A 52,068-nucleotide genomic window follows, 5' to 3' on the forward strand; every position below is an offset into this window, starting at 1 on the left:
TTTTTTATGCTCTCTATATTCTCATATTTTCAATCAAATGTGGTATAGTCCGGTACAATTTGACGCATTTAAAATTTATCACAAAAAAAGACCATCAATTAGATGGCCATTCATTTTTTTATTCAATTTATTTATGCACACAGTTCATTATCCGGTATACATACATAAGGTTTTCCTTTGATACAGCATTTTCTATATCCTTGAAAACAATCTTGAACACATCTTTCAATTCCTCCCTGAATTCCTTTTAACCCAGATCTTGTAATTTTCCTTAAGTTTTCCATAATATTGGTTATTAGTATTTTATGTAATTGTGAATTTAAACAAATATTTTGAATAAAACAAGGATCAAAAATATTTAAATTGTTGTTATTAATACTATTTCGAAAAAAAAATTCGCTTTGGTTTTCTCCTGTAAATTAAGTTGTTTAAAAACTTTTTTGATTAATTTCAATTATTTAATCTTTATTTTGTATAAACATGTATTTAGTTTACCTGAAAAAATTATTTAAACCTGTAAGAATTACCGTCCCAAACATACGTTTTCGAAGATCTTTTCTTTTTTTCACGATCGTTATCATCTTTTTCCATTTCTTCCATCTTAAAAATAAAAGCATCTGGAATTCCGCCTTTATCGTTTGGGAAAACAAATTTTTCGGAATGATAATAAACACCGGCATCACTCACATTTATTAACTGCGGCAGGGAAATCAACTTTTTGCTTTTCAATAGAATATACTGGTCATAAGTCGGAACACCGCAGGCACCACCGGAAGTGGTTGCTTTTAGCGTAAGCTCAGCATCTTTCAGCTCATGGCCGCTTTCAATGCTAAAGCCTGCAAAATTTAAGTTTTCACCGGAGCCTGTTTCAAAAGAAACTTCATCTAAAAGAACATTTCCTTTCAACATCTTTACAGAAGCATAATTCTGTGGGACCGAGCCATCAAAATCAGGACTTTTCTTATTTAATGTTTTTGTTAAGCCAAAAAGAAAATCGTAGCCGTTTTTATTTCGATATCCTACTGCTAAATTTCCGCCCCAAACGTAACCTTCAGAAGTCTTATCACCTTTCTGATATGATATTTTGTACCAATTGGCTCTTCTTTCGCCGAGTTTCAGGATCGTTTCATCTTTTTTAAGAATCAAAACTTGCCAGTTCGTCTGTAAAGAATCTAAAATCTGAGCATTGACGTTGGGAGATTGCCGGATTCTCGTCCAATCGGTAAATATTTTCTGTGTTTTGTTTTCTTCAAATTGAAAAACTCCGTTTGCATAATCATAATTATCTTCCTGCGCAGAAAAAATCTGAACAGTGAATAGAAATAAAATTGGGAGTAAGGTTTTCATATTAATATTTTGCAGTGTTTATTTTTCAAGCAATAAACTTACCCATTCTTCGCGCTGAAGCTGTTTTTTAAGCTCTAAACCGTTTTCTCTGCAAACCTCCAGAATGTCATCCACATCAAAGAAACACAATCCGGAAAGCAGCAGTTTTCCGCCTTTATTCAATACCGAAACATACGTCGGGATATCTGAAATTAGGATATTCCTGTTGATATTCGCCAAAATAATATCGTAATGTTCTTTACCTAAATTTTCAGCCGTTCCCAGTTCTATATCCAGTTCCACATTATTTCTTACTGCATTTTCTTTGGAGTTTTCAACGGACCATTCGTCGATATCAATAGCTTTTGTATCTCCTGCTCCGATCTGTTTTGCATAAATAGCCAGAACCGAAGTTCCGCATCCCATATCCAGAACTTTCTTATCCTTGAAATCCATATCCATCATCTGCTGAATCATGAGATGTGTTGTTGGATGATGCCCTGTTCCGAAAGACATTTTCGGCTGGATTACAATTTCATGCATTCCCGGGACTGATTCGTGAAATTCTGCACGGATCAGCACTTTATCATCAATATTGATAGGCTCAAAGTTTTTCTCCCATTCTTCATTCCAGTTGATATTCGGCATTTCTTTGAAGGTATACTCGATTTTCACCTCCTCATTCTGAAAAAGCGGAAGCGTTTTTAAATCTTCTTCTTTAAATAAATCTTTTTGAATATATCCCAAAATACCGTCTATTTCTTCTGTGAAGCTGTCGAAACCGATTTCAATAAGCTCTGCCATTAATATTTCGTTCCAAGGCTGAAGCGGAGAAATTTTGAAATTAAATTCTAAATAATTTTGCATGTGAATAATTTGTTGCAAAAATAAAGAATTAACAGTAAAATCTTCGCTGTTAGTATTAGCAATGTCACACTGAGCCTTTCGAAGTGTTTTTAACGCAAAGAGCACAAAGTTTTCTTTAAAATTATTGAACATATTTTTCGTTCGCAAAGACGTTTCACTCAGCAAAGATTGATCATTTGTCATTGCGAGGAGAAGCCATTTTTTTGAGATTGCTTCGTTGTTTCTCTCCTTACAATGACAATTATGCATAAAAAAAGCGAACAAAGTCCGCTCTTGTTGATTATGTTTCATGTCTAAAAACATTAGACTCTGAACATTAAACTTAAACCGTTTAAGGATTTGTAGAGAAAATTGAGGCATTTGCAATCAATGCTCTTCTGTTCATTTTTAAAATATCCCTTACCCATTCTGCAAAATCTTCCGGCTGAAGCACTTTTTCAGGGTTTCCGTCTGTAAGGCCTCCCTGAATCGACATATCCGAAGCAATCGTACTTGGCGTAAGGGTGATTACTCTGATATTCTGTTTTCTCCATTCTGCCATCATGGACTGTGAAAGGGAAACAACCGCTGCTTTTGAAGCTGCATAAGCTGACATATTCGGTCCGCCTTTTAAACCCGCAGTTGATGCGACGTTAATAATATCGCCCTCTCCTTTCAATTTCATAAAAGGATGTACTGCTTTTGCTGCATAATACACTCCGAAAAGATTGGTTATAATAACCTGTTCCCAGGTTTCGGAAGGCATATCTTCAATGGAACCGAAGTCACCGATTCCTGCATTGTTGATCAGGATATCGATTCCTCCCAACTGTTCTGCCAATGATTCGATACCTGCTTTTACATGAATTTCGTTGTCGATGCTGAATACAGCATATCCCGCGTTTACTCCAAATTTACGGATTTCATCGACCGTCATTTTCAGGTTTTCTTCGTTTCTTCCTGTAATTCCGATATGTACTCCTTCTGCGGCCAAAGCAAGTGCAACTGCTTTACCCAGACCTCTTCCTCCACCGGTAATGATGGCATTTTTTCCGTTGATATTCATTTTTTTTAGAATTTATTTTATTCGCTGATGCAAATTTACGAAAGATGATTTGGAAAGAGAACTATAAAGTCTTATTGTGATCATTGATATAATGAATGTTCATATTAAATTTTATAAGATATAAACTTTGAAGATTAGATTAAGGTTAAGATTATTTAAAAAAATAAAACCGACCCAAAGCGGGCCGGTTTCTTTGAAAGTATAGTAATAAATGAAAATTAAGGTATAAGAATCTGATTTTGAACTTCAAATTCTTCTGAAGCTGAGAACTGATTTCCATACATATCCGTAGCTCTTACCTCAACTTTATGTTTTCCCAGCGAGAGTTTTTTAGAAAAATCTCCCGTCCAGATATGTTTTGATATTTCAGGGTTTGAAGGCCTTCTTCCCGGGAAAAGATTCTTCGTAGTATCCCATTTGAAAACCGACATCGCAAAACTTGGATCCACCGTTTCGTCGTACTGCATTTCTTCCCACCTTTCTCCGTCTATTCTGTATTCCACTTTATCTTTTTTGCTTCCCATAAAGAAATTGGCCAATACTTTTGCGGATGTTTTTGAAGGAAAAGGAATGACTTTAGGAACATATAAATTGATCTGATAATCTTCCGGCTTACCTGCAGTTTTATATTTAACCTTGTATTCATTATCGTTAAAGCTGATGAAAGAATAGCCTTTCGCCGTTCCGTCTCTCATGGTAGAAGTCGGCAGTCCGAGATCGTCTGATGTACCGGACCACCAGTCGCCGCAGGTAGTTCCTACATTATATTCGTGGAGGTCTTTAGAACCATTCCATCCTGCTTCCTTTCCATAGAAAAGCTGCTGCTGAATATGAGTATGAGCCGATAAAATCAACGCATTTTTAAATGGTGCTAAAAAGTCAAACAATTTCTGACGATCAGAATTCCTGAAGTTATCTTCATTTTTGTGTTCTAACGGAATATGGAAAGAAACAACGATAAGTTTGTTTTTATCCACAAGTTTAAGATCATTTTCGATGAATTTCATCTGATCTTCACGGAAGCCACCCCAGTATCCTTTTCCATCTCTCGGATCCGGATACAGGATATCATCCAAGATAATGAAGTGAACATTTCCGTAGTTAAATGAGTAATTCGCCGGTCCGAAATTAGATTCGAAAGTTTCATCAGAAAGCAAATCTTCTTTGGCTTCATAATTCATATCATGGTTCCCCATCACATTATACCAAGGTAATCCTACCTCCTTCATTACATCGGCATAAGGTTTCTGCAGACTGAGGTTATCTCCTACCAAATCTCCGAGACTGATTCCCAGAACCGCATTCTTCTTGGTATTTTTCACTTCGTTTACAATGGCTCTTTTAAAATAATCCAATTGCTTTTCAGTATAAGGCTGCGGATCTCCGAAAACCAGGATATCAAAATTTTTGCTTTCGTATTGTTTGTTCAGTGCAAAATTGATCTCTTTCGGAAGTTCTCCTGTTGGCGCAGATCCTTTGTATTTAAAATCTGCAGGTGAACCTTTCGGTTTGTACTGATAATAATATTGGGGTAAGTTATTCCCGTTTACCGGCGTCATATATCCTGAAGGCTTGATTACAAAAACCGACTGCCCTTCCTGGATGGGAAGACTGTATTTTCCGTTTTTATCTGTAAGAATTACCTGGATTCCGTTTGAAACAGCTACTCCTTCAATCCCTTTTTCTCTGTTTTCTTTTTTCTGATTTCTGTTGCTGTCTTCATATACATATCCAGAAACAGAAGCCTGTGAAAAAGCCATTGCTGAAATAAGCAGACACGGCATTAAAAATTTTATATTCATTGTATTGATATTTAATTAAGTTTTGGCTTAAGCCAATTTGACTATTTTTCTAGTAAGTAAGCTAAATCCCGATCTTTATTGATGAGTGTTAAGGTTTATTCCACCATACTTTTACATTGATATTATCACCGCCCATCTGCTGAACTGCCGACTGGTAATTTGTAGTATTTAATATTCTCGGATTTGGCGGGTACATCAACCTTGAAGGCATAACGCCGTTATTAAGCAACCCTCCGTTGTTCGGAAGTACAGGGAAGCCTGTTCTTCTTTTTTCAAACCACTGTTGCTGATCTACAAAGAACAGGGCAACATATTTCTGTAGCATGATTCTTTCTAAAGTCCCATTGTAAGCTACATTTGTATTAGCAAAATAATTGGCAGGCACAGTTGCTCCCCACTGTTCAATCGCTGCTTTTACTCCATTCTCGTAATAGGTTTGTGCATTTCCGGGAATAATTCCTTTAAAAGCCAGTTCGGCAAGAGTAAACTGCAACTCGGCATACGGATATATCAAAATATTCAGCGGTGCTTTCGCAAGGTTCTGGTTCATATTGGAAGGCTGATAATCGAAAGCTGTCCCGTAAGCATATCCTGACGGCGCACCTTTATACCCGATGTTTGCATTTCCGGGAATACTTTTAGCCTGTCCGAAAAACATGGCCATTCTCGGGTCATTGTTTGCTTTCAGGGTTTCAACAAAAAATGCTGAAGCTGCTCTACCGGTGGTAAAATCCTGCGGTCTGGTAATCGGAGGAAGAACCGGCGCAACACCTGTCACATTTATTTTTGCCGTTTCATTATTATTTTGAAAAACGGGATATTTAACAGGATCACTGATAATTTCCTGAATCCTCTCATTGACATTTACCTCACCATTTTTACTTAAAATCCTTGTTAACAGACGCAATGAAAGAGAATTACAGAATTTCTTCCAGTTTACAATTCCGTTGGCATCGCTTTCCGCCTTGTAGAAAATATCAGGACCGGTAAGCGGTTTTGTGGTAACGAAAAGTGAATTTGCCGTTTTTAGCTCGTCCAGCAGTTTTACATAAATATCTTTCTGCTTATCAAACTTTGGCTGTGAATTGCCTTCATCCTGGTTGGAAGCTTCGGAAAACGGAACATCACCATACGTATCCGTAAGATTAGAATAGATCCAGGCATTAAGAACCATTGCAATGGCAACGTAATTCGGATCATTATCTTTTTCAGCAGCCATTCTCATGTCTTTTACCTGTTTAAGCCATTTATAGCTATTGTTCCAGAAGCCTGCTCCCGTATTTTCGGTAATATTATATCTGCTGAGCGTATTTCCTTCATTCGGAAAGTCCAGGGAGACCTGCATCAGATCGAATGTAAAATCATTAGCTCTCATATAATTAACAGCTGCCATATTATATTCAACAGGAACGAGTAATTTTGAGGCTGCAGGTTCGCTGATCCTGCTGTTGTCTGTGTTTACTTCATCAAGGCTTCTGCTGCACGCTACCGGAACAGAACCGATGGCTGCAATTAATAATGTATTTACAAATAATTTTTTCATGTTTTCAGATTTTAAAATTTAACATTAAGCTGAACACCTACCGTTCTTGCTGTCGGCAATTGTCCCATTTCTACACCCGGGGTGATCTGATTATCATTCAATGTTGCGGCTTCAGGATCAAACAGTGGGAATTTCGTCCACATCCACAGGTTTCTTCCGAAAACCGCGAGGGTAAGCTCGGTTATTTTGAGCTGATCGGTAACATTTTTAGAGAAGGTGTAAGCAATTCTTGCGTCTCTAAGTTTGATGAAAGAAGTATCGAAAGTATTCGTCTCAACATTGGCTCTTCTGTAATAATCGGCGTAATAAGACGACAATAAAATTGGTTTTGTATTCGGAGAGAATGATCCGTCTGCGTTCTGCACTACACCTTCACCCACAATCATTCCTCCCGGATTTTCCCTTCCGAATAAAGTATGTTCCAACTTCCCTTGTTCTGTCATTTTGTGGTGCGACTGAGAATAAGCCATTCCTTTATACTGTCCGTCAAATGAGAAACTTACGGTAATTCCTTTATATCTGAATTCATTCTGGATTCCTGCCCTCCATTTCGGATAAGCATTTCCAATTTTCTTCATCTGTGTAGGTTTCGCGGTAAGACCATCCGTTGCATTATAAATAACCTGTCCGTCCGGAGCATACATGAGTCCGTAACCATACATATCTCCCAGTGAGCCGCCTACGAAAGCATTAAAGTAAACTACTCCGCCAACGCTTCCCATGGTATAAGGTTCCCCATTGAACTCTTCAGGCAGCGAAAGAATTTTGTTCCTGTTCATAGACCAGTTGGCATTAATGCTCCATGAGAATTTTTTATTTTTTACAGCAAAAGCATTCAGTGTCATTTCAAGACCTCTGTTTCTTACTTCACCGGCGTTGATTACTTTAGTGCTGTATCCTGTTTCCCATAAAGTAGGAATCCTGATAATCTGGTCTTTAGAATTGTTCTGATACGCTGTAATGGTATAATTAATTCTGTTTTTAAGAATTGTAAAATCCATCCCGCCTTCAATATTGGTGATCATATTCGGTCTCAGGTTTGGATTAGGGTATAAGGACGGAGACTCCACAGATCCTACGAAATCACTGTTGTTGTAGTATTTGATAAGCTGATAAGGATCCGTATCATTACCCACTTTAGACCAGGATGCTCTTAATTTCCAGTAATTAAAATGATCTGAAGACAGATTAAAAATATCTGAAAGAATAAACGATGTTGCGGCCGACGGATAGAAATAAGAACGGTTTTCTTTCGGCAGCGTACTGCTCCAGTCATTTCTCGCGGTAAGATCCAGGAATATTTTATTTTTATAGCTTAATGTTGCTAAAGCATAGGCACTGTTGACCTGCTTATCATTCGGTCTTGCGAATTTTGATATGTTTGAAATACCATTCGGCAGCGTATACACTCCAGGCTTCAGAAGACCTTCCGCGATATAATCATTCATTGTGTATTCCGTATAACGGATATTCCCACCGGCAGATGCACTAAAATCGAATTCACCGAATGAATTTCTGTATGTGAATAAAATATCATTATTCAAATCCATCAATCTTATATGCTGTTCCCTATACATTCCCTGAAGATAGTTGGCAGAACTCCAAGGTCTTTTTTGGGTACGAAGCTCGTTGTTCAGCTCCATTCCCGACCTCACCATTACGTCTAAGTTTTTAGTGATCTTATAGTTAAGATTTACATTTCCGGTAAGGAAATTTTTATCAACCCCATTCAGCATTTCATAAGCGATGAGGTACGGATTATCAATAAATGAGCTGAACGGATGGATCTGGTCAACCTGTTCTTTGCCTTTTTTCCATATCGGTCTGTACCACGAAAGATCAACATTTGGATTCTGGAAAATCATGAAATAAGAAATCGACTGATTGCTGTAACCGGTAGCCGGAAGATTGTCACTTTTTGTTTTATTGTAATTTACTTTGATTCCGATTTTTAATTTTTCACTCAGTTTATGGTCCACCGAAAAAGCGGCGTTGAACCTGTCGAAACCGGTGTTCGGCATCATCCATTCATTTTTTAAATAGGTTAAAGATGATCTGAATGATGTATTCTCATTGGATGCTTCTACCGAAATGTTATTTGAAAAGGTAGTTCCTGTTTCCCAAAACCCTTTGATATTATCTTTGTAAGGCTGCCAGAGTTTTCTTTCAGTACTTTGTCCTTCCAGATCAGGATCATACTGGAAGTAATACTGTCCCGCAAACTTTGGCCCGAACGCGCTGCTGGTAGAACCGGTGTTGATTCCGTCTGCAGATGCTCCGTAAGAATAGAAAAAATTTCCCTGCGTATCTTTCTGAAGCGTTCCCTGTCCATATTCGTACTGGTAATCCGGCCATTTCAGAACCGTATCGTAACTAGAATATGAATTTAAACTTACCTGAACTTTTCCTTTTTTGCTTTTCCCGGATTTTGTAGTGATCATGATGGCACCACCGGCACCTCTTGAGCCGTATAAAGCAGATGCTGTAGATCCTTTGAGAACAGTAATAGACTCGATATCATCAGGATTAATGGTATTGATCCCGTTTCCGTAATCAATAGGTAAATCTGCCTTGGCTCCTGCACCGTATGCCGAGAATCCTGTTCCTGTAGTATTATTGTTCAGAGGAACGCCGTCTACTACGATCAGGGCATTGTTCTGATCAGGGTTCATAGAGATATCTCCTCTTAGTTTAATAATAGAACTTCCCAGCGGTCCGGCTCCGGCTGTCTGTATTTTAAGACCTGCCACTTTACCTTCAAGTGCCTGCGACCAGTTGTTGTTCTGAGTTTTTAATATTTCTTCAGATTTAATAGTCTCCGCAACATATCCTAAAGATCTGTCCTGTCTTTTGATTCCCAATGCTGTTACGACAACTTCATCAATACTTTTAATCGTATCCCTTTTTGCATTTTCCTGGGCCATCACATTTACACTGACCAAACCTAATAATGATAATAGCAGTACTTTTTGTGTCTCTTTACGCATATCCTTTTTGTTTGCGCAAAATTAGTCCTACAATATGGTTAAGGTTTTAACTTGATTTTAACATTTATTAAAGGATTATTAAACTCTATATTAATTTATGTTTAACGAATATCTATACCAGTATGGTTCACAACTGTTTAAATTCATTAAGGATTTTTAATACCTTTTTTAGAAGACATATCCCTACCTTTATTGGCTTTTTCGGTGAAAACAAAACACACCACACACGTACCACAAATAATAAATTATTGCGAAATAGTCCCCTCAGCAGAAAATAAAAAAGTCTGCCTCAGGAGACAGACTTATCATTAAATTTTAAGCTATTTATTTCAGCTGATCCGGAATATTGGTCGTAATAAATCCAATACCTTGTTTTTTCAGTTCGTCTGAAACGGCAATATCATTTACCGTCCAGGCATTGGTTATTAAACCTAATGCTTTTGCTTCGGAGATCCATGTTGGATTTTTCTGGAAAACACTGTAGTGATAATCCAGCCCGTCCAGTCCTTCTTCTTTGATCTGCTGTGGAGAAAGCTCTCCTTTCAGATACTGAACTTTAAATTTCGGTTCCAGCTTTTTGATTTCTTTGCAGATATTCAGGCTGAAGGAGATAAATTCACACTGTGTATCCAGCTTCATATCTTTGATCATTTTAATAGTCTTTGCCGTGAGCTCATCTTCCTTTTCTTTTGTTTTATCCGGTTTTATTTCAACGATAAGCTTCAAGGCTTTATCTTTTTTTCCCTGCTTCAGATAATCTTTTAATGTAGGAAAAGGCTCACCGTTGGAAAGCTTTACTTTTTTGAGCTCTTTAAAATCCGTTTCGGAAATTTCCATTTTTGCATGATGCTCATCATGATTTACCACCAGCACACCGTCTTTCGTCATGCGTACATCGAATTCGGAACCATAAATTTTTAGGCTCTGTGCATTTTCAAGTGATTTCAGAGAATTTTCCGTGGTTGGCGTCTGTGTCTGCCAATATCCTCTGTGTGCGATAATCCGGGTTTGTGCCTTCATGAAAACGGTGCTTACAACTGCTAACCCTAAGATAACTTTTTTCATAATACAAATAATTATTCTTTATTGAAATTCCGCCAATCCTATCATTCAAAGAAAAAGCGGATAAATGAATGAACAAATTTAGAAAGACATTTGTGATAATGCTTTACATCGAATATAAAATTAATATTAATTCTAATCATCAAAATCTCCCCAATACTTATTATTTTTGCTGGAAAGACAGAATCTCATGCCTGACAATATCGAAACTATACAGCAAAGAATAGAAGATCTTAGAAAAGAACTTCACCAGCACAACGAAAACTATTATCTTCTTGACACGCCTACGATCACAGATTATGATTTCGATATGCTTCTTGAAGAGCTCAGAGATCTGGAAGCAAAATATCCTGAATTCTATGATGAAAACTCTCCTACGATGAGAGTAGGAGGCGGAATTACAAAAGTATTTCCAACCGTTCAGCATAAATACAGAATGTATTCCCTTGATAATTCTTATGATTTCGACGATTTGGAAGACTGGGAAAAAAGGATCATTAAAGCGATAGATGAACCTGTAGAATTTGTAGCCGAGCTGAAATACGACGGAGCCTCTATTTCTATTTTGTATGAAAATGGAAAGCTTGCTCAGGCAGTCACGCGGGGCGACGGCTTTCAGGGAGATGAAATCACAGCGAATGTGCGCACTATTTCCGATGTTCCGCTAAAGCTGAAAGGTGATTTTCCTGCTCATTTTTTTATGCGCGGCGAAATTTATTTAACCCGAAAAAATTTCGATAAAATCAATAAACAGCGTGAAGAAGATGGCCTGGATCCATTCATGAACCCTAGAAATACCGCCAGCGGAAGCCTTAAAATGCAGGACAGCGGTGAAGTAAGAAAACGCGGACTATCATCAGTTTTATATCAATATATTTCCGAAGAAATTCCTGCAGAGTCTCATTGGGAACTTTTAGAAAAAGCAAAATCCTGGGGTTTCAAAACATCTCAACAGGCAAAGCTTTGCAAAACACTTGCTGAAGTAAAAGAATTTATTACATACTGGGACATCGAAAGACACAATCTTCCTTTTGAAATTGACGGAATCGTTTTAAAAGTCAATTCCTTAAAACAACAACGACAGCTTGGCTATACGGCAAAATCTCCACGTTGGGCGATGGCTTATAAATTCAAGGCCGAAAAAGTGGAAACCGAACTCCAGACCGTTACGTATCAGGTGGGAAGAACCGGCGCCATTACTCCCGTTGCCAATCTTAAGCCCGTATTGTTGGCAGGAACCATTGTTAAAAGAGCTTCTCTCCACAATGAAGATATCATTAAAAAGCTGGATCTGCATGAACATGATTTCGTGTATGTAGAAAAAGGAGGTGAAATTATTCCTAAAATCGTAGGTATAAATAAAGAAAAAAGAACTGCCGAAAGCAAAGAAATAGAATATATCAGACATTGCCCGGAATGCGGAACGGAGCTGGTGAAAATTGAAGATCAGGCCATTCATTTCTGCCCGAATGAACTGCACTGTCCGCCACAGGTGGTAGGAAGAATGATCCATTATGTTTCCCGGAAGGCTTTAAATATTGATAATCTCGGCAGCGAAACCATTGAACAGCTATACAGAGAAAGACTCATTGAAAACCCTGCTGATTTTTATGTTTTGAAAAAAGAACAGCTGCTACCATTGGAAAGAATGGCGGAAAAATCTGCACAGAATATCATCTCAGGAATCGAAAAATCCAAGGAAATTCCTTTTGAAAAAGTATTGTATGGAATCGGAATAAAACACGTGGGAGAAACGGTTGCCAAGAAGCTGGTTAAGAATTTCCCTTCCATAGAAGAGCTCAAAAATGCCACAGTGGAAGAGCTTTGCCAGGTAGAAGATATCGGAACCAAAATCGCAGTAAGCATTGTAGATTTCTTCGCTAATCCGGAAAATATCCTGATGATTGAAAGACTGAAATCGTATGGTGTTCAGCTTGAAAAAGGAGAAAGTACCAATGAAGTTTTATCGAATGTCCTGGATGGAAAGACCTTCCTTTTCACCGGAAAATTATCCTTATTCACAAGAGAAGCAGCGGAAGAAATGGTGGAAAAACACGGCGGAAAGAATATTTCAGCAGTCTCTAAAAACCTGAATTATCTGGTGGTAGGTGAGAAAGCCGGCAGCAAGCTGAAAAAAGCCCAGGATATCGGAACCATTGAAATTCTTGATGAACAGCAGTTTCTGGATCTTATAGAGAAAAAGTAAATTACCATGGCTGTCTTCGGACAGCTTTTTTTATAATGTAAAATGATTTCATTCATATTCTGTAAAAAATATTTTATCTAATTTTATTCTGGCTATTAAATTATTACGCATGGAATTTCTAAAAGATCACTCTATCCAGAATGAATTGCTGCTGATTTTTATTTCAGTGGTCCTTGGAATAATGATTGGTGCAGAACGCGAATACCGTAATAAATCTGCCGGACTGCGCACTTTCATTCTGATTTGCTTCGGGTCCTGTCTCTTTACCATTCTTTCCATAAAAATCGGGGTGGATGATCCTGACCGTATTGCTGCCAATATCATTACAGGAATCGGCTTCCTGGGAGCCGGAGTTATTTTCAAAGGGGATAATAAAATAGACGGAATTACAACAGCCACTACAATATGGGCAACAGCTTCCATCGGGATGGCCGTTGGATCAGGATACGTTTATCTCGCAGTTTTAGGAACCGTTTTAATACTTCTGATACTCAGTTCGCTCACCAGTTTAGAAAAGCTGATCGACAGAGAACATAAGATCAGGGAATACAAAATTGCCGTCAATAACTATCATGACATACCGTATTGTGAAGAGCTTTTCAGAAAACATAACCTGAAATATTCCGTTTCAAAGCAGCAGTATACACAGGGAAATCTTTCTACCTCATGGATTATTACCGGAAAAAATATTAATCATGAAGCTTTAATGAAAAGCCTGATGGAGGATGATCACATTATCGCCTATCAGTTTTAGCAATAAACTGTTTCAAACTTTTTTATTTAACCACAAAGGAACAATAGCATTTTGACACATTAGATAAAGGATAAAGCCTCACGATTATTTTAGAAGATATTAGTTCTTCAAAATTTTTGACTTTTTATTCTTTCGAAAGCTTTAATTACTTCATGAAACATCTAATAGTATATCTTTTGACTCTTTTGTTGCTAAATTAGACTGCTTAAAAAAGTAGTGTATTTTTTTCTCAATTTTAAATTTTTCAGTGAAAATTTTTATCTCAACATCATCAACATTGCACGGAATAGTTATTAGCAAAAATCTACAAATCACTCATTTTCAACAATAAAACAGACAATATACCGCAAAATTTCAAACTCATAATTTCTTCGTAAATTGGAGCAAAATTTTGATTATGACGAAAAAGATACTTTTATCCGTATTTCTTTTGCCGGCTGTAATGACATTTGCACAGCAATACGGAGGAATGTGGATCCCGACAGAGCTGAATGAAAAGGAAATGAAAGATCTGGGAATGAAAATCTCTGCAAAAGACATCTTCAACCCGCAGAAAGCAAGCATTAAAGATGCGGTAGTACAGTTCAACGGCGGGTGTACTGCAGAAATCATTTCTCCAAAAGGCCTTCTGCTTACCAATCATCATTGTGGATACGGACAGATTCAGGCGCATTCAACGGTTCAGAATGATTTATTATCAAACGGGTTCTGGGCTAAAAATACCGAAGGTGAACTTCCGAATCCCGGTGTAACCGTTGATTTTATAGTTGATATTAAAGAAATTACCGGTCAGATTTTACAGGGTACAGACCACCTTACAGAACCTGAACTCTCTAAACAGATTGCCAAAAATATTGAGATTTACAAAAACTCTCAGAAAACCGAACCTTACCAGTCTATTTCCGTAAAATCAATGTATTACGGAAATAAATTTTATGCCTATACTATTGAAACGTATAAGGATATCCGTTTGGTAGGCGCACCGCCGCAAAGCATAGGGAAATTTGGTTCCGATACTGATAACTGGGTTTGGCCGAGACATACGGGAGATTTCTCAATGTTCAGGATTTATGCTGATAAAAACAATAAACCTGCGGAATATTCCAAAGATAATGTTCCTTATGTTCCCAAACATTACCTTCCGGTTTCCATTAAAGATAAAAATGAAAATGATTTCACTTTTGTTTTCGGATTCCCGGGAAGAACCACGGAGTATCTTCCGGCCATTGCCGTTGAAAAAATCATGAAGGAGATCGACCCGGCAAGAATTGCGGTGAGAGATATCGCATTGAAAACATTAGATGAAAAAATGCGTACCGATGATGCCACTCGTATTCAGTATGCTTCAAAATATGCATCGGTAGCCAATTACTGGAAAAAATGGATCGGCGAAGTAGAAGGTTTGAAAAAATCGAATGCCGTAGAGAAAAAAATGAAGTATGAGGCTTCGTTGGCTGCTAAAAATCCTGAAATTAAAACAACCCTTGATCAACTCACCAAGCTCTATAACGATCAGGCTCCTTTTGCGTTAAACAATGCTTATTATTCTGAAACCATCAGAAATGCAGAAACGCTGATGCTTGCTAACCTTTATTACAGTTATATCTCTGCCGTGGAAGCAGGAAGAATGGATGAAAAAGGTACCGCAGCTTTAAAAAACAGATTAGCTTCTTTTTATAAGGATTACAATGCCGAACTTGATGCAAAAGTTACAGCAAAACTGCTTGCTTTGTATGCCAATAAAACAGATGCTCAGTTTTTACCTGCCGGATTCGAGAAGTATAAAAATGAAACTCAAAGCATTCAGGTTATTGAAGATGCCTCTAAAAATTCTATCATTACAGGAAGAAGTGATGTGAACGGTGCTTCTTTAAGCAAGGATATTGATAAAGCATTTTCCAATCAGGATAAATTAATCAAAACCCTTAAAAAAGATCCTGTTTTCCAGATTTATTTAGCACTTAGAGACACTTATATGACCAAAGCGGATCCTCAGTTTATGGCACTTCAGACAAAGATTGATGCGCTGCAGAAAACCTATATGGCTCAGCAGATGGCAACGGATAAAGACCGAAAATTCTTCCCGGATGCCAACTCTACCCTTCGGGTAACCTATGGAAAAGTAAAAGGTTCTTCACCAAGAGACGCCGTTTCTTATAATTATCAGACCCACTTAGCCGGCGTAATGGAAAAATATGTTCCGGGAGATTATGAGTTTGATGTGCCTAAAAAACTAATCGATCTTTATGATAAAAAAGATTTTGGACAATATAAAGATAAAACAGGAGATGTTCCCGTAGGATTTACTGCAACCAACCACACAACAGGAGGAAACTCAGGAAGCCCGGCGCTTGATGCCTACGGAAATCTTGTAGGATTAAACTTCGACCGACAGTGGGAAGGAACAATGAGTGATATTAACTATGATCCGCGTTTCAGCAGAAACATCATGGTGGATACGAAATATATTCTTTTCATCATTGATAAATTTGCCGATTCCAAATGGCTGATTAATGAAATGAAAGTTGTAAAATAGTTTTTAATAAAGTAATATCAAAGTCCCGAAAGTTTTTTCGGGATTTTTTGTTTGAAATAAATTATAAACATATATCAAAAATTTTTATATAAATCAAAAAACGTAAAATATTACAACCCTGCACTTTAGTCAAATAACACACCGCTGCCGCGCGATTGTATCGCGCGAAATAAATAAACCTAAATATTAAACATTCTGAAAACAACTATATCCTCCAGAAGCCCTTTCTCGTCGGCATAATCTATAGCACTACTGTATCGGTACTCTTCCGCATTTGTTACAAGTCCTGCTTTTACAGGATTTTTATGGGTATAATTAATCTTTTGCCAGATTACTCTGTTGCTCCATAACTCAATTGGATGATTATCATGTCTCCAAAATTGATACTGATTGACGTTAGATGTTTTTAAACCTTCTTTCAGGAAAAAGTTTAATAAGAATTTGTTTCTGGGTTCTTTTGCGTTTTCTTTTATTGCTGAAACAACGGCCTTGCTGGTAAACCTTTTGAAATCGCCTAATAAAAGCTCCGGTTTTTGGCCATTCACACTTCGGAAAACCAAATGTACATGATTGGGCATAATACACCAGGCATGTATTTCCATTCCTTTATTTTTCTGACAGAATCTTAAACTTTTCAACAGCAGCTCTATATATTCATCTTTTATAAAGACATTCAGCCAGCCGACAACAGCAAAGCTTACGAAATACAGCCCTTCGGGATTATGGAATTTGTAATTTCTACTCATCAATGTATGTTTTGATAAAGATAAAAATTTATAAGATAAATAAAACAAAAAGCCACGCGATGGAATCGCGCGGCAGCTTATGATTATTTTATTAAATTTTTAATGTCCAAAGATATCTTTTAATGTTACTTCTTTAAAAGTTCCCATCTGAGAAACAGCGTTCATATTCAGGTTTTCTTTTTTCCCGATAATAGCTGTATTAAAATGGACCGATTTAATGTAATTATTATAAAATTCCTTAACATCTTCAAAAGTCAGTTTTTCAATCTGCTGATAAATATCTTTCCTGAAATCATGATAAATATTAAGTTTTTTGAGTCGTAACGTATTAAAGAAAATATTCGTTCTGGTAACTCTCGCGGAAGCAATCTGCTTTAAGGCTGCATTTCTGGCGTTTTCAAACTGTGCCGGAACTTCAGGAAGTTCATTCATCAGTTCGGTAAGGGTATCTACGGCAATCTGCAGTTTATCCGGCTGTGTCCCGATATACGTTGTGATATAATCAGGATGATGGAGTTCCGAATTGGCAGCGTAAGAAACATACGCAGAATAAGCAAGACTTTTACTTTCACGGATCTCCTGGAAAACAATCGAAGATAAACCTCTTCCGAAATATTCATTGAATACATTAATTTTTCCGAAATTTCCTGTATCCACCATTTGCCCTTTTCCGATTCTGCTCATTTCCATCTGTACCATGTCGTAGTTTGTGAAATAAACATTTCCCGTAGTTTCCGGCTCCGGATATTTTTTAGGTTCGGGAATAGCCAGGCTTTCCGTTTCGATATATTTTCCGATATATTCTTTAAAACTTTCAAAGTTTCTTCCGTAAAAAAAGATCTGATATGGAAACCTGAATAAATTCTTCATTCTTTCCGTAAAAACTTCAACATTTGTGCTTTCAAGCTCTTCTTTTGAAATAATATCTGTAAACCTTGAAAACGAGCCGAGTTTGGTATAATTCGTTAAAGCCGTCATGATACGGGCTTTGTCTTTTTTTACTGCTGCACGGTTTTCAAGCACTGTTTCTACAAACTGGTTATAAATTTCCTGATCCGGCTGTACTTCTTTCATCCAGTGCTGGAGAAGTTCGATCCCTTTAGGAATATTTTCTTCAAGTCCCGCCAGTGAAATCGTAAGCTGATCATTAGCCGTTTTAAAATCATTGGTAATTCCGATCTTAAAAAATTCCTTCTTAAGATCATCCGGTGAAAATTTTTCCGTACCTAAATATTGAAGAACCTGAGTGGAAATACCAAGATCCCGGTCATGATCGCTCCCAAAAGGAAAAATAAAATGCACCTGGGCAATATCATTGCTTTTATTTTTTACAAAACTCAGTTTTTTATCTTTAATACTATCCGTGAGAATCTCTTTCTGATAATCGATAAACTCAGGCTGAATATCTTCCGTTTTTTCAGCTAAAATCTCCCGGAGGAATTCAGATTGAGCTTCACGGTTGATCTTTACCGGTGTGATTCCGGGATTTTCCACACGAATCAGCTTATCATTGGTTCCTTTTTCTTTTTTAACAATGACGTAGTTGTCTTTGAAAAATTGGTTGGCAAAATTTACTACCTCATCCTTTGTAAATGCTGCATATTCATCCATTTCATTGAGTTCCTGTTCCCAGGTTCTGCCTTTGATGTAGGTATCGTAAAGATTGGTAGCCAAGCCGTCTGCTGTTTCCAGCCCCTTCATTCTCTGCACTTTAAAATCATTAATGATGGCCTTTAGCGTCCAGTCCGGGAAGTTTCCTTTTTTTACCAGTTCAACCTGTTCCAGCACAAGATTTTTTGCTTCATCCAATGTCTGTGTTTCTTTAGGAACCGCAACAATGGAGAAATATCCGTACTGCTTTAACCCTACTGAAAATGCCTGTCCCCAAAGCAGTTTCTGGGTCTGGTTGATATTCAGGTCTATCAATCCGGCCTCTCCCCTGTTGCTCAAAATATTGGCTACAATATCAGCAAGCATGGCTTCCTTTGTTCCGTAGCTTTCGGTTCTCCAGGCGAGCTGAACTCTTGGTGTGGTAGGACTTTTCACGGTTCTTTCTATAATTTCCGTGATAGGCTTTTCTGTAACAGCAGTTTTTTTAGGCAATTCCCGGTAAGGAATTGTTCCGAAATACTGATCTACAAGTTTAATAGTATCATCAAAATCAAGATCTCCTACCAAAACCATTGCATAATTATTTGGGACGTAATATTCATCAAAATATTTATGAATCGCTTTCATGGAAGGATTTTTCAGATGTTCCGCCTTTCCCAGGGTGGTTTGCTGCCCGTTGGGATGATTGGGAAAAAGTGCGTCCATCAGTTCGTACTGAACCAGCCTGGAGTCATTATCCTGTGCCCTGTTGAATTCTTCATACACCGATTCAAGCTCAGTATGGAAAAGTCTCAACACCAGCTCCGAAAATCTTTCTTTTTCAATTTTCAGCCACTTTTCCAGTTCATTATTGGGAATATTATTTTTATAAACGGTTTCATCAAACCAGGTGTGGGCATTGGTTCCCGTAGCGCCTAATGAAGAAATTGCCTTGTCATATTCATTTGCAATAGCATATTGGCTTGCTTCCTGAGAAAGTTCATCTATCTTCCGGTAAATGGTTTTCTTCTTTTCCGGATCAGCCGTTGCTTTATGTTCTTCAAACAAATCCGAAATCCGGCTCAGCAACTCATTTTCTTTTTCCCAATCCTGTGTACCGAGTTTTGAAGTCCCTTTGAACATCATATGCTCAAGATAATGGGCAAGCCCGGTATTATCGGCCGGATCATTATTGCTTCCCGTGCGTACCGGAATATAAGTCTGGATTCTCGGAGCGTCAAAATTCTGGGCAATAAATATCTTCAGTCCGTTTTTTAAAGTATAAATTCTTACGTTATTTTCATCATTGGAAACGGTAATATATTCGTAATTTCCATCTTTATGAATCGTTTCACTGTATTTTTTATCTGTCATATCAATCATTTTCATTCTTACATCAGAATGCCATACAAATGTAAGGAATAGAAAATGAACTGTGTATGTTTTGTCACGATTAGCATACCTTACTAAAATTGTAAATTCCTGAATACTGTTTGTTCATTTGATTAAATTAAATGCCTAGGAGATTTAAAATAAAAATAAATTAAGTCTGATCTGAATATTTTTATTTTATCTTCGAGACTAAAAAGACTCCATGATGAGCAAAAAGGCTTGCCTACAAATCTAAAAGACTGAAAAACCAGTCTAAAAGGCTCATCGATGAAGCAAAAAGACTCAACGATGAGCCTAAAAGGATCAAAAACCAGCCTAAAAGGCTCAACGACGAGGCAAAAACACTCAACGGTGAGCCTAAAAGGTTCAACAACCAGCCTTGGAGGTTCAAAATTGAAGCAAAAAGGGTGGTTTTAAAACGATCATGTTAAAAAATTACCCATAACCCCTCCGGTTAATCCTTTCCACATTTCCCTATTAAAAGAACTCTTTTTCTTATATTTGTTTTTTATGGACAATATGGACGCAACACAAGATAAAAGATTATTCCTGATCGATGCTTATGCAATGATTTTCAGAGGATATTATGCTCTGATCAGAAATCCGAGACTCACCAGCAAAGGCCTGGATACTTCAGCCATTTTCGGATTTACCAATTCCCTGATTGAATTAATCAGAAGGGAAAAGCCTACTCATCTTGCGGTGGTTTTTGATGTGGGTGAAGCCAGTATTAGAACGGGAGATTTTTCAGAATATAAAGCCAACAGGAGTGAAACACCGGAAGCCATCCAAAATGCGATTCCATACATCCACAGAATTCTGCAGGCCATGCATATTCCTATCCTGGGTGTTCCCGGTTATGAAGCGGATGATGTGATCGGAACCATTGCATGTAAAGCTGAAAAAGAAGGCTATACAACATTTATGGTAACTCCGGACAAAGATTTTGCACAGCTGGTTACCGATAAAATTAAAATTTACAAACCCGGATTAAAGGGTGGAGATATCGAAATTTTAGGCGTAGACGAAGTGAAAGCCAAATATGAAATTGAAGATCCTAAACAAGTCATAGATTTCCTGGCGATGATGGGAGATTCAGTCGATAATATTCCGGGACTTGATGGTGTGGGTGAAAAAACTGCGATGAAATTCCTGAAGGAGTTCGGAAATATTGAAACTCTTTTAGCCAACACCGACAAATTAAAAGGTAAATTAAAAGAAAAAGTAGAGGCTTCCGCCGAGCGTGGAATTTTGTCTAAAAAACTGGCCACCATTATCTGCGATGCCCCTGTGGAATTCCATCAGGAACAATATGATCTGGAGACTCCGGATTTTGAAAAGGTAAAAGAAGTTTTTGACGAAATAGAATTCAGAAGGCTGTATGAAAATCTTTACCGAGCCTTTTCTCCGGCCGCCACAGGAACTGTTGTGGTTGCAGAAATAGACGTTACCATTGCCGAAACTCCGCAGCAAAAAGTGGCACAGGCAGTGGGACAGCTTGATCTGTTTGCCACGTATGAAGAGCTGGATCAGGCCACATCTACCAAATCTACCATCGAACAGAACGATCATCTGTATCAGTTTATCGATAATCCGAAAGCACAGAAAATCCTTGTTGACAATTTACTAAAACAACGGGTTGTCTGCTTTGATACCGAAACCACTTCTCTTAACGAACTTGAAGCCGAGCTGGTGGGGATGAGTTTCAGCTACAAAAAAGGTTTGGCCTATTATATTCCTCTTTCTGAAGATCAGGGTGAAGTATTGCAGACGCTTGAGATTTTCAGGCCGTTTTTCGAAAAGGAAGATCTGATCAAAGTAGCGCATAATTTAAAATTCGATTATAAAATCCTGAAAAGATATAATATCACCGTGAAGGGCGCAATGTTCGACACGATGATCGCACATTATCTCCTGAATCCTGACGGAAGACACGGAATGGATTATCTTTCTGAAATATACCTGGGGTATAAACCTGTTTCCATTGAAACCATTATCGGTAAAAAGGGAAAAAAACAGGGAAATTTCAGGGATGCAGATCTCAGGACACAGACCGATTATGCGGCAGAAGATGCCGATGTCACTTTCCAGCTTTACGAACTTTTCGCCCCACAGCTTAAAAAGGAAAATTTAGAAGATCTTTTTTTCAAGATAGAAATGCCGCTGATGGAGGTTTTGGCTAAAATGGAGCTGGCCGGAATTTCCCTTGATGAAAAATGGCTTGCCCAGGAAAGTGTAGATCTGGAAAACGATCTGAAGCAGCTGGAAGCCAAAATTTTTGAACTTTCAGGAGAAGAATTCAACGTCAACTCTCCGAAACAGCTGGGAGATATCCTTTTCGAAAAGTTGCAGCTGGACCCGAAAGCCAAGAAAACCAAAACCGGACAATACGCGACTTCGGAAGATATCTTGCAGAAGCTTGCGTCCAAACATGAGATTATTCAGCATATCCTTGAATACAGAACATATCAGAAATTAAAATCAACTTACGTTGATGCATTACCGTCACAGATTGAAAAATCGGACAACCGCGTTCATACGAATTTCTCACAGACAACTGCCGCAACGGGCCGTCTGGCGAGTGTCAATCCGAATCTTCAGAACATTCCGATCAGAACGTTGAGAGGTCAGCAGATCCGTGGTGCTTTTGTGGCGGGAGAAGGTAAAAAGATTATTTCTGCCGATTATTCACAGATCGAGCTTCGTCTCATTGCTGAAATTTCCGGAGAAGATAATATGATTAAGGCTTTCCAGAACGGAGAAGATATTCACGCTTCGACAGCGGCAAGGCTGTTTAATATTCCGCTTGAAGAGGTTTCAAAAATCCAGAGAAGCCAGGCGAAGACCGTCAACTTCGGGATTTTGTACGGACAGGGCGCTTTCGCTCTTGCAGAGCAGACCGGATTGTCCAGAAGTGAGGCGAAACAGATGATCGATGCGTATTATGCTACTTATCCGAAACTGAAAGAGTATATGGCAGAGCAGGTGAAAAGAGCCCGTGAAATAGGTTATGTGGAAACCATTCTGGGAAGAAAGCGTCATTTGAAAGACATCAATTCGAATAATTTTGTGGTTCGCGGACACGCCGAGAGAAATGCCGTAAATGCCCCGATTCAGGGAAGTGCCGCGGATGTGGTGAAAATGGCGATGATTAAAATTCAGAAAGAACTTGAAAAAGAAAAATTAAAAACCAAAATGCTGCTGCAGGTACATGACGAATTGGTTTTTGAAGCTCCGGCCGATGAAATCGAAGTAGCCACCAACATCATTAAAATGGAAATGGAAAATGCTATTGAAACGCAGGTTCCATTGCTGGTGGAGGTAGGTGTTGGGAATAACTGGCTGGAAGCGCATTGATTTAACCATATAGATGCTTCGACAGGTTCAGCATGACAATGCTAATATTAACTAACTGTTTAAACGGTGAATTTTTAGTAATGTTATATTGAGCCAGTCGAAGCATTTTTCATTATCTGTTGTAAGAATGCGGCAGCTTTACTTTTTTTAAATTTTCAATTTCCTTATTCATTTTTTCTTCCCAACCTTTTCCATTTCTTTTATCAAGATAAGGCTTTACCGTTTCTTTATATTTTTGTTGTCCTTCACCATCAATTATATCAACAATACAACCTGTATTGAAATAGCTTATTCCGAATTTTTTCCGGATACTGTCTATTTTATTCTGCGTTTTGGTATCATATTCCGGAATAGGAAGTCCACCTGCAAACCGGTACATAATTTTGTCTTTTTTGATATCTTCTTTTGCCTGCTGAACATATTCATTTTCAGATTCTTTAATGGCTTTTCGGGTTGATATGTAAGTAGCTGCATCAAAATATATAACATAGCTTAACAATATACCACAGAATACGGTAAATACTAAAAGAAATTTATTTTTCGGATTTAAATTTTTAATCCTCAAATGACTAATCAGCCAGGCAATCAAAGCAAATATAGCCAAAGCGATCAAAAGATATTGCGGCCTGCTTTCCAATATAATTGTCCGAACATCAGATTTTCCCGGATATATAAGAAGATAGCCACCTAAAGTATGTACTGCAATAAACAACAGTACAACAACAATATTAATTGTGAGCAGCTTTCTGGAAACCATGATTTAATTTATGATAAAGCTAAGGTAAAAAATGCGGCAAACATGATCCCGCTAATCAGCAAAATAAAAATGGCAAACTTCTTAATATCTTCCAGTTCTCTGCCATCTTTCAGAATAAGCTTTCTGAATCCTCCGGAAATGAGCGTCATTAAAGCAGTAAGAAAAAGCAAACCCAGTGCGGTGCAGATTCCAAATCCAAAAGGTCCACCGGATCTTTTCTGCAAGAAAAAAGGCAGAATATCATACAAAAGAAGAATATTCCAAAGGAGAATAAATACCACCGGAAAAAACGGCTTCAATGGAAATCCGCCCTGTCTCTGCTGACGGATGATCTGCTGATCTTTTTCGGTAAGAGGAAAATTGGCTTTCTCCAAAAATCCGGTCTGTTTAATCTGGCTGATCACAAATTCAGGATCTTTCATGGTCCAGAAAATCACGTTCTGATTATAATTTTCTACTCTGTGTAAAATTTTAATTCCCTGTCCGATAAGAGGAATAGCCATATAAGGTTTAATCGAAATAATATCCTGCGGCTGGAAAATAACATTTCCGGCAAGTGAAGCATTTATTCTGAGCGTATTTTCGTCAGCATAAAGGTTGGCAAAAGGATAACTTGCATTTACTCTTCCAATTCTCGCACCGCCTGTAAGTTTAAATTGTTTCATGGTTTAGTTTATTTTGTCATTCTGGTAATGGCCAGATCATTGGTAGGTTTAATTCATAACTAATAAGGATAGTTCCATTTGATCCTATCGAGTTCTTTGTCAAGCTCATGTCGCAGAATTTCATTTTTTATCTGCCACTCATTATAATTTGATAGTGTGAAGCTTTGATATATTTTTAAAAGTTTAATTAAATCTTCCTTAAACAGGCGAAAACCTTCATAGGGACCATCAAGATCATACATTGAATATTCTGAAAATCCGTAAAGCAGATACTGCTCATCTTTCGTAAGTCTTTCTTCATAAGAAATTTCACAGATTATCTTAAGCGCTTTTTTAAATTCCAAAGATTTTGTATTTAACAAATGATAAAGAATTCCGAGTATTGCCCTGCAAACAATTTCCATATCAGCATTTTGAGAATTCCTGTCTAATATGGTAATTAAATCATGAGTAGAATTTGTTGTGGAGATTTCAATAAACTCATATTCGGATGTTTTCTCTGAGGACAGAATTTCATCCGACCAACCTGTTATAAAATCATTTGTAATAATACCGTACTTTCTTAATTCGGCAAAAACTTTTAATAAATTTTTGTAATTTTTTATATTCTCTGCCATGAAATATTATGCACTAAATTCAATGCCGCCAACATACGTCAGAGAGAAAAAATCGTTCTCAACGGAAACGGGCTTCGGAACCTGTCCTTTATTAAGGAAGATGATGGCATTCACTTCAAATTTCAGATTGATCTCATTAAGCCTGTTCACCAATATCGGGAGCCACTGTTCGGCAAAAGAATACGCGGCAAATTTTTCATAGATGGTTTTGTTTCCATCTTCATAGCCGTACTCTACAAAATCATGATCAAGCCACACCACATTCTGTGAAGCGGCAAATTTTGAAATATGGATGTCATCAGATTCTTCAAGGAGATAATAGTTTTCATCTTCTTCCACAAAATCATAAAAATCTTCTTCACTGTTAAAATTTCCTACCCAAAAATCTAATGTATCTGTATGCATTGTTAATTTTCTTGTTTATGGCTTCAAAGTTAGGATTATTTGCAGATGTTTAAAATAGATAGTGAATCATTTCTTTCACCATTAAAGAATCTTTTTCATCAATCTGAGTACAACTGATTGGCATTTCTTTAGGCTGTTTTATTGAATATACATATTTTTCAAACCAGAGTCTTCCCTTTGATCTGATAAATTTCCGGTCCAGAGCAGGTCCGATCTCATAATGATATTCTGAATGACAGTCTAGACAATTGTGTTCATAAAAAACAATCCCCGGCGGAGCATTCTTATTTTTAAATTCTTTTAAATCTATAATTAAAGGCTTTTTGCGTTTGGATTTGTTTAGCTTAAGTGTTTGATAAATACGTAAGAAATCTTCAATATTTCCATTTCTATTAAACATATAAAAACCACCAGCTGAATCTATTGTAGGAATATAAATGGATGCAAAATTACCATATTTTGTTTTTGGAATTTCGATAATAGATTCCGTTCCGTCAATTGTTACTTGTCTGAATAGATTATCCTGCAGAGGGCTTTTGTAAATTTTAGGGTTATACATTCCAAACTCTATATAAATAGTATCACCATCCTTCGATAGGTACGAGAAATAAGAGTCAATACCTTCTGTTTCTGTAAGTTTCCAATCTGAAGGATATGTAAATTCTACTTTTTCTATTTCAAATTTGCGTAAAGATATATTTTCCTGCTTCGTACAGTGAATTAATAAAAGGAGCGTTATTATCGAAAAGAAATTTTTCATATCATAACTAATGTCATACATTATACATTGATTATTTAATTAAACTATCAATTCAACCATAAAATGAAATTCTCTTTCCCGCTTCACTTTCCTTAATCGTCTTTTCCAATCTTGACAATCTGGTTTTTTCCTGTTTCGCCCGCATGATCCAGTGCAGCATTACTTTTTTATAAGAAGGCGCCTGATTGTTGAAAAATGCCCAGGCTTTTTTGTTGTCTTTAAACTGTTTTTCAAAGTCCGGACTCAATGCAGCGGTTTCATTTTCGTGAGAGTATATTCCTGATTTCTCCTCTTTTCTAAGCTGAAAAGCCTTTTCTCCGGCCTCTGTCATGAGACCTACATTTGTAAGTTCTTCCATTTTCCTGATATTAACGGCACTCCAGATGCTTGTCGGTTTTCTCGGTGTAAAACGGATGCTGTAACTTTCTTCATCAACAGATCTCCGCACGCCGTCTATCCATCCGAAACATAAAGCCTGATCTACAGATTCCGGCCAAGTTATGGAAGGTTTCCCGGTTCCGACTTTGTAAAATCCGACCAGCAGTTCTTTTTCTGACTGATGGTTTTGTTCAAGCCATTTTCTGAATTTCTGCGGTGTAGAAAAAAAGGTTGGTTTCATGGTTTCAAACTTTCGTCTAAAATACTTATTTTTCTTTACAAAGGTCTTGAAGGATTTCGGGGGCGGGAGCTTTGCTCCCGCCCCCGAAATCCTCTATCATTTAATTTTTTGTGTATAATACAAAAGACCTCATCGAGGTCTTTGTTTTTTAATCTATTTCTGCTTTCAGGAAAAGATCCTGAATCTGTATTTCATCTTCACAGGTTTTTTTAAAGTCTGTTACAAATTCTTTTAAGCGTTCCGGATTGTTGGAATAGGCACAAAACATGTCGGCTTCCGGATCAAATTTAATTTCATCTGCAAGATCGGGCCTTTTTTCTTCTACAAAAACTTTCGCAAGTGAAGCCCAATCGTATCCATTGCCTTCGAAACCTTCATCTTTGCGCCACTCGAAAATTTCGGGTTTGTAGGTTCCTGCATTTAAACATACTGAAAAAGTCTTTTCTGAGGCTACCCAAAAAAAGGGTTTGATTGCCGTTTCAAAATTGTACGCTTCCATACTTTATTATTTTTAAATGATATTAAAGATAATAAATTTTGAGCATGGATGCTATTTTATAACATTTATTAACTTTTGGGACCATTTTTATCTTCTTCAGAAAAGAAAAAACAGAATAGCTACTCCTACGAGCTGAGCTATTCTGTAACCAATTTTATTTTTACTAAGATGATTGTAGGTATTAGTTACCGCTGCTTGGCCAAAGACCCTCGTATTTAGAATTTCCGTAGTCGATTGTTTCGGCACTAACAATGAAACTGATCAGCATACTGTTTTCGTCTACAGCGTCAAAGTCTACTTCGTGCTGAATGACATATCCGTTCTCCCAGTTTAATGTGATAAGGGTACCTTCTTCGTGGGATTTATTAAATGTAATTTCACCTGTTGTAGGTTTGTATTTTCCGTTCAGTAAACTTTCCAGGATATCTGATTTTTCAGTGGCTTCTACTGTAACTTTAATTAATGCGTTTGATGGGTCTGAAGCTACTCTCCCAGATACGTCCGTTGATCTTGACACACTGTAATTCAGCTTTAATAATTTTTGACCTTCGCCTCCGTTGAATTTTAAAATTCCTCTTGAATTTGTTGCCATGATTTGTAAATTTTAATCGTTAATAATATTTTGTGATTTGGTTGGTTTCGTTGATTTGTTGATTCAAAGATAGATCACATATTTTAATTCCGAAAATTTTGTAATATTAATTTTATTTTTTGTCGTAATTCTACGATTTGATGTAGTAATTCTACTACAAATGAAATAAAAAATTACATAATAATCTATAAATCACATATTTAAAATTTAAATAAAATTAATACTTATAAAATATCATTACACAATAAAGGGAAATATTAAGATTTATTTAAGGTGATTTTAAAATTGTTTTAACATATAAAAATAAAGATCCGGCAGTGATTAGCCTGCCGGATTTTATGATATGTTAATTTATTTTGAGATTTTGAGCTTTCGAATTATCAATATGATTCTTTAAAAGTAAGATCACTTTGATAAATTCTTGTGCTGTCTACAGGAATCTTCTGTTCGTTGACCATGATTTCCATATTGCTGTTGTCCGGCGCTACTTTAATGTTAAGTTTAAAATCTTTTCCTGCTTTCTCCAGCAACTCGTTTGCGTTTTCCCAGTTTAAAAAAACACGGCCTTCATAAGCCTGTCCTTTCCCGGTTTCCCAAAAGAAAGTGATTTCTTTCGGAACAGCCCTTTCTTTCATTGGTGGTTTCATTACCCACGGACGGAGCATAATTTCTCTTTCTCCATTATAATATTCCGATTGTATTTTAAATAAACGAAACCCTTTATTTTCTGAGGTGATATAAGGAGTCCATAAATATCTTTTCTGATAATTTTTCCATTCTTTGGGTGATGCGTCGGGGATAAACATATTTTTTTTGATCTCTTCCCGTGTCTGCGAAATTTTTGAAAACAGCTTATCTGCGTATTTTTTATCGTCTTTTACCACCTCAGCCTGAAATTCACCCAGCTGCACGGAAACATATCCGAATTTAAGCCAGACCACAACCATACCTTTCGGAGCAAATCCAAATACAAGTGTTCCGAATTTATAGTAAGCCATTCCTGCTTGATTATATTTTTCGTAATAATCAGATTCCTGTTTAATATTGATAAACTCTTTCATCGGTTCATCTGAAGAGTCTGATTCATTGTTGGCATAAGCGCGATCAACAAGTTCCGTTACCTTATCTTTCGGGAAATCTGCTTTAAGATGATAAAAAGTGTCTTCATATCTGGAAAAGTACACAATATCTGCTCCAACAGGCGTTCCCGACTGCTCTGTAAAACCTTTCCCCGAATCTCCCCATGTTCCGGATGAGCTTCCGTACGGCAAACCGGCAGGAACTCCTTCCAATGTTATAATCTTGTCTTCCACAGGAGTGACAAGATAATTGTTCCACGGGTGTGAAATCTGTACGTCATATGTTGGCATAGGCATATCATCTTTTTTCTTCATATCCTGACAGTTCATAAGCTGGAGCATTCCCAGAGCAATAATAAGAGTTTTCCATTTATCCATTTAATATATATCTTTTGCGTTCTGCTGCTGTTTTCGGTCCCGAAAATCTAGGTCCCATACCGAATGAATCTTTATTGGCAGACCAATGTAAATACACATTCCTCAGTTTTTTAATATCTATTCCGGAATTCAGGTAAGAATAACTTCCTGCACGGCTTATATATTCACCTGCCGAAGGATGCTTTCCCGCATTATATTCTTTCACATACTGATTCCTCAGATTATTACAGGAAGCGATATATTTTGCAGTGAGCTTGTTGCTGACATCTGCGATAAAACCATCTTTAATCTGATGATCCGCCACCAGGCCTTCATTATATTTTACCTCAAACTGTTTTGAGTAGTAAAACATGTTATGCAGTGATACCTTGTCGTATTCATTCGATACTTTTTTTCTTCTTCCCCAAAGCTTATATTTTATGGACGCTGTTCGCGAGGGAACTATGCTCGATTCAATAGTGATCTCTTGCTGATTGTACCATCCTTCCTCAATCAGTATATTCCTGAATCTTTCACATTCTCTGCTGGAATTTATTTCCTCATGCAGCAAAACATCTTCTTTATCATTATTTACATAACCACCGCCGATATCTGAGTGTACTCCCGGCAAAGTAAGCTGCAATCCCCTGATTCCTGCACTGTCTATATTGGTAAGGCTGAAATTGTCACGATACTCGTCTGATGAGGCGAGCTGCAACACAAATGATGCATTTCTCACTGCATTTAGCCCAAGCTGTTTGGAATCATCATCAATAATGCTGAATCCGAATAATGAAGTACCCTTATGATTAACTCCGAATGAAGCAACGGTGTCATAAAGCCCAACAAAATTAACTCGTACCGTCTTAACCTTAAGTTTCTGCTGAATAAGACAGGCGCCGAAATATCCATATTTAAGCAATGGAAAATCGGGTTCGTTAACAATAACATATTGATTGGGTTTCGGTTCGGCATCCGATTTTTCATAATCTTCGGGCGGATATACAAGGATCTGTTTATCTGAAATCTTCTGTGAATTGACGGCTGTACCGGCAATATGCAAAAAATGACGCGCTGCGGCGGCGCCCCTGCTGAATCCGTAAACATTCACTGTGAGGACATCAATCTTTTTCCCCTGGAATTTTTTCTGAACTGCTTCTGCACCTTTTACGCAGCCTTTTGTCGCCTTGGCTTGTACTCCTCTTGCACTTATTCCCATCCCTGCACCTTTAGCCGGGAACAGCCATAAGGTATCGTTATCAGATTTATTATCTACCGTACCGATTCCTTCAACATAATAGGCAACCTGATTTTGTGCATTCGGATCAATACAATCGTAGCCTCTTGCCACGTTACTGAAGTCATTGGCATAGCTTCCTTTTGGCTTATTCTGTTTTGCGCCGGCCTGTGTATTTGTTTTGTTGTTAAGTGTTCCGTCAAAAAAAAGATTCAACGTTACATCAATGGTATTAACAGGCTTGTCATGAGGATTAATCTTCTGGGCGGGATTGTAGGTTACACCAGTCTGATTTCCTTTCTGTTCCACCGAAACTGCGCTGCTGTGGCTGATGCCTTCTTTAGCGTAGGCTCTGTAATTACCGCCTGTCTGGGTAACTGTTTTGCCTTCTACAAAATATTCGATGCTCATGATTAATAATTTTTAGATTTCTCTCCGCTATTATTCTGAACTTCTTTTTCCGAATGATGTTCTACTTTCCCTTCGCTGCTAACCTGAATACCTTTCATCGAAGTAAGCTTATGTTCTTTCTCTCCGTACACTTCCATGTCTCCTTTTACGTAATGGCTCATTTTCCCAACGACATTCGTCATGAAATCCGCACCGGTAGAAAGATATTTCATGGATCCCACACTTTCGGTATGATTCACCATAATCGTATCAGATTTATTCATTCCGACGTTGGTGGTCATATTCATTCCGACATTGATATTCATATTCTTACAGTTCAGGGTCATCGTTTCCGGAGCCGTGATGGTGATATTGCTTCCCGTTGTATCCAGATGAATTTCATTTCCTGATTTATCGGTGATAACAATGCTTTCATCTTCCGTGAAAACAATTCTGTGCCCGCTTCTGGTCTGAATGGATTTTACCCTGTTGTCCGCACCGCCACCAAGTCCGACACCGCCGTGAAACATTCCTCCCATCACGAAAGGTCTGTCAGGATGACTGTGTACAAAGTTCACCATAACCTGATCTCCAACCTCCGGAATAGCCACATAGCCTCTGTTCTGGGTAATTTTATCTGTTCCTCCTGCATCCGGACTCATCATCCGGATAAAATGGGTAGTATCATTAGCCTGCCAATCGAATCTCACCTGCACTCGTCCTTGCCCTTCCGGATCCGCATTTGAAATTACGGTTGCAATCTGTGGCTCTGCTTTTGGAGTTTTAAATTCAGGTTTGGGTAAAAATCCGGTATCAGAAGCAATCCCTTCAAAGCTTCCGGTATAATGTCCTCTTGTATCCACTTCATGAGAAACTTCCGTAACCATGATTCTTGTAAAATAGGCAGATTCATTGGTATCTATTTTACGCATCTGGACATCAACCACACATCCCGGGTGTAAAAAAGGAACGGTTGTATTTCCTGATAAAGAAAATACATTAACCGCCTGACTTCCGGATGTGCTTTTCTGTGAATACTCCACATCAAGATGTGTTGCTGCTTTAATAGGAGCAACCTGGAGAGCAGGAGTTTTATATATTTTTTCATTATGGGCATACGCTGTTTTAGCTAAATCTCCTACATGCTGAACAGGCGTATCCCCGGATTTCAGCTTTTCATTCTTACTGCTGTTATAGCCGTAAAACTGAGGTTTTGTATGAACTGCTTTCAATTCAACGCGAATGTCATTGGCGCTGCTCCCATATGTTAATTTGATCGGTTTATTCTGAGGCGGCAGCTTGCCGAAATGAAGTACTTCGCCATCATAATAAAACTGTTCGCCGTAAGCTTCAGCCATTCTCGCCAGATAATTGTAATGCGTTTCGTCGTACTGGCTGCTGTAAATAATCTGGGAATAGTCGTTGGTATCAACTCTCACATCAAAACGGCTGGAATCAATTCCCTGTTTGATGACCTCATTCGCAATAATTCCCATATTCACTGGAGACGCTCCTCCAAAACTTTGAACATGCGGTGCGCCGTCCAATAAAATCGTAGGACTGTAACCTGTTAAAACAATATTTCCAAGGCTCATTCTTTCCTGGCTAAAGCCGACACCGGTAATAACTCCCACAAATGTTCTTTCGGGGCTTTTATCAATGTCTTTGTAAGAAATAACGACGGTAAGCCGTTTACCCAGAAATTTATTGGCTTCTTCAAGCGTATGTGTCTGTCGATCGCCGAGTGCGTCATGAGCAAGCGTAAGACTAAACTCATGATGCCTTCTCGTACTTTGTGTAAGTTTAAAATGTTTGTAATATTTAATAACTTTTCCTTCAATAACAAGAGAAAGTTTCACCAGTCTGTTGATCCCTGCATGATGATTCTCCGAAATTCCGTCGGCATTCTGAGATGGCCGGAACGAAGGGCTTTTAAGTATATTTTCAGATTCTGTTTTCATAGTACCTGTGATTTGTAAGGTTAAACATTATCGTGTGTGTTCTTACTGTTTGGTGTGGGGTGTATAAGTTTCTTTTATTGATCTCGAGAGAATTTTAGTTTTCTTTAATAAAAAATCCGGCATGATATCTTTCGGCAGATAAAGAGTTCCTTCTCCTTTATTCTGAAGATCTTCGGAAATCCCGGGATTCCAGGTGAGAAGCCTGTTAACGTCCAGATCCAGTTCATCTGCTATAACATTTAAATTAAATCCGGCATTAATATCTGTCTCTGCCAGCTGCTCATTATTTTTTCTGCTTCCGCCATTCACAAAAAATACCGTATTCATTCTGGAAGAATTATAATTACTCAATACACTTTGTAGTTCGCCGGTAGCGTAGCACGCATTGAGGTATTTTTTTACGTGGTTGATGGTTTCTTCCGGTAAAAATTTATAAAATACATGATATTGTGATGAGTTGGCTGCAGTCATCGCTTTTGCAATATTTCCCTCACCACAATTATATGCAGCAACTACCGTTATCCAGTTGTTGTATTTTTTATATAGGTTGGTAAGAGAAACGACTGCGGTTTTCGTGCTTTTGTAAAGATCATTCCTGTTTTGCTGGGTAAGACCATATTGGTTGGCATGAGAAGTCATAAACTGCCATACGCCTACCGCCCCTGCTCCGGAGGTAATATTCCTGTTGAAATGTGATTCAATTAAAGCAAGATTCCTGAGGTGTTTCGGGAGACCTTTCTGAACAAGAGAATATTCTATAAATTCAACGATTTCCTTATTGGAACTGATAATACTCTTATATTTTCTCACACTGCTCTCAGAGGTATCTGAAGCAGCAAGAAACTGTGCATTCATGATGTTTGAACACAACAGTAGTATTCCTGTGAGGATAATATTTTTGAGATTTGGTTTCATATACTTATTTAACGTAAATAAGGAATTTAACGTATATTTTTTTGTTTAATCTACTTTCCAGGTTAATTTTTCCTCTTCTGTATTCCAGTCTACGTGAATTGTCTGCCCCGCTTTTACTTCTTCCCGAACGATCATTTTAGAAATAGGCCTTGCAAGCTGAGATCTTATAACTCCCGAGATTTGCCTTGCTCCATATTTGCTGCTGAATCCGCCTAATGCAAGATTTTTCACGGCTTCATCTGAAATTTTCAAGGTCATTCCCAATCTTGTTAATGATGCATGAAGTGATTTTAATTGAATATTAAAAATTCGTTCAGCAATCGATTCGGTAATTGGTGCAAAAGGAATAATTTCTGTAATTCTTGCCAGAAACTCCGGTCTGAAACGTCCCGAATTAGACATAATCTGCATTAGAGAAGATGATTCCGGAACTTTGCCTTCTTCAAACTGCTTTACAATTTCTTCACTTCCGATATTTGATGTAAATAATATCAAAGCATTGCTAAAATCCCCTTCTTTTCCAAGCTTATCATGCACTTTTCCTTCATCCATAATTTGTAAGAAGACATCAAATACCGAATGATGCGCTTTTTCAATTTCATCAAATAAAACCACGGTGTAAGGCTGTTGTCTGATTTTATTAACCAACATACCGCCTTCTTCGTAGCCCACATATCCCGGAGGCGCACCGTAAAGAAGCGCTGCAGAATGTTCTTCTTTAAATTCTGACATATCAAAACGAACCATCGCTTTTTCATCATTGAAAAGCAATTCGGCCATGGATTTTGCCAGCTCTGTCTTTCCGGTTCCGGTAGGTCCGAGAAGGAAGAAAGATCCAATCGGTTGTCCCGGTTTATTCAATCCGCTTCGGTTTTCCACAATGGCATCAGAAAGGATTTTCAGTGCATGATCCTGTCCCACAACCCTGTTCATCAGCAACGATTCCATATTCAGAAGCTTTTCTTTTTCCTGTGCCTGAATTTTTCCGATCGGAATATTGGTTTTCGCTGCCATTACTGCTGCAAGCTCAAGACGATCTACTTTTTCTCGTTTCCTGGCGGCGTGCTGCAAGAGTTCCGCATAGGTATCTTCAATGGTTTTCCGGATCTGCTCTACCGGCATTGAGTTGTCTATCTGCGGCTGTTCGCTGAGCGATCCCCATAAAATCGGGCTGATTTTATCCCTCAGCAAATTATAGGTCCAGATCAGCTCATCAGCTTTATCTTTTTCATCGAAATATTCTTCTTTTAGAATTTCATCATAGCTGTTTTTCCAGCTTTCCAGTTCTTTTTCAGAAAGTTCGTCCAACATTTTGATCGCGGCCATTGTCCTGTCTAACAAATCAATAGCAGCATCCGGTAATTTTTTACCTTTAGCATAACGTTTAGCAAGGCGCACACATTCGGGCAGAGCCGTTTTTTCCACTTCTATACCATGATGTTTTTTATAACCTTCGAGAAGAACGTCGATCATTTTAACACAGGTTTTCTCGTCCGGTTCATGTACAGTAAGTACTTCGAACCTTCTGTTAAAAGCCTGCTCAGGTTCTATAATTTTCCTGTATTCTTCCTGTGTCGTCGCCCCGATTACGGTGATTTCACCTCTTGCGAGTTCCGGTTTCAGTAAATTGGCTACATTTCCGATACTGCCTTTAGGATCAAGAAGTGTATGAATTTCATCGATGAAAAGAATGGCTTTCTCTATCTTTTTGCATTCATTGATTACTTTTTTAAGGCGGTCTTCAATTTCGCCTTTGTATGAAGTCCCTGCTAATAAAGCCCCGGTATCGAGTTCAAGCAAAGTTCCATTTTTAAGCATTTCCGGAACATTTCCTTTGATAATTTCGATGGCAAATCCTTCTACCAGTGCGGTTTTTCCTACTCCCGGTTCACCAATGATGATAACATTCGGCTTGCTTCTCCTGCAGAGAATTTCCACCAGCATTCTAAGTTCCTTATCTCTTCCGATGATATTTTCAATTTCTCCTTTTCTGGCCTGCGCTGTGCGGTCGACACAATAATTTTTAATAGAAGGAAATGAATTATCGGAATAATCTGAACCGTTTGAAAACAAAGAAGAGAATTCCTGATTTCCTGAATTTTCATATGGCGTATCTTTCCTGTACAGGTTGAAAATTTCGTGTTCGCGAAGCGGCAGTGATTTCAGCTGCTGCAGTGAAAAAGCCACCTGCGGTTTTACAATTGCTGTCAGAATGCAAATCGGAGTGATCTCATCCAAACCAAGCTTTAAACGAATATCATCAGCTTCTTCTACGATCGTATCTACTGATTCATCTTCTTTTACCTCATCCGGAAGATGAGTTGTCTTGGGATAATCTTCGATTCGTACATCTGCCCATTCATAGAAATATCCGGGATCTTTATCGATGCTTTTCAGAAAATCCGAAATGCCGATGTCTTTATGCATTAATGCCTGAAGAATATGCGGTCCGCCGAACGTTCCGTTATAATTCTCTTTCGCGATAGACTGTGCGATATGAAATAGCTGTTTTACTGTATCATTGGTTACTAGTACTCCCATTGCGATTTTTTTCTCAGATTAATATTTTTTGTGGTGTGGTAATTTTCACCGGTCATATTTTCGCTAAACAGCAGCAAAAATTAATCCATAACCTCCTGAAAATTTTACCTTTCTACTAATATATCAGTTTTTTTTGAGAGTAGAAAACATATGTTTTTTTTGAAACAGCAGCAGTAATAATTTAAATATAATAAACAACTGCTGATAATGGTAAAAAAAGACCGCCTCGTGATGACAGTCTTTCCCTTATGAATATTAAATTACGTCTGGTTTTAGCTTGAAGGCCAAAGTCCTTCATACTTAGAATTTCCGTAATCAATTGTTTCTGCACTGATGATAAAGCTGATCAGCATGCTGTTTTCGTCTACGGCATCAAAATCTACTTCGTGCTGGATTACATATCCGTTTTCCCAGTTTAATGTGATCAATGTGCCTTCTTCGTGGGATTTGTTGAAAGTGATTTCGCCTGTTGTAGGCTTGTATTTTCCGTTGAGTAAACTTTCCAGAATATCTGATTTTTCAGTTGCTTCTACAGTTACTTTGATGATTGCGTTGGAAGGATCTGAAGCTACTCTGCCCGATACATCTGTTGATCTTGACACACTGTAGTTCAGCTTTAACAGTTTTTGACCTTCTCCTCCATTGAATTTAAGAATTCCTCTTGAATTTGCTGCCATGATGGTAAATTTTAATCGTTAATAATATTTTGTGATTCGGTGATTGTGTAACAAAGATAGGAGGGCAAAATTTCTTAGAAAAGTTTTTTCACCACTATCTGATATTTTGTAGTAATACTACGATTTGATGTCGTAATTCTACGACAAATGATTTAACATACATTTAACATATCCCTGTTTATGAGGCTTAGGACAATTCTGACACAGTAAAGAAACTCGAGTTTTTAAACCCAAATTGAAAGACAGTATAATGGAGGTCTATATTTTTAATCAATCCTGTTTTTGTATACAATGTATATTTTCCGGAAAATTCTATGTCACTTTCGGAGTATTGAGGATTCTGAAGTATTACAATTTCATTATCGTATTCCGGATTTTCAATTTTCTGCTGAAGCGTAATGTCCGTATTCTCTTCCCCCACAGACTGCTGAAAAAAAGATTTTCCATTTGCAAACGGATTTCTTAATGATGCAAAATAGTTTTTAATGAAGACATCATTTTTCATTCTTGAATTAAAAATACTCCTGTTCCGAACAGCTCTTTCAAATTCATAGAGATAAATTTCCGCGTATTTATCCGGGAAAAGATCTGACAAACGTTTCATAATTTTTTCAAAATGATCCATCGTCTGCTGGGTAAGCTGTATGCTCACCAGATTTCCTTTGAGATCTGTTTTAATTTCCAGTGGATTAAGTGAGCGGATGGATTCTAAAGCCAGATCTGTCATCATATTTCCCTGTCCGTCTGAAAAATTATTTTTAAAAAGATGAAAAATATGAAAGCCGTTTTCGTTTCGCATCCATCTTAAAGAAACCGTATAGGTAAGAACAGCATGTCGTTTTTCAAGCTCATTTTCATATAGTTCTTTATTAACCACAGCATATATTCTGCTGAAATTTTCCGGACTGAAGGGAATTTCAGGGTTGAGTTTGGGATTTTTAAAGGGAGCATCATTAAGGCTGTTGTATTCTCGTACTTTATTTATGCCGGGAATAATCAGTTTTTTTCCGGGAATGAGTGTATCCTGTATAATATCTTCCCTTGCACAATGGGTATTGTGAAATTCTTTCAGGTATTTCGGATTTTCAAGATGAATTTCTTCAGATATGCTTTCCAGCGTTTCCCCGGAAAGTATAAAATGAACGATCATATATTCTGTTTTTGGCTTACCACAATTTAGTGTAAAATTTTTATTTTACAAATATTTTTTGAGGTGATTGCTGTAATAAGAGTAATGGAAGTGTTATTTCATCCTGTTGAATTCAAGATATTTGTCGCCACACTGCGTAAAATGATCAAATTCATTCATAGAGTTGCCATAGTTCTGGATAATAATCTTATCGCCCTGATAAAGACCGCCGATTTCGCCCATTTCAAGATTGGTTATTTCTCCTGTTTTTTCATCGGTTTCCGCCGATACATTTCCGGCTGCAATGATTTTCTTTTTATCAAATATTTTGAAGGTGGATTGTCCGCCTGAATTTTTAAATTCTATTGAAAATCTTCCGCCGTCACAGTTACTGGCTACGAAAGTTCCATCTACAGTTTTTTTAGACACCGCTATTGTTGCATCGTCCTTATGCTCATCTTCTCCTGCAGAAGAATCTGTCTTTTCCGTTTTCTGATACTGAACCGGCTTTTGATCTTCTTTCATCACCTCGGAAACAACTGAAGAATCTTTAGTGTTCTTTGTGTGCCGGTTCTCATTTTTATTACATGAAACCAAAGAAAACCCAGCAACAAGACATATAACGGAAAAGTTTTTACTGATCATAAAAGTTTTACTTTATGTGATTGATAAATCAAAAATACATATTTTTCTGTATGAAAATATTTTATTTGAATTTGAACGCAAATTTCTTTAATTAATCTTGATCAGCATCATTCTAACAATCTGAATAAAAGCTTTTAATTACAATTATTCGAACATTAGATTATATAAGATTTAAAATCATTAAGTAAAATATCAGGATATTTTGTAATAGGTAACAGTTAATTTATTCTTCAAAGCTTTCCAAAATAAAAAAAGGCCTTACATAATGCAGACCTCTTTTACTTTCTTTAATATAAAAATTATTTAATTTTTTTGTCTAAACATAAATAACTTCCTTCTGTTCTTAAATTCGGCAATGCCTTGGAATATCCTGCAATTTTATCTTTTTTAAATTTCAGCACAAGATCTTTATCTTTCAGTGCAACGTTGATAAAATCTTTCATATCCGTATTTTCTGAATTGGCCCTCGGCTCTTTTACATAAAATTTGTCTACGAGATCTTCACCATCCAGAACTACTACATAATACCATGCTGTACCGATATCTGCCTGCCCTTCAATGATAATAACCTCCATATTTTTATTGGCTGAAGACTGATAAGAATAGATGGTGTAACCCGGTCCTTCGTAATTAATATCTGAAAAGTCTACATCCGTAATCGCAAAATCTTTTTTTGTAAGCATAAAGCTGTTGTCAGTTTTATGGATAAGCCTTGTAGCTCCATGAACGTAACAGTTTTCATAATCATCTTTCCTGAAGGGATCTACAATATCGAAAGAAATTTCGCGATCTGCATTTTCCTGTACTTTTTTGCTGCTTTCCGCAACATTGAGATTAGCAGCCTGAACAACAGATGTTGCTGCTACCTGTTTCTGCTCTGCTGTGGTTTGTCTGTTTTCTTTACAGCTGAACAGGGTAAACCCGAACAGTAAAAGTGATATTTTAAAAAGCGATTTGTACATACATTTTTTCTTTACATTAAGATCTTGCTTCCTTTACAGTCTGTTGCGCCGGCTGATCGATTGCTGTAAGCCTTACAAAATAAGCAGGGTTGTACCGGTTCTGAAGGCCTGTTCCGTTCCCGGTAGCATTCATGGCAACTTCAAAGTGCAAATGCGGATTCGGAACCCCGCTTGCATTCCCGGAATCACCTGAATAACAGATAGTTTCACCAGCCGTTACTTCTCCGCTTGTTTTAACTGCCGATTTTAAATGGGCATAACGAAGATAAAATTTATCAGCATTAATATCAAAACCTGATCCACTTTCTACCTCTGCGGTAAATTCGTGCGTATAATTTCTTTTGGCTTTTCTTAAATCTTCCCCGCTGACTTCCAGAACGAGCACATTTCCATAGCCTGCACTTCCTTCATTCATGTAGCTCACAATGGTTCCGTCCAGACAGGCTTTGCACGGCGTATCTATATCTGCAAAGATGTCAAGCCCCTGATGATTTTTCGGAACAGCCTGTCCGTTCACTATTTTTGTTCTCACCGGTCCGAAAGCTCCGTTTTGCTCTTTATGGGCACCGCTGGAATTATAATACGTCCTTTGCGGATTGTCTATCGGGTCATGCCATGCAGAATCACCTCCTTCAACAGGAGAACATGAATTTACTTTAAATACATTGATTCCTTTGTCGAAATATGATTTGGCATCTCCTAATCCTGCCAATCCCGGATTAACAAGTTTTCTCACCTTCTTCACATTATCCAGCGTAGAAACTTTTACGGTGTCTGCCGTTTTCCAGATTTCGTGTTTTTCCCAGAAAGCAATTGCCGTTAAAACTGCATACTTGGCTTCTTTTACCTTATCAGGATCTGCTTCAAGGTCTGTGTATTCATCAGGAAAAATTTCCTTGATATAGTTGGCTGCACTTCTGTAATTTCCACGGCCTGTAAGCTGTTTTAGTCCTCTACCTCTGAACAGGTAACCGTCGCCACTGGCTTCGTTTCCGTTTCCGTTTCCAAAGCCGTTTTCTGCAGCATACATATAATTCATCAGTCTTTTCTGCGGATTTTCGCTGCAATAGGTTTCCAGAAGGCCTGCGGCGTTGAGGTTGGCTGCTCTTTGCCCGAAAATACTTAAACTTCTTGATTTAGAATAACGGAATTTATCTGTTTCTACCATCCAGTCCGGGTTAATTCCTAATGTTTCAGCACCTACCTGCGCAAAGAAATGAGCTTTTCTGAGACAGGTATTGATATGAATTTCTTTGCCTGAATCAAAAATATATTTGTTCAGATTATCTACCACTTCCTGTCTGAAAGCTTTATGCGCCGGTAAAGCGCCATACAGCTCTTCAATTTGCTCAATGGTAATTTTCTCCGTACATCTCGGGCATTTTTTCCCGATCTCGAAATAGGCTCCGTCTTTTTTCAGAAATTCGCCTTCATGTTTCTGTAAATTTCCTGTGCATTCGGCTTTTAGCCACAAATATTCGGTTACGTTTTTATAAACATCAAAAGTAATTTGCTCGTCTTTATTGTAAACTTCTTTCGTAAGTGCCTGTTCAATAGCCTCACTCTTTGCAAATTTTTTCTGTTCTGCCAGTTCGGCTTTTATTTTGTTAATGATAATTCCTGCAATTTTTTTCTTTTGCTGTGCCGTTGCTGTAGCATTGCCGTTCCCCCCGAATGTATAGCTGTGGGTTCCGTCTTTTATTCCCGTTAATTTTTCCTTCCATTCTTTCAGCGTATCATCGGATTTTGGGCGGAGTTTTATTTTAACTTTAGCAATTCCGTTTTGTGCAACCGCTTTAAGAGTTGTTATTTCGGCACCGTTCTCTTTGGCTTCCAATACGGGAAGACTGGCGTCCTTTTCGATTAATACAGGTTCTTTTTCTTTAATATTTATGCTTACTTCCTTACCGTCAAGAAGCATGGTAGTTGCCACTACATATACTTCTTCTTCCAGCGGTGCATTATTTATTTTTACAAATACAGGACCCAGTTTATGTAAAGCAAAAGAAATAGTTTCCCCTTTCGCATAAGAAGTTTTTGTGAGGGAGTTCTTTATAGTCTCAAATTTCGCGTATTTTTTATCCTTTTTTATGGCAGGGTCTACTTTGCCTTTAATAATCTGCGCAACAGTATCTTTATTGATATTATTGTTGTTTGATGCAAATGTGTAAGTGTAATTGCCATCTGTTTCATCGGTTTCCTTTGTAAATTCTTCCTTTGCAAAATAGGCATCGAGCAGACTTTCAGCTTTGGGTTCCTGTACAACACTTGTCGTTTTTCCTTCCGGTTGTTGAGGAGTTGGCTGCTGTTCCGGCTCTATGGTTCCATTGGTTTGATTGGAGGCGTCAGGTTGGGTTGACTGATCTGCTTCTTCACTTTGTTGTGTTTTTGAAACCGGCTGTTGCTGAGAAGGCTGCGGATTTCCGGAATTTTGATGCGACGAACCCGATTGCTGCGTCTGCTGTGCAGGTTCTTTATATTCCGGATTCTGAACCGCAACATTATTGGTAGCATGTTTTCTGTTGCTGTAATATTCTACGGTAACATAAAATTCAAGTTTCTGTGGATCTGTTTCACCCTGAGCTGCTTTCTGCATTAAAGCTTTTGTTAAAACAAATTCAGCAGCGGCAGTTCCGGTTCTGTCTACAATGGCTTCGCGGCTGTCTACAAAGAGATTTGCGGAATTATGGCCGTTTCCTGCTGCATCATCTTCCCAAAGCGTAAATACCAGTTTTTTCCCCGTAAGATTTACGCAAAGCGCTTTAGCAATAAGTTTGTCGGTATAGCTGAAAACAGTTCCCGGCGTATCATCGGCGTACCGGAGCTCTACTTTGGTAATTTCCGGCGTTCCTGCAGGCTGTGGAGTAATATCGATGGTTGTTGGGCCGCTGCCTTCCGGTTCATGGAGATAAGCTTCCAGACGATAGGTATTTTTTGCCGCAACTTCGCCAAACGTAAAGCTTCCGTCTCCCTTTTTCTTGATATTGGTTGAAGTAAAACTTCCGTTAGCTCTTTTTTTAAAAAGCTCCCAGGTTATTGCGGCAGGATTTCTTTCCCCGGCGGGTGTTGAAGGATACCAGTCTGTAACGATATAGGTGGTTTTTTCCCCAATGGTCGGCGTTGGATTTCCTGAAATTTTTGAAACTCCTTTTTTAGACATAGAAAATGTTTTTGTAAGGATGAATTAATAAGCGTCAATTTCACTTTCCAGGACCGTTTCTTTATAGTCCTGCATATTTACAAGCGGATTAATATGCTGTACCGTTTTATTATCGGCATTCTTTACATTCTTTTTGCTCATCTGCCCTCTCTGGCCATGATCTTTAATGGTGATTTTTCCTCCCACTACACATTGCAGTTCCGATACTTCCGTAACGATTTTTTTATCCATAATCTTTACTTTGCCATAGGTTTTCTGCCATTTTCCGGCCGGAGCATAAGAACAAGGCAGATTTCCACCGGAGCTGGGCTTCAGCTTGCATTTTCCAAAACTTGGACCGGAAGGATTAAACTGGAGATCATCTTCTGTAACGGCCAGAAAATCATTATTACCATCAGAGTCATTCCAGAAATGTTTCTGATGAGAAGTTACTTTATGCTGTGGAAACTGATCACCCTGATTGCACTGGGCTTTACCTTTCTGAATGACGAAATGCTTTCCGTCATGAGGAGATGATTGCTGTGACATAATATTTATGATTTGGGTAGCATCAAAGATAAAAAAATTTACATTAAAAAAATAAAAAAGCAGAATTAAATTCCGCTTTTTAATATTATAAGTTATTAATGTTTAGTATATTCAGGCTGTTCGGTGGGCTGCATGGTCGGCATAAAATATTCATTAAGCCAATAAAAAGTCTGTCCGTTCTGCTGGATCTTCACAGCCGGGTCGTTTCTGTGCGAAAGCATTCTTTCTGCCAGATCTTTATAGTGGCGGAAATAGTTTCGGGCCGTTTCGTTGGTGACAATTTTAGATTTTTTCCAGCCTTTCAGCATGTATTTTGTCATTAACTCTTCCTCGGAATTATCAAAACCTGTACTTACCCCTACAGAATATGACATGGGCTGTTTATAAAGATCGCCTTTATCAAGGAATTTTGATGTAGGATTATACTTTTTTAACAGTTTTATATATTCCCTTACGGCTCTTGCCTGACTGAAATCCGCTCTCTCTGCTCCTGTTTTCTGATATACTTCGGTATAAAATGATTTTAAATTATCATATTCGGCTTCAGAAATAAGAATTCCCTTTTCAAGGCCGGGCTTAAAATCTTTAAGTTCTTTCGGAATATATCCTTTTACCAGGAACGGGTTTCCGTAATTGATAAGCTGTGCTGCAATACCTGCAGGAACGGGATTTGTAAGTCCCGGATAGAGATATTTATATTTCAGATCTACATCTGTTCTTCCTGCGCCAACTGATGAATGAAAATAATCATTTAAAGATTTATCCAACGTTGTATTATCCAAAGTAACCTGAGCAATAAGGCTGTCTACGGATTTTTTCAGATATCCCGGCGTTGCGATGTCTCCTTTTTTAGGAAAGATCACAAATCCCTGAGCCATACTTTGTTTAGGATAATCTAAAGAAAAGAAACCCTCATCTCCTTCTACCAGATTAAAATTATTTTTTGTTAAAACATCATTCTGATTAATAATTTTCTGCTTCTTCAGTTCCGCAATATTTTTGGCTGTATTCGTGACTACATTCTCTGACATTAAAACAAAATCATTGTACGTATCTGATGATCGTGCGCTTGTCTGGAACATGATCAGTCTTGCCTGGGCCTGCGTAAGAGAATTAATCACTCCGTACATGTTTCCGCTTTGCGCGGCTGAGGTTCCTACGGTAACAACAATATTGGTTTCGTCCGGGAAATTTGAAAGAAGATCTCCCGCTGCCATTAATCCTTCATTTACCGGCTGGTATCCGCTGTTGCTGATACAGTTCATTTCATTGCTTTTCTGATCAATGAATGTTGTAATCTTACTGTAATCCGTGTTTAATGGAGACACCGCTACATTATCTCCGCAAGAATTATTTTTATACAAAACCACACCATAACGCACCTGATTAAAATAAGAAGGTTTTTCAAATCTCAACTGTAAATCCTGTAAAAGAGATTTTACAATCGGAGCATATGGCGCGTTCGGAGCACTGATATCAAGGGTAAATACAATATTTATTTTTTTATTTTTCTCGGTGATTTCTCTATATCGGTCGAAATAAATGGGTTCTCCTAATACATTGAATACATAATTTTTGCTGTAATCCAGAATATTCGTAAAATATTTAGTTTTGGAATCCGGAGCCGGCGGTTCATTAAGCGGTAAAGTTACCGGAAAAATATTCTCAAGAGGCGTTCTTTTATTAACATCGGTCAGCAGAACAGCCACTCTGTTTTCCGAATCATTTCCTCCAGGAGATCCTTCATGAATCCCTAAGGTAGTCTCTGTAATTCCGGTTGTATTTTTCATTTTAACGGCAGAGCGCTCACCCCAGCTGGAAATAACGTTTGAACTTACCCATCCGTAGAGACTTTTCCCAATACTGTCGATATCAATACTCGGCTTTTTTCCAACCAGAAATCGCTTATTATTTTCTGCCTGTTTGTAGACATATACCATCTGTCCATTTGGAATTTTCACATTTGCCTGCTCAATAAGGCTTGGCGAACTGAACACCATGATGGAGTCATTTTTATAATATCTTTCAGAGTTTTTGATAACTTCAGTGTTATTGGGTACCACTGCAACCTTTACCGGAAAACCTGTTTTTTCGCTTTTCAGCGAACTGTTCCATAAAAGAAGATCAGATTCCGGAATCCAGCCATAGGTTTTTACTTGTTTGGATGATACTTTTTTCATTAAAGCATCAGGAATATATTCTGCTACTTTTACCATACCATCCCTATGTTTAAGCACCATTAGAGGTTCCAGGAACTTAACTTCTTTGTATGATTTTTCATCATTTTTGTCCAGATATGCCGTGTTTCTGGAGCGGTCTGAAATAGCAATCCACGGAACGGCCTTTTTAGGAAAACCGTTAATTACCGTAGCGTTATCTATCTGCCCGTATTGTGAAGGTTCAGGTGTTCTTTTTGACGGTAGTTTTACCTGACAGGCTGTCAGCAATACCGATAATCCGATATAATATGCTGCTAGAGGAAGTTTATTTTTCATCCTTTTATATATTTTACGATTGGTGTGATGTCCCGGAAGGACGTGGTTATTTGCTTTGGTTAATATCTACTTTCGTAACGCAGTTCTGTGCATCGTCAAAATTTACTTTAACGGTCTGTATGATATTATTTTTATCAAACTGAAGCCCTGCACAATACATATAGAAATTATTGACTTTGCTGTCATTTACCTTTACTACTGTATTTTCATTGTTACACAGGTAGGTTCTCAACAGATAATTATAATGCATGTTGAAACTGTTTCCGTACGCTATCTGCTGAAGATGATATTTAAAATCGTTATCAATTTTAGCATAGCTGTCTTCCACGCTTACTTCTTCTTCTAAGGCATCGTAAGCAGGTAAAATTTTAATCTGGTGAAGCACGGGCTCTACTGTTTCATCCGTGATCAGGCTCACCACATAATTGCCCGGTTTTTGATAAGAATAGATCGCCAATTTATCTTTAGAATCAATTCTTCCGGTTTCTCCGAATTTCCAAGTAAATTGTTTTCCGTCTGAAATAGCACGAAACTGCACATTTTCAAACTGCATGGCCTGCGACGGTGCATCAATGAGCGTTACCGTTTTTACACTGTCTTTTTTAGGTACTGTCCTTGCAGAGACGATGATGGGAAAAGATTTGGAATATTTATTATCGACAATCAAGGTCACCTGATAATACCCCGGTTTGTTGTAAAAGTGGATCCCTTTATTTTTATCGCTGGTGGTTCCATCTCCGAAATTCCATATTTTGTTTTTGGCAAACTGTGTTTTGTCTTCGAATGAAAGTGTATCTCCTACTTTTAAGGTAGACGGGTATACAACCCCTACAATATCGTCTGAGGAGTGTATCACTTTCTTCTGCAGCCATAATGCAACCAGCGCAGCTATTAACAATGTTGCTATAACACCGATAATAATGTTTTTCTTGTTTTTCTGAAAGTAATTCATAGTTAATGATTGTGATGTGTATGTGCTTTAGTGTAATTTTGGATGTGTGGGTTTACTGGGATCTCGACTGTAAAGCGGTCTCACGTTGGAAGAGCTGGCTTTTCTTTTCTTTAAACCCGATAGAGCATTCATCAAACTGCTTTTCAAAGTTTTTGATATTTTCCGTTTTACTGGAAATTATTTTTTTATCGTTGAAATACATTTTGTAAAATTTTGCGATCTGCGGATATGCTTCTTTTCTGATATCGTTAATATTGTCTCCGTTCTGATAATATCCGGCCACATCGTTGATTCCGTACATGATATTATTTTCCACAAAAGGCTGTGGAGCTTCGTCCGTAAGTTTATTGATCATAGAAAAGGTACTGTCCATCACTTTGAAAGATGACTTCTGCTTCTGATCGAATTTGGCCTTTTCTTCAAGCATCTGTATGGAAACTATATCGTTATCCGAAAACGGAGACTGAAAAGCCCGTAAGAAAATGATTCCCATAAAAATAAGCGCTGCAAAAAGCATTAAGATTAAATATAAAAACTGATAATGCCTTTCTTTTTTTGATAATGTGATTTGTCCTTGCATAGTTTTCGTTTTTATCTTCTTCTTCTCATTCCTGAAAATTTTCTGGTAGGGTCTACTTTCAGTTCACTGTTGATTATTCCGATCTTTCCTTTACATTCGTTGAGATTCCTTAAAGCCACCTGTTCTTTGTAGGAAACATCAATGATCTGTTTTTTTAAGGCCAGCATAGGTTCGATCTGCTTCATAAGAATGGAATAATGCTTAAAATTATCAGCACTGTCCTTATCCATTGCATTTCTTGCATTTCTCACATCTTCCATGATTGCGTTTCTGAGGAAAATATCATTTTGTACCCGGTTAATATCCAGTTGATCCATCCGGTAAAATATACTGTCTACATGATCTTTCAGAAGATTGCTTCTGGTAAGAAGATAGCGGTAGTCGTCCGCTTCTTTTTTGACACCCTGCCTTTGGATGTCATAACTTTTAAAAAAGAAAAATATGCAGGTGAAGGATACACCTGATAGAACGATAAACGATAGAATAAATTTCCAAATGCCTATCCTGACGTCTGCTTTGTTTAATTTTTGCTCCCGGTTCGAAGACATATGTTTGTGATTTGTTTGGTTTCGTGAAATTATAAAAAAATAATTTATTCACAAAATTTACTAATTTTAATGAAATAATAATTTAATTTCAATTAAATTAAGTTTAATTTTAACTTTCAGCTAATTTTCATAATTTAGTGATCTGATTATATCATCATTCACCAAATCGATATTAACGTGAGCAAATTATTGACCAAAACTGTGCGGTTTTCCATAGCAGACAGTGATTTTTATTTTAAAAAGATCCTGATTAAAATGCTTGCCGAAAATCCGTTCTATATACTTCTTAATGACTGCAACAATGGCCATGAATTGATCAGCAGGAATTACAGAAGGCAGGAAGACGTATTTATTGTAGAGCTTTTTATGCCGGTATTAAGCGGTCTTGAAGCGATAAAATATATCCGCAAAAGCAATACAGAAACACCTATCATCACTTATTCCGGAACGTACCAGGAAGATATGGCCGAGATTCTTTCTAAAATTCCCAATGTATATTACTGTCAGAAAAAAAGCAATGTCATTAAAGATATTATCAAGGGGAAGATAGCAGGCGACACCTTTGATTACGAAATATATAGCCAACAATGGGAACAGCAGCCGTTGGCCGTAATGGAATATATGGAACGACAGAAAAAAAGCCAGGAAGAACTCTCACCAACGGAAATCCAGCTTATGAAATTCTGCTATGAAGGCTTCAGTAATAAAGAAATTGCTGAAAAGCTGAACCTCAGTACCAGAACAATTGATACTTACATCAACCGCCTTACAGAAAAACTGGGACTGAAGACAAAACTTCACCTTATCCGCTTCTGTGTGGAGAACGGATACTATAATTCCAGTATGTAATGGTGATTTATAAGTGTATTCATAATAAGTAAACAGTCAGTTTTCAATCGCTTACCGAAAAATATTTTGCCACTAATTTGCTAATATTCAATTTTTTTAACTAAATTTGCACACCTAAAATTTAAAATTAAAATAAGGAAATGACAAAGGCAGAATTGGTAAACACCATCTCAAATAAGTTGGGAACCGAAAAGAATGAAACACAGAAAGTTGTAGAAGCTTTTATGCAAGAAATCAGAACTTCTATGTATAATGGAGATAATGTTTATTTGAGAGGTTTTGGATCTTTTATCATTAAAACAAGAGCAGCTAAAACGGGAAGAAACATCTCCAAGAATACTGCGATTGAAATCCCTGCACATAACATTCCTGCTTTCAAGCCATCAAAATCTTTTGTGGAGAAAGTAAAAACGAAAGTTACCGTAAAATAAAGAATTAACTGAATATTAACTAGTTACTAAAAAATTATAATTATGCCAAGCGGAAAGAAAAGAAAAAGACACAAGGTTGCAACTCACAAAAGAAAAAAGAGAAGAAGAGCAAACAGACATAAGAAAAAATAATCTCATTTCCTGAGATTTAAAATATATAATATAGTTGGTGATTTTAAATTTTTAAAGGTTCACCGACTATATTTTGTTTTTGCAACTATTAAGATGCCGATAAAACAGGAATAGATATTTTATTAAAAAAAATAACGATCATTCAATACTAATTCTTAATTTAAGGATAAATTTATATGATGAAATATACGCCTGTTTTCTACCTTCTTAACAATTTTTATTTTACAATAAAATGAAGAAAGAACTAATCGTTTCGCATGAAGATGATCTAACGAAGATTGCACTGCTGGAAGACGGAAGACTATGTGAACTTCATGAGCAAGAGGACAAAAGTGACTTTATAGTTGGAGATTTGTTTATCGGGAAAGTAAAAAAGCTGGCTCCCAACCTGAACGCTGCCTTTGTAAATATCGGCTATGAAAAGGATGCTTTTCTTCATTACCAGGATTTGGGCCCGCAATATCTTACTTACAGAAAATTTCTAAGGGATACCGTTTCCAAAAAACAAAGCACATCGAGCTTAAAAAATTTCGAGATACAACCCGAAATAGATAAAAACGGAACCGTAGACAAAGTCATAGCCAAAGATGACGTTGTTTTGCTTCAGATTACCAAAGAGCCCATTTCTACAAAGGGACCGAGAATATCCACCCAGATTTCGCTTACAGGCCGCTTTCTGGTACTTATTCCTTTCGATAATAAAGTATCTATTTCAAAAAAAGTTAAAAGCTCTGAAGAAAAAGAAAGGCTGAGAACCCTTATCGAAAGTATTAAACCTGAAGGATTTGGGGTAATCATCAGAACCGTTGCCGAAGGGAAAAAAGTTGCTGATCTGCATAATGATATGAATCAGCTGATCCAGAAATGGGAAACTGCTTTTAAAAATATCCAGAAAAACAAAGTTCCGTCAAGAGTCCTGAGCGAAGATGATAAAGCTTCAGCAATATTAAGAGACAATTTTAACCAAGATTTTGTAAGCATCACCTGTGATGACGAACAAATGGTGGGTGAAATGAAAAACTATCTCGAAGTTATAGCTCCTGAAAGAAAAAACATTGTCCATTTCTATGATTCTCATATTCCTCTTCTGGAATATTACAACGTAGAAAAACAGCTCAAGCAAAGTTTTGGAAAACACGTTAACATTCCAAGCTCAAAAGGTGCCTATCTCGTCATAGAACACACAGAAGCGCTTCATGTGGTTGATGTAAACTCCGGAAACAACATTACCACCGGAACAGCCGTCAACAAAGAACATGCGCTGAAAGTCAACAAAATGGCTGCCACCGAAATTGCACGGCAGCTCCGTCTTCGTGATATGGGAGGAATTATCGTAATCGATTTCATCGACATGACAAACCCTGAACACAGAAGAGATCTTTATGAACATCTCAAGGAAGAAATGAAGCGTGATAAAGCACGACACAAAATACTTCCACCAAGCAAATTCGGACTGATCCAGATTACCCGACAAAGAAACCGTCCGGAAAAACAGATCGAGACCAAAGAAGAAAACCCCAATAAAGACGGAGAAATCGTTGCTCCGATCGTTATTGTTGAACGAATGGGCGAAACCCTCAGAACCATAATGCAAAAGGAAAAAGGCAAGCTCTATCTGCATGTACACCCTTTCGTTGAAGCATATCTTACTAAAGGCTTCAACAGCATTCAAATGAAATGGTTTATGAAATACAAAAAGTGGGTAATCGTCGTTCCAAGAGACTCTTTTAAATATTTAGAATACAGGATTTACAATTCAAAAAAAGAAGAATTGATAGGATATTCTAATTAACAAAACTACATTCTCCGGCCTTATGCCGGAGTTTTTTATTTGCATTAAGGTATCAATTATAAGTCCATAAAAACTTCAAAATATAAGCCTCTAATACATAAATAAACACTTTCTAATGATCAGGCGTACATTGACGGTAAAACAAAATATTTTCAGGAGCTTTCTCTCGCTATCCGCTCTTACTCCTCGCTCCAGAGCTTTCCGGGGCTTAAAGCCCTTCCTTCCATCCCGGCTGTGGGGTAGCCGCTGCTATCGAGGCTAGGACAGTTGCCTGTCTTTATATGAGTAATGAGTAATGAGCAATTGGTAATGAGTAATGAGTAATGAGTAATGAGTAATGAGTAATGAGTAATGAGTAATGAGTAATGAGTAATGAGTAATGAGTAATGAGTAATGAGTAATAAGAGCATGGATAAAATTCATGATTGGTATTTTAAGTACGGCTTAAACTTGATACCTGAATCTTAACTTAAACCTTAACAAGTCCTAAACTTTAAACTTTAAATTCTAAACGCTGAACATTAAACCCTGAACACATCTTACATCTCACTTCTTACATCTTACTTCTTACTGTCCACTTC

Annotated in this window: 40 protein-coding genes; 7 read left to right on the top strand and 33 right to left on the bottom strand. The window is 37.6% G+C overall.

Annotation, left to right across the window (positions count from 1 at the left end):
• Positions 1-131 precede the first annotated feature (131 nt).
• The 8 genes from U9K52_RS21405 to U9K52_RS19675 form a co-directional block, all read right to left on the bottom strand.
• Positions 132-284 (bottom strand): bacteriocin-like protein, encoded by a 153-nt coding sequence (locus U9K52_RS21405; protein WP_412059343.1) that lies wholly within the window; start codon positions 282-284, stop codon positions 132-134.
• Between the two features lie 220 nt (positions 285-504).
• Positions 505-1,347 (bottom strand): SH3 domain-containing protein, encoded by an 843-nt coding sequence (locus U9K52_RS19645; protein WP_322927832.1) that lies wholly within the window; start codon positions 1,345-1,347, stop codon positions 505-507.
• Positions 1,348-1,365: 18 nt separating this feature from the next.
• On the bottom strand, positions 1,366-2,193 hold the full coding sequence (gene prmA / locus U9K52_RS19650; RefSeq protein ID WP_263602511.1) for a 50S ribosomal protein L11 methyltransferase: 828 nt from the start codon (positions 2,191-2,193) through the stop codon (positions 1,366-1,368).
• A 331-nt stretch (positions 2,194-2,524) separates the two neighbouring features.
• A complete protein-coding gene (locus tag U9K52_RS19655) occupies positions 2,525-3,238 on the bottom strand; it encodes a 3-ketoacyl-ACP reductase (RefSeq protein ID WP_322927833.1) in 714 nt (237 codons plus the stop codon).
• Between the two features lie 218 nt (positions 3,239-3,456).
• Positions 3,457-5,040 carry a calcineurin-like phosphoesterase C-terminal domain-containing protein gene (locus U9K52_RS19660; RefSeq protein ID WP_322927834.1) on the bottom strand — a complete coding sequence of 528 codons (1,584 nt, stop codon included), beginning with the start codon at positions 5,038-5,040 and terminating at the stop codon, positions 3,457-3,459.
• 88 nt (positions 5,041-5,128) lie between these two features.
• A complete protein-coding gene (locus U9K52_RS19665; RefSeq protein ID WP_322927835.1) occupies positions 5,129-6,583 on the bottom strand; it encodes a SusD/RagB family nutrient-binding outer membrane lipoprotein in 1,455 nt (484 codons plus the stop codon).
• Positions 6,584-6,594: 11 nt separating this feature from the next.
• The gene (locus tag U9K52_RS19670; RefSeq protein ID WP_322927836.1) at positions 6,595-9,570 is read right to left on the bottom strand and encodes a SusC/RagA family TonB-linked outer membrane protein; all 2,976 of its coding nucleotides are present in this window, start codon (positions 9,568-9,570) and stop codon (positions 6,595-6,597) included.
• Between the two features lie 324 nt (positions 9,571-9,894).
• Positions 9,895-10,635, bottom strand: a complete 741-nt coding sequence (locus tag U9K52_RS19675) for a glycerophosphodiester phosphodiesterase family protein (protein WP_263602506.1) — start codon at positions 10,633-10,635, stop codon at positions 9,895-9,897.
• Between the two features lie 187 nt (positions 10,636-10,822).
• Between U9K52_RS19675 and ligA the strand changes: the two genes are divergently transcribed.
• The 3 genes from ligA to U9K52_RS19690 all read left to right on the top strand — a co-directional run bounded on the left by ligA (position 10,823) and on the right by U9K52_RS19690 (position 16,128).
• Positions 10,823-12,838 carry an NAD-dependent DNA ligase LigA gene (ligA, locus tag U9K52_RS19680; RefSeq protein ID WP_322927837.1) on the top strand — a complete coding sequence of 672 codons (2,016 nt, stop codon included), beginning with the start codon at positions 10,823-10,825 and terminating at the stop codon, positions 12,836-12,838.
• Positions 12,839-12,947: 109 nt separating this feature from the next.
• Complete coding sequence (locus U9K52_RS19685) at positions 12,948-13,592, top strand: MgtC/SapB family protein (RefSeq protein WP_322927838.1); 645 nt, start codon at positions 12,948-12,950, stop codon at positions 13,590-13,592.
• A gap of 397 nt (positions 13,593-13,989) precedes the next feature.
• The gene (locus tag U9K52_RS19690; RefSeq protein ID WP_322927840.1) at positions 13,990-16,128 is read left to right on the top strand and encodes a S46 family peptidase; all 2,139 of its coding nucleotides are present in this window, start codon (positions 13,990-13,992) and stop codon (positions 16,126-16,128) included.
• A 179-nt stretch (positions 16,129-16,307) separates the two neighbouring features.
• Here the strand turns inward: U9K52_RS19690 and U9K52_RS19695 are convergent, their stop codons facing one another.
• The gene (locus U9K52_RS19695) at positions 16,308-16,874 is read right to left on the bottom strand and encodes an REP-associated tyrosine transposase (protein ID WP_248394473.1); all 567 of its coding nucleotides are present in this window, start codon (positions 16,872-16,874) and stop codon (positions 16,308-16,310) included.
• Positions 16,875-16,973: 99 nt separating this feature from the next.
• Positions 16,974-19,838, bottom strand: coding sequence for a M16 family metallopeptidase (locus U9K52_RS19700; RefSeq protein WP_322927841.1), 2,865 nt, complete (start codon positions 19,836-19,838; stop codon positions 16,974-16,976).
• A gap of 537 nt (positions 19,839-20,375) precedes the next feature.
• Between U9K52_RS19700 and polA the strand changes: the two genes are divergently transcribed.
• Positions 20,376-23,213: a DNA polymerase I gene (gene polA / locus U9K52_RS19705; protein ID WP_263603813.1), complete on the top strand. Its 2,838-nt coding sequence runs from the start codon at positions 20,376-20,378 to the stop codon at positions 23,211-23,213.
• 112 nt (positions 23,214-23,325) lie between these two features.
• Here polA and U9K52_RS19710 read toward each other — a convergent pair whose 3' ends face one another.
• From U9K52_RS19710 to tssO, 23 genes are all read right to left on the bottom strand, one after another.
• Positions 23,326-23,970, bottom strand: coding sequence for a hypothetical protein (locus tag U9K52_RS19710; RefSeq protein ID WP_322927842.1), 645 nt, complete (start codon positions 23,968-23,970; stop codon positions 23,326-23,328).
• 8 nt (positions 23,971-23,978) lie between these two features.
• Positions 23,979-24,635: a hypothetical protein gene (locus U9K52_RS19715; protein WP_322927843.1), complete on the bottom strand. Its 657-nt coding sequence runs from the start codon at positions 24,633-24,635 to the stop codon at positions 23,979-23,981.
• A gap of 59 nt (positions 24,636-24,694) precedes the next feature.
• Positions 24,695-25,252: a hypothetical protein gene (locus U9K52_RS19720; protein ID WP_322927844.1), complete on the bottom strand. Its 558-nt coding sequence runs from the start codon at positions 25,250-25,252 to the stop codon at positions 24,695-24,697.
• Positions 25,253-25,258: 6 nt separating this feature from the next.
• Positions 25,259-25,657: an immunity 22 family protein gene (locus U9K52_RS19725; RefSeq protein ID WP_248394479.1), complete on the bottom strand. Its 399-nt coding sequence runs from the start codon at positions 25,655-25,657 to the stop codon at positions 25,259-25,261.
• Positions 25,658-25,706: 49 nt separating this feature from the next.
• Positions 25,707-26,417: a hypothetical protein gene (locus tag U9K52_RS19730; protein WP_322927845.1), complete on the bottom strand. Its 711-nt coding sequence runs from the start codon at positions 26,415-26,417 to the stop codon at positions 25,707-25,709.
• 52 nt (positions 26,418-26,469) lie between these two features.
• Positions 26,470-27,036, bottom strand: coding sequence for a YdeI/OmpD-associated family protein (locus U9K52_RS19735; protein WP_322927846.1), 567 nt, complete (start codon positions 27,034-27,036; stop codon positions 26,470-26,472).
• 148 nt (positions 27,037-27,184) lie between these two features.
• Complete coding sequence (locus tag U9K52_RS19740; protein WP_169232548.1) at positions 27,185-27,535, bottom strand: immunity 51 family protein; 351 nt, start codon at positions 27,533-27,535, stop codon at positions 27,185-27,187.
• Positions 27,536-27,716: 181 nt separating this feature from the next.
• Positions 27,717-28,127: a type VI secretion system tube protein TssD gene (gene tssD, locus U9K52_RS19745; RefSeq protein ID WP_248394481.1), complete on the bottom strand. Its 411-nt coding sequence runs from the start codon at positions 28,125-28,127 to the stop codon at positions 27,717-27,719.
• A gap of 380 nt (positions 28,128-28,507) precedes the next feature.
• Complete coding sequence (locus U9K52_RS19750) at positions 28,508-29,584, bottom strand: DUF2931 family protein (RefSeq protein ID WP_322927847.1); 1,077 nt, start codon at positions 29,582-29,584, stop codon at positions 28,508-28,510.
• A complete protein-coding gene (locus U9K52_RS19755) occupies positions 29,577-31,211 on the bottom strand; it encodes a DUF2235 domain-containing protein (RefSeq protein ID WP_322927848.1) in 1,635 nt (544 codons plus the stop codon). Before U9K52_RS19755 ends, U9K52_RS19750 begins: the two co-directional genes overlap by 8 nt.
• A 2-nt stretch (positions 31,212-31,213) precedes the next feature.
• Complete coding sequence (locus U9K52_RS19760) at positions 31,214-33,151, bottom strand: type VI secretion system Vgr family protein (RefSeq protein WP_248394487.1); 1,938 nt, start codon at positions 33,149-33,151, stop codon at positions 31,214-31,216.
• 42 nt (positions 33,152-33,193) lie between these two features.
• Entirely contained in the window at positions 33,194-34,066 is an 873-nt protein-coding gene (locus U9K52_RS19765; RefSeq protein WP_322927849.1) for a lytic transglycosylase domain-containing protein, read from the bottom strand.
• A 45-nt stretch (positions 34,067-34,111) separates the two neighbouring features.
• Positions 34,112-36,607 (bottom strand): ATP-dependent Clp protease ATP-binding subunit, encoded by a 2,496-nt coding sequence (locus U9K52_RS19770; protein WP_322927850.1) that lies wholly within the window; start codon positions 36,605-36,607, stop codon positions 34,112-34,114.
• A gap of 272 nt (positions 36,608-36,879) precedes the next feature.
• Positions 36,880-37,284 carry a type VI secretion system tube protein TssD gene (gene tssD / locus U9K52_RS19775; RefSeq protein ID WP_029296853.1) on the bottom strand — a complete coding sequence of 135 codons (405 nt, stop codon included), beginning with the start codon at positions 37,282-37,284 and terminating at the stop codon, positions 36,880-36,882.
• Positions 37,285-37,471: 187 nt separating this feature from the next.
• Entirely contained in the window at positions 37,472-38,434 is a 963-nt protein-coding gene (locus U9K52_RS19780; protein ID WP_322927851.1) for a hypothetical protein, read from the bottom strand.
• A gap of 93 nt (positions 38,435-38,527) precedes the next feature.
• Positions 38,528-39,058 carry a hypothetical protein gene (locus U9K52_RS19785; RefSeq protein WP_322927852.1) on the bottom strand — a complete coding sequence of 177 codons (531 nt, stop codon included), beginning with the start codon at positions 39,056-39,058 and terminating at the stop codon, positions 38,528-38,530.
• A gap of 299 nt (positions 39,059-39,357) precedes the next feature.
• Complete coding sequence (locus U9K52_RS19790; RefSeq protein ID WP_322927853.1) at positions 39,358-40,020, bottom strand: hypothetical protein; 663 nt, start codon at positions 40,018-40,020, stop codon at positions 39,358-39,360.
• A gap of 16 nt (positions 40,021-40,036) precedes the next feature.
• Entirely contained in the window at positions 40,037-43,180 is a 3,144-nt protein-coding gene (locus tag U9K52_RS19795; protein ID WP_322927854.1) for a peptidoglycan DD-metalloendopeptidase family protein, read from the bottom strand.
• A gap of 24 nt (positions 43,181-43,204) precedes the next feature.
• Positions 43,205-43,708, bottom strand: coding sequence for a DUF4280 domain-containing protein (locus U9K52_RS19800; protein ID WP_248394494.1), 504 nt, complete (start codon positions 43,706-43,708; stop codon positions 43,205-43,207).
• A gap of 95 nt (positions 43,709-43,803) precedes the next feature.
• Positions 43,804-46,203 (bottom strand): type VI secretion system protein TssR domain-containing protein, encoded by a 2,400-nt coding sequence (gene tssR, locus U9K52_RS19805; protein WP_322927855.1) that lies wholly within the window; start codon positions 46,201-46,203, stop codon positions 43,804-43,806.
• A gap of 46 nt (positions 46,204-46,249) precedes the next feature.
• Complete coding sequence (locus tag U9K52_RS19810) at positions 46,250-47,155, bottom strand: PKD domain-containing protein (protein ID WP_248394498.1); 906 nt, start codon at positions 47,153-47,155, stop codon at positions 46,250-46,252.
• Between the two features lie 52 nt (positions 47,156-47,207).
• Positions 47,208-47,735 carry a type VI secretion system transmembrane protein TssO gene (locus U9K52_RS19815; protein WP_248394500.1) on the bottom strand — a complete coding sequence of 176 codons (528 nt, stop codon included), beginning with the start codon at positions 47,733-47,735 and terminating at the stop codon, positions 47,208-47,210.
• Positions 47,736-47,746: 11 nt separating this feature from the next.
• The gene (gene tssO, locus U9K52_RS19820; protein ID WP_248394501.1) at positions 47,747-48,283 is read right to left on the bottom strand and encodes a type VI secretion system TssO; all 537 of its coding nucleotides are present in this window, start codon (positions 48,281-48,283) and stop codon (positions 47,747-47,749) included.
• 177 nt (positions 48,284-48,460) lie between these two features.
• Between tssO and U9K52_RS19825 the strand changes: the two genes are divergently transcribed.
• The 3 genes from U9K52_RS19825 (at position 48,461) to U9K52_RS19835 (ending at position 51,487) form a co-directional block, all read left to right on the top strand.
• A complete protein-coding gene (locus tag U9K52_RS19825) occupies positions 48,461-49,132 on the top strand; it encodes a response regulator transcription factor (protein WP_248394502.1) in 672 nt (223 codons plus the stop codon).
• A 140-nt stretch (positions 49,133-49,272) separates the two neighbouring features.
• A complete protein-coding gene (locus tag U9K52_RS19830; protein WP_027388329.1) occupies positions 49,273-49,563 on the top strand; it encodes an HU family DNA-binding protein in 291 nt (96 codons plus the stop codon).
• A 364-nt stretch (positions 49,564-49,927) separates the two neighbouring features.
• Entirely contained in the window at positions 49,928-51,487 is a 1,560-nt protein-coding gene (locus U9K52_RS19835) for a ribonuclease E/G (RefSeq protein WP_248394503.1), read from the top strand.
• The last annotated feature ends 581 nt before the right edge of the window (positions 51,488-52,068 follow it).

This window comes from Chryseobacterium sp. MHB01 (assembly GCF_034651565.1).
Lineage (GTDB): Bacteria > Bacteroidota > Bacteroidia > Flavobacteriales > Weeksellaceae > Chryseobacterium > Chryseobacterium nepalense.

Coding starts and splice junctions, on each gene's coding strand:
- U9K52_RS21405 (WP_412059343.1), bottom strand. CDS start 284: ATGGAAAACTTAAGGAAAATTACAAGATCTGGGTTAAAAGGAATTCAG.
- U9K52_RS19645 (WP_322927832.1), bottom strand. CDS start 1,347: ATGAAAACCTTACTCCCAATTTTATTTCTATTCACTGTTCAGATTTTT.
- prmA (WP_263602511.1), bottom strand. CDS start 2,193: ATGCAAAATTATTTAGAATTTAATTTCAAAATTTCTCCGCTTCAGCCT.
- U9K52_RS19655 (WP_322927833.1), bottom strand. CDS start 3,238: ATGAATATCAACGGAAAAAATGCCATCATTACCGGTGGAGGAAGAGGT.
- U9K52_RS19660 (WP_322927834.1), bottom strand. CDS start 5,040: ATGAATATAAAATTTTTAATGCCGTGTCTGCTTATTTCAGCAATGGCT.
- U9K52_RS19665 (WP_322927835.1), bottom strand. CDS start 6,583: ATGAAAAAATTATTTGTAAATACATTATTAATTGCAGCCATCGGTTCT.
- U9K52_RS19670 (WP_322927836.1), bottom strand. CDS start 9,570: ATGCGTAAAGAGACACAAAAAGTACTGCTATTATCATTATTAGGTTTG.
- U9K52_RS19675 (WP_263602506.1), bottom strand. CDS start 10,635: ATGAAAAAAGTTATCTTAGGGTTAGCAGTTGTAAGCACCGTTTTCATG.
- ligA (WP_322927837.1), top strand. CDS start 10,823: ATGCCTGACAATATCGAAACTATACAGCAAAGAATAGAAGATCTTAGA.
- U9K52_RS19685 (WP_322927838.1), top strand. CDS start 12,948: ATGGAATTTCTAAAAGATCACTCTATCCAGAATGAATTGCTGCTGATT.
- U9K52_RS19690 (WP_322927840.1), top strand. CDS start 13,990: ATGACGAAAAAGATACTTTTATCCGTATTTCTTTTGCCGGCTGTAATG.
- U9K52_RS19695 (WP_248394473.1), bottom strand. CDS start 16,874: ATGAGTAGAAATTACAAATTCCATAATCCCGAAGGGCTGTATTTCGTA.
- U9K52_RS19700 (WP_322927841.1), bottom strand. CDS start 19,838: ATGACAGATAAAAAATACAGTGAAACGATTCATAAAGATGGAAATTAC.
- polA (WP_263603813.1), top strand. CDS start 20,376: ATGGACGCAACACAAGATAAAAGATTATTCCTGATCGATGCTTATGCA.
- U9K52_RS19710 (WP_322927842.1), bottom strand. CDS start 23,970: ATGGTTTCCAGAAAGCTGCTCACAATTAATATTGTTGTTGTACTGTTG.
- U9K52_RS19715 (WP_322927843.1), bottom strand. CDS start 24,635: ATGAAACAATTTAAACTTACAGGCGGTGCGAGAATTGGAAGAGTAAAT.
- U9K52_RS19720 (WP_322927844.1), bottom strand. CDS start 25,252: ATGGCAGAGAATATAAAAAATTACAAAAATTTATTAAAAGTTTTTGCC.
- U9K52_RS19725 (WP_248394479.1), bottom strand. CDS start 25,657: ATGCATACAGATACATTAGATTTTTGGGTAGGAAATTTTAACAGTGAA.
- U9K52_RS19730 (WP_322927845.1), bottom strand. CDS start 26,417: ATGAAAAATTTCTTTTCGATAATAACGCTCCTTTTATTAATTCACTGT.
- U9K52_RS19735 (WP_322927846.1), bottom strand. CDS start 27,036: ATGAAACCAACCTTTTTTTCTACACCGCAGAAATTCAGAAAATGGCTT.
- U9K52_RS19740 (WP_169232548.1), bottom strand. CDS start 27,535: ATGGAAGCGTACAATTTTGAAACGGCAATCAAACCCTTTTTTTGGGTA.
- tssD (WP_248394481.1), bottom strand. CDS start 28,127: ATGGCAACAAATTCAAGAGGAATTTTAAAATTCAACGGAGGCGAAGGT.
- U9K52_RS19750 (WP_322927847.1), bottom strand. CDS start 29,584: ATGGATAAATGGAAAACTCTTATTATTGCTCTGGGAATGCTCCAGCTT.
- U9K52_RS19755 (WP_322927848.1), bottom strand. CDS start 31,211: ATGAGCATCGAATATTTTGTAGAAGGCAAAACAGTTACCCAGACAGGC.
- U9K52_RS19760 (WP_248394487.1), bottom strand. CDS start 33,151: ATGAAAACAGAATCTGAAAATATACTTAAAAGCCCTTCGTTCCGGCCA.
- U9K52_RS19765 (WP_322927849.1), bottom strand. CDS start 34,066: ATGAAACCAAATCTCAAAAATATTATCCTCACAGGAATACTACTGTTG.
- U9K52_RS19770 (WP_322927850.1), bottom strand. CDS start 36,607: ATGGGAGTACTAGTAACCAATGATACAGTAAAACAGCTATTTCATATC.
- tssD (WP_029296853.1), bottom strand. CDS start 37,284: ATGGCAGCAAATTCAAGAGGAATTCTTAAATTCAATGGAGGAGAAGGT.
- U9K52_RS19780 (WP_322927851.1), bottom strand. CDS start 38,434: ATGATCGTTCATTTTATACTTTCCGGGGAAACGCTGGAAAGCATATCT.
- U9K52_RS19785 (WP_322927852.1), bottom strand. CDS start 39,058: ATGATCAGTAAAAACTTTTCCGTTATATGTCTTGTTGCTGGGTTTTCT.
- U9K52_RS19790 (WP_322927853.1), bottom strand. CDS start 40,020: ATGTACAAATCGCTTTTTAAAATATCACTTTTACTGTTCGGGTTTACC.
- U9K52_RS19795 (WP_322927854.1), bottom strand. CDS start 43,180: ATGTCTAAAAAAGGAGTTTCAAAAATTTCAGGAAATCCAACGCCGACC.
- U9K52_RS19800 (WP_248394494.1), bottom strand. CDS start 43,708: ATGTCACAGCAATCATCTCCTCATGACGGAAAGCATTTCGTCATTCAG.
- tssR (WP_322927855.1), bottom strand. CDS start 46,203: ATGAAAAATAAACTTCCTCTAGCAGCATATTATATCGGATTATCGGTA.
- U9K52_RS19810 (WP_248394498.1), bottom strand. CDS start 47,155: ATGAATTACTTTCAGAAAAACAAGAAAAACATTATTATCGGTGTTATA.
- U9K52_RS19815 (WP_248394500.1), bottom strand. CDS start 47,735: ATGCAAGGACAAATCACATTATCAAAAAAAGAAAGGCATTATCAGTTT.
- tssO (WP_248394501.1), bottom strand. CDS start 48,283: ATGTCTTCGAACCGGGAGCAAAAATTAAACAAAGCAGACGTCAGGATA.
- U9K52_RS19830 (WP_027388329.1), top strand. CDS start 49,273: ATGACAAAGGCAGAATTGGTAAACACCATCTCAAATAAGTTGGGAACC.
- U9K52_RS19835 (WP_248394503.1), top strand. CDS start 49,928: ATGAAGAAAGAACTAATCGTTTCGCATGAAGATGATCTAACGAAGATT.